The sequence below is a fragment of the Mesorhizobium sp. WSM4310 genome (assembly GCF_007003935.1).
Lineage (GTDB): Bacteria > Pseudomonadota > Alphaproteobacteria > Rhizobiales > Rhizobiaceae > Mesorhizobium.
Window position 1 is genome coordinate 1 of sequence record NZ_VFTA01000026.1, and the last position, 54,624, is coordinate 54,624.

Here is a 54,624-nt window from a genome sequence, read left to right on the forward strand (position 1 = left end):
CGCGCCCGCCGCGGCGCGGAATTTCCCGCGCCGCTTTTTCGTTGTCCGGAATAGCCGGTCCGGTTTCGGCGGAGGCCTCACAGGCGTAGACTTCGAGGCAGCCGGCTCGAGCCCAAAAGGGCGCCGGCAAGGGAGGTGGCCATGACCCGCGATGCATTGCTTCTGGTTTCGCGACTGCTGTTTGCCGTGCTGTTCGTACCATCCGGCTTCCAGGCGCTCGCCAACATTGCCGGCACATCCGATTATTTTGCCGGCCTCGGCCTGCCGCTGCCGACGCTCGCCGCCTGGGGCACGGGCCTGTTCGAGTTGGTCGTCGGCTTGCTGATCCTCATCGGCTTTCAGACCCGGATCGTGGCGCTGCTCTTGGCGGCCTTCTGCGTCGTTGCCGGCTTCATCGGCCATCACGGCCAAGGGGCCGGCGATGCGACACTCGCCTTCCTTCACCAGCAGATGCTGATGAAGGACATTGCCATATCAGGCGGCTTCCTGGCGCTGGCGATAGCCGGTGCCGGCGCTTGGTCGGCCGACGGTCGCGGTTTCGCTATCGGTGCGGACGTAACCTGAGCCTCGGTCAGCAGAACGCCCTATTTGACCGACACGCTCGGTCCACCCTCCACGGCCAGCACGAGCCTGCGGTTGGTGATCCGCGCCAGCTGCGCTAGGCGGCCGGCCGGCCGCTCGCCGTAGAGATCTGAGAGCGATGCCGGCAGCACCAGCGCCAGCACGCCGTTGGCGCGTTGCTCCCATTTCAGCCTGGGCATGATGCCGGGCATCGAGGCCGTCAGCAGGTAGACCACCCGCATCATCGCCGCCAGCACGCGAGCCCGCTCGAGATAGCGCGGCGTAGCCAGCGCCTTGATTTCAGGTGCGATGGATTCGTTGAAGATGCCGTCGTGACGATAGGCGTTGGCCAAAGCCAGGAAGGCACGGCCGGGATGGTCGACGCCGAAGAAAGAGGCGTGCGCGATGATGTTGAGCGATTGCCTGCCGCGATATTCCGGGTGCGCGCGCCAGCCGATGTCGGCCAGCAATGCGGCGGCGTGGCGGTAGCGCGCCTCGTCCTCGGTCTCGTCGATACCGAAGGCGGCGAAGGATTTGGCAGTCCAGTCGACCAATTCATGCGCATGGGTGACCGAGCGCGAGCGCAAACGGGCGAGTTCCTCGGACGCCGAGATCAACGGATCGGCCTTCTGCTCGGCCTCGTCGAGCAGCGAATAGAGAAAACCTTCGCGCACGCCGAGCGCCGAGACGATGATCTTCGACGGCTGCATCGCCGCCATGATCTCCTGCAGCACTATGGCGCCATAGGGCAGCAGCGAGCGGCGGTTCTTCGAGACGCCCTCGATCCCCTTGACCTTCTCGATCTCGGCTTTGGCCACCTGTTTGAGAAAATTCGTCGCGCTGTCGGCCGACATCTCGTAGTGGTGCATGACGCCAAGCGGGTAGTTGGTCATCTCCATGTGCAGGCGGGCGAGGTTTCGCCAGGTGCCGCCGACGGCGTAGAAGGGCCGGCCCTGCCCGCCTTTCAACAGCTTGGCGCGCGCCAGTTCGTCGCGCGCGATCTTCTGTGCCTGGGCAAGCGAGTTCTTCGCCATGTCCTGCAGGCGCAGGCCACCGAGCGGCAGCGTGATGCCGTCGCCGATCGCCTCGCCATTGACGTCGACCAGTTCGAGACTGCCGCCGCCCAGATCGCCGGCGATGCCATTGGCCGGGTGGAAACCGGAGATGACGCCGAGGGCCGAATAATAGGCCTCCTGGCGCCCGCTGATCACGCGGATCTCGGTCTTGAGGACCTCTTCGGCGCGATGGATGAAATCCGGACCGTTGATCGCCTCGCGCGCCGCGGCGGTGGCCAGGACATAAATATGCTCGGCGCCAGCCTGATCGGACAGCGCGCGAAAGCGGCGGAACTCTTCCATCGAGCGGGTCACCGCCTCGGGGTCGAGCTTTCCGGTCGAAACGATGCCGCGGCCAAGACCGGCGAGCATCTTTTCGTTGAACAGCATGGTCGGCGAGCGCGCCAGCCCTTCATAGACGACGAGGCGAATCGAATTCGACCCGATGTCGATGATGGATAGCGGTCGGCGGTCCTGCAGCCGGCCCTGGGAATCAGACAGCATCAGGCGGACGCTGCAGCGTTCTTCTTGCGGCGCTTGAACTGCGCAATGCGCTTGGGCGCATGCGACTTCAGCGCGTCACCCCGTCCCGACAGGCTCGGATTGGTCATGAAATATTCCTGCGCGTTGAACGGTTCCTCGCCCTCTTCCAGCACCACGCGCCGGGAGGTTCCATCAGCCAATACGTCGAAACTTTGCTGATTGTCCATGATGTTGCCCAGCATGATCTGGCCCAAAACCTGTTCATGCACAGTTGGATTGATGATCGGCACCATGGTCTCGACGCGACGGTCGAGATTGCGCGGCATCAGGTCGGCGGAGGAGATGTAGACGATCGCCTCGTCCGAGGGCAGGCCATAGCCATTGCCAAAACAATAGATACGGCTGTGTTCGAGGAAGCGGCCGACGATCGACTTGACCCTGATGTTTTCCGACAGGCCCGGCACCTGCGGCCGCAGGCAGCATATGCCGCGCACGACGAGGTCGATCTCGACCCCGGCGCGGCTGGCATCATAGAGCGCGTCGATGATGATCGGGTCGACCAGCGCGTTCATCTTCATCCAGATGCGCGCCGGCTTTCCCTCCAGCGCATGCGCGACTTCGTCGGAAATGTGCTGCAGGATGCGGTTGCGCAGCGTGAATGGCGAGATAGCCAGCCGCATTTCGGCGGTCGGCTCGGCATAGCCGGTGATGAAATTGAACAGCTGGGCGACGTCGCGGGCGATCGTCGGATCGGTGGTGAAGAAGGACAGGTCGGTGTAGATGCGCGCGGTGACCGGATGGTAGTTGCCGGTGCCCAGATGCACGTAGTTGCGCAGCTTGCCATCCTCGCGCCGCACCACCAGCGACATTTTCGCGTGGGTCTTCAACTCGAGGAACCCGAACACGACCTGCACGCCGGCGCGCTCGAGGTCGCGCGCCCAGCGGATGTTGGCCTCCTCGTCGAAACGCGCCTTAAGCTCGACCAACGCGGTCACCGACTTGCCGGCTTCGGCCGCGTCGACCAGCGCGCGCACGATCGGGCTATCGTTGGAGGTTCGGTAAAGCGTCTGCTTGATCGCCACCACTTCCGGATCGGCCATCGCCTGGCGCAGGAACTGCACAACGACGTCGAAGGATTCGTAGGGGTGGTGGACGATGATGTCCTTCTCGCGGATAGCGGCAAAGCAGTCGCCGCCATGCTCGCGGATACGCTCAGGAAAGCGCGGATTGTAGGGGGTGAACTTCAGGTCGTCGCGGGGGACGGAGACGATCTCGGAGATCTGGCTGAGCGCCAGCGGACCGGTCAGCACGCTGATGCGGCTGGACGAGACGCCGAGCTCACCGGCCACGAAATCGCGCAGTTCAGCAGGCATCAGCCTGTCGAACTCGATGCGGATCACCGAGCCGCGGCGGCGGCGCTTCAGCGCCGTCTCGAACAGGCGCACCAGATCTTCCGATTCCTCCTCGACCTCGATATCGCTGTCGCGGATGATGCGGAATGTGCCGGAACCCTTGACCTCATAACCCGGAAACAGCTTGCCGATATAGAGACCGACCGCCTCCTCAAGCGGGATGAAGCGGACATGGTGCTTGCGATCGGGAAGCCGGATGAAGCGCTTCAGCGCCACCGGCAGACGCAGGAGCGCGCTCATCTCCTCGCCATTCTTGCGGTGGCGCAGCTGCAGCGCCATCGAGAAGCCGAGATTGGGAATGAACGGGAACGGATGCGCCGGGTCGATCGACAGCGGGGTAAGCACCGGAAACACCTGGTCCTGGAAATGCTCTTCCAGCCAGACCTTCTCGTCCTTGGTCAGGGCATCGCGCGTGATGCTCTCAATGCCTTCCTTGTTGAGCAGCACGGTAAGCGCCGAAAGGCTCTTCTGCTGGTCTTCCTGCAGCCGCTCGACCTCGCGCAGCAGCTGTTCGAGCTGCTGTTCGGGGGTGCGGCCGTCAGGGCTTTTCAGCGTAATGCCTTCGCGCACCTGGCCGGCGAGGCCGGCGACACGCACCATGAAGAATTCATCGAGATTGGCGGCGGAGATCGACAGGAAGCGGACGCGTTCCAGCAGCGGATGGTGGGTGTTCAGCGATTCCTCGAGAACGCGGCGATTGAATTGCAGCCAGGAAAACTCACGGTTGACGAAGCGATCCGGGTTGCCGCCCTCTGAATTGGCCACCTCGACATTGACGAATTCGCTCTGCACCGGCTTCAGTTCGTTCATTGTCCCTGCCCACAACCGTTCCCTTGGAGCGCCGCCAGACGACGATGAACGCTCAAACATGCCTTCGTGAAGCGTGATCAGTCGCGGAATCGCTTGGCATCCGCGGTCACACGCTTAACCGGCTCAACTTATCCTCTGACAGGGTTTTGCGACAGTTTCATTTCATCGATCTTGCAAAGAGACCTGTTATGATCCAGATGCATGCGAGACTGCGTTAAGGAGACGACGATGGCAGGCGGTTCCATTCCCCATTTCCAGAACGATGCCGGCCATCCGGCGATCGACATCGGGGTCAAGGAATTCATGTGCACGGGCGCCAATCCGCCTTTCGACCACCCGCATGTGTTTCTCGACATGGGCGACGACAATGAAAAAGTCTGCCCCTATTGCTCGACGCTTTACCGCTATTCGCCGAAGCTGAAGGCAACGGAAACGCTGCCGGCAGGCTGCCTTTACATCGACCAGGCCGCTTGATTCTTTCCCGACGGACCTGATGGACGACCAGCGCTCCCGGCAAATCGTCATCGCCGGAGCGGGCGTCGCAGGGCTGACTGCCGCACTTGCTTTTGCCAAACGCGGCTATCGCGTGCAGGTGTTCGAGCAAGCACCGCGCCTGGAAGCCGTAGGCGCCGGCCTCCAACTTTCTCCCAACGCCACACGCATCCTGCGTGACCTCAGCGTGCTCGACCGGCTGCTGCCGGCGACGGTGCGGCCAGAGGCCGTGGTGCTGAGGGATGCCAGGACGTTACGCCAATTGGCGCGCGTGCCGTTGGGACAATCAGGTGAAAGCCGCTGGGGCGCTCCCTATCTCGTCGCCCATCGCGCCGACCTGCAGACTGCGCTGATGGCGTGTGTGGCAGAGATGCCTGATGTCCATCTCACGCTCGGGGCGCGCGTCGAAAAAATTGCGACTGGCGGCCATGGTGTCACGGCGACCGTCGAGATCGGCGGCAAGACGGCAGAGGAACGGGGCTCCTTGCTGGTCGGCGCCGATGGCGTCTGGTCGTCGGTGCGCGCGCTTGTCGATGCAAAAAGGATGGCATCGCCAAGAAGCCGTTTTTCGGGAGAGCTGGCCTGGCGCACCACCGTTGCGGCCGACAGCAGCGCCGGACAAGCCTTTGCCTCGATCGGCGCGGCCGATTGCGTCACGACTTTCCTGCATCCGGGTTTCCATATGGTCGCCTATCCCGTCAGCAAGGGCGACGCCTTCAATCTCGTCGCCTTCACCAAAGGCGAGCGCATCGCCGAGGGCTGGTCCGGCCGTGCCGATCCCGGCATCCTATCTGCCGCCATTCGCGGCACCGCGCCAGGACTCGTCAAGCTGGTGGAAATGGCCGGCCCATGGTTGACCTGGCCGCTGCACACCGTGGAGCAGAAGCAGCCCTGGACAATGCCAACCGGCATTGCGCTGATCGGCGATGCCGCGCATGCGATGACACCGTTCGCCGCGCAGGGCGCGGCAATGGCAATCGAGGATGCCGCGACGCTTGCCACGCTGGTCGCCGACTTTCGCGCCGATCCGCGCCAAAGCCTCACCATCTGGGAAAATCTCCGGCGACCGCGCGTGGAGAAGGTCCTTAAGCGTGGCGCGCTCAACCGGCTTGCCTGGCACGCCCGAGGCCCGGTGGCGCTGGCCCGCAACCTCGTGCTGGCGACGCGGCCTGCGGAGAAGCTCGCTGCCGACCTCGACTGGCTTTATGGTTGGGAGGAACCGAAGGTCGTCAGGCGGTAGGTGTCGAGGCAATAGAACCGGATAGCTTTGGCGCCAGCGCCAGATCTTGGAACCATCGCGGAGTCTCAATTGTACAGCCGCATCGACCATCCCAGCGACACCGGCAGCGGGTTCCACCAGCCGGTGCGCAGGCCGGCGGTACGCAACGCTGCGGCGGTCCAGGTGTTGCAGCCGACCACCGCATTGAAATGGCCGTTCGCCTCATAGAAGCGGTCGAAGCTGGAGTAGGCCGCATTCTCGATAACGATCGGGCCGCCAGGCCCCTGCTGAAAACTGGCTTCGATGAAATCGAGCAGCGCCGCGAACTGATCATCACCAATGTCGAAGCCGGCAACATCGGGATGCGGTTCGACGATAGCGCCAGCGACATCCACATGCATGACCGAGGCGTCGAGGGTCAGCGCCTTCATCACCGGAACGGCCTTGAGCTCGGACCAGGTCGGTGTTTCCAGATAGAAGGCGCGGCCGCCCCAACCGAAGACGATGTAGCGCACTTCCGGCGCATCGGACGGCAGCCCGGCGTCTGCCAGGAAGTGGAAGCGCTTGCGTACGGCGGCGTCCGCCGGAATGGCGATATCGGTATGGATCGGGTTCTTCAGCACCAGTATATGCCGCGTGCCCTCGCCCGCCGACGCCGCCGGCCAGAGCGGGCGCGGCACCAGCGTGCCGAGGGTCGCCGCAAGCACGATCGCGGCCAGCACCATGAAGAGGAAACGCAGGACTTTTCTCATCGATGACGCCCCGCCGCCAACCGCATCAGCGGATCCGCAAGCAAAGAGCCCGGCCGCATTGCGGCCGGGGGATGTGCGGCGGGGCTCTTGCGCTCGGTGTGGAACCGCTCAGTGCAGGATCTGACTGAGGAACAGTTTCGTGCGCTCGTGGCGCGGGTGGTCGAAGAACTCGGCCGGCGTGTTCTGCTCGACGATCTGGCCCTGATCCATGAAGATCACGCGGTTGGCGACTTTCCGCGCAAAGCCCATCTCGTGGGTGACGCACAGCATGGTCATGCCTTCCTCGGCCAGACCAACCATCGTCTCCAGCACTTCCTTGATCATTTCCGGGTCGAGCGCCGAGGTCGGCTCATCGAACAGCATGATGCGCGGGTTCATGCACAGCGAACGTGCGATGGCCACGCGCTGCTGCTGGCCGCCGGAAAGCTGGCCAGGATATTTGTTGGCCTGTTCCGGGATCTTGACCCGCTTGAGGAAGTGCATGGCGATTTCCTCGGCCTGCTTCTTCGGTGTCTTGCGCACCCAGATCGGCGCCAGCGTGCAGTTCTCCAGGATGGTCAAGTGGGGGAACAGGTTGAAGTGCTGGAACACCATGCCGACCTCGCGGCGCACCTCGTCGATCTTCTTCAGATCGTTGGTCAGTTCCTTGCCGTCGACGATGATCTTGCCCTTCTGATGCTCTTCCAGCCGGTTGATGCAGCGGATCATCGTCGATTTGCCGGAACCCGACGGGCCGCAGATGACGATGCGCTCGCCGCGCATCACTTTCAGATTGATGTCCTTCAGCACATGGAACTCGCCGTACCATTTGTGCATGGCGATGATGTCGATGGCGACATCGGTGGTCGAGATGTGCATCTTGGCGGCGTTGACCTTGATCTCTTCGGCGCTGACGGCGTTTTCGGTGGCCATGACAGGGTCCCCTTATTCTTTTGTTAGCGTTTGTGGCCGGTGTCGAGCCGGCGTTCGGTGTACATTGAATAGCGCGACATGCCGAAACAGAACAGCCAGAAGACGAAGGCGGCGAACACTAGGCCGGACCTGGCCGTTTGCGGCGTCGCCCAGTTGGCGTCCGAGAAGTTCTGCTTGACGACGCCAAGCAGGTCGAACATCGAGATGATGAGGACCAGGCTGGTGTCCTTGAACATGCCGATGAAGGTGTTGACGATGCCGGGAATGACCAGCTTCAGCGCCTGCGGCAGTACGATCAGCCCCATCTTCTGCCAATAGCCGAGCCCGAGTGAATCGGCGCCTTCATATTGGCCTTTGGGGATCGCCTGCAGGCCGCCACGCACGACTTCGGCCATATAGGCGGCGGCAAACAGCGACACGCCGATCAGCGCCCGCAGGAACTTGTCGAAAGTGACGCCCGCGGGCAGGAACAGCGGCAGCATGACACTGACGAAGAACAGGACGGTGATCAGCGGGATGCCACGCACCGTTTCGATGAAGATCACGCACAGCGTCTTGATGATCGGCATTTTCGAACGCCGGCCGAGCGCCAGCACTGTGCCCAGCGGCAACGACACGGCAATGCCGACGAAGGACAGGCTGAGTGTGACCAGCAGGCCGCCCCAGCGCGAGGTCTCGACATGCGGCAGGCCGAACACGCCGCCAATCAGCAGGAAGAACGAGACGATCGGCAGCACCAGGAAGAGCAGGATGGCATTCAGCCCCTTGCGCGGCACACGCGGGATCAGCATCGGCACCAGCAGAACCACGAACAGGATGGCAACCAGGATCGGCCGCCAGCGCTCCTCGATCGGATAGGTACCGAACATGAACTGGCCGAACTTGGCGTTGACGAATGCCCAGCAGGCGCCCGTCCAGCCCTCCGGCTGAATGCCGCCCTGTGCGGCAGTCGCACAGACCGTGCGGTCCGGCCCGGTCCACACGGCATTGATGAACGCCCAGTTGATGACTTGCGGCAGGACCCAGGCAACGATGGCGATGCCAAGGATGGTCAGGATGGTGTCGCCGACCGTGCCGACCAGGTTCTTGCGCACCCAGGCCACTGGGCCGCGCACACTTGTCGGCGCAGGCTGCGCCAAGGCCATTTCGGTGCGCACCCAGGACATATCGTGTTCCTGCATGGCTCTACCTTTCCACCAGCGCCATTCTGGCGTTGACCACGTTCATGACGGCCGAGGTCACCAGGCTAAGTATAAGATAGGCGATCATCATGATCAGCACACCTTCGACCGCCTGTCCCGTCTGGTTGAGGACCGTGCCGGCGGTCGCCGTCAGGTCCGGATAACCGATGGCGATCGCCAGCGAGGAGTTCTTGGTCAGGTTGAGATACTGGCTGGTCAGCGGCGGGATGACGATACGCATGGCCTGCGGCACGACAACCAGCCGCAAGATCGACCCGGACCGCAGCCCAAGTGCCGCCGCCGCCTCGGTCTGGCCCTTGCTCACGCCCCTGATGCCGGCGCGCACGATTTCGGCGATGAAGGCCGCCGTGTAGCAGGACAGCGCCAGATAAAGCGACAGGAACTCCGGCTTGACCTGAAAGCCGCCGGTCAGATTGAAGGTCGATTGTTTGGGAAGATCAAAGCTCAGCGGAAAGCCGCTCAGCACATAGGCGAGCAATGGCAGGCCGATGATCAGCGCCACCGAGGTCCAGAGCACCGGAAACTGCTGGCCTGTCGCCATCTGCCGCTGGCGCGCCGTGCGGGCGACGAACCAGGCCATGGCAATACCGACAAGCAGGGCGACGACGATAAGCCAGGAGCCCTCGCCCCAGACCGGGCGGGGAAAGTAGAAGCCGCGCTGGTTGAGGAAGGAGCCGAAGGGCAGATGGTAGCTGTCACGCGGCGCCGGCAGCACGGCGAGCACGCCGGAATACCAGAAGAAGATGACCAGCAGCGGCGGGATGTTGCGGAATATCTCCACATAGACCGTGCAGATCTTCTGGATCAGCCAGTTCTGCGACAGGCGGCCGATACCGATGACGAAGCCGATGATTGTGGCGGTGATGATGCCGGCCACGGCGACGATGATGGTGTTGATCAGGCCGACGACGATGGCGCGGCCATAGGTCGAGTCCGACGTATAGGCGATCGGCGTATCCGAAATGTCGAATCCGGCGCGTCCCCTGAGGAAGCCGAAGCCGGAGGCGATGTGCAGGCGCTGCAGATTGTCGATGACGTTCTGCACGATCCACCAGACGGAACCGAACAGGACGATGACGACCAGCGTCTGGAAGAAGAGACTGCGTATCTTCGGGTCATTGATGAAGGAAGCCCTGCTGGACTCCTCGCGAAGAACTTCCTGCGATGCCATGTGCCCGTCCCCTGAAAAGAGAAACCGGAAGGCAGATATCTGCCTTCCGGATCACATTTCGGTCAGCGGATCGGCGGAGCGTATTGCAGGCCGCCCTTGGTCCACAGCGCATTGATGCCGCGCGCGATCTTGAGCGGGCTGCCCGAGCCGACATTGCGATCGAACATTTCACCGTAATTGCCGACGGCCTTGACGATATTGACGACCCAGTCATTGGAGACGCCAAGATCGGTGCCGATCTTGGTGTCGGCTTCCTGGCCGAGAACGCGCTTGATCTCCGGGCTGGCCGAGTTCTTCATCTCATCGACATTGGCCTTTGTGATGCCGAGTTCCTCCGCGTCAAGCAGCGCGAAATAGGTCCACTTGACGATGTGGTACCACTGGTCGTCGCCTTGGCGCACCGCCGGTCCGAGCGGCTCCTTGGAGATGATCTCGGGTAGCACGACGTGATCGGCCGGCGAGCCCAGCGTCAGGCGGATGCCGTAAAGGCCCGACTGGTCCGTGGTGTAGACATCGCAGCGGCCGGCGTCATAGGCGGCGTTGACCTCTTCGAGCTTCTCGAAGACGACCGGATTGTACTCCATCTTGTTCGCCTTGAAGTAGTCGGCGAGGTTGAGCTCGGTGGTGGTGCCGCTCTGCACGCACACGGCCGCGCCCGAGAGCTGGAGCGCCGAATTGACGCCCGGCAGCTTCTTGGCGTTGATCATGAAGCCCTGGCCGTCATAGTAGGTCGTGCCGATAAAATTCAGTCCAAGCGCCGTGTCGCGATTGATGGTCCAGGTGGTGTTGCGCGACAGGATGTCGACCTCGCCGGACTGCAGCGCGGTGAAGCGCTCCTTGGCGCTGAGCGGGGTGAACTTGACCTTGGTGCCGTCACCGAAGACGGCGGCCGCGACAGCGCGGCAGAAATCCGCGTCGATGCCCTGCCAGTCACCCTTGTCGTCGGGCGCCGAGAAACCGGCCAGACCCGTCGAGACACCGCATTGGATGAAGCCCTTCGCCTTGACGGTGTCGAGCGTCGTCGCCGACGCTGCCGACGCCATAAACCCGAGCGTAGCGGCGCCAAGGATGCCGATAGCAATATGTTTCATGACCCACAGACCCTTTTCTGTTTTCAGGCAAAACCTGATCTTTTTTCCCGTGTGAACGCAGTTCCCATTCCAGCCCATTCCCGGAATCCCGCATCGTAACCGACGCGCCGCCTCCCATTCACGAACAGCATCGAAGGCGATAATTCCTGTGAGGTCAAGGGAAATGACCGAATCCGAACGTCTTTGAAAATCGATTGCCTGAAATGCCCGAATTGCAGACAAACGCGCCCGCATTTTAGTCACGGCGCGAATAAAGTCGGCAAAGCGCATTCAACGCAAATGCGGGCCAGCGGCGAAATCCATAACTGGCGCCAGCTTGGCGTCCCTGATCTGGATACCGGATGAATTGGCATGGCCGAAGACTGTCATCGGACCTGCGCCGTCAAAGCGCACGGGACATCAACCACACGCCGGCCGCCACCATCAGCGCGCCGGAAATGCGCGAGATCAACGGCCCGCTCGTGGCCGTCTTTTCCAGGAGAACGAGGATGGCGATACCGGCGATCCACAGGATGTTCATGACGCCGCCGACGAACAGCAGGGCCATCAGCGCCCAGCAGCAGCCCAGACAATAGAGGCCGTGATCGACGCCTAGCCGAATCGCACCGAGCGGCGCGGAACGGAACCCGCCATGGCTCATGAGGAACCCGATCGGCCCCTGGCATTGGCGCAAGCAGACGCCCTTGATCGGCGTCCATTGATAGAGGCCGGCGGCGATCAGGACGAGGCCGCCGAGGATCGTGCTGTCGGTTGCCATCGAGGGGTCGAGCAGGGCCAGCCGGCCGAGCAGCCATTGCGCGCCGGTCGCGGCGATGCTGAAGACGATCCAGACGGTGAGATAGCCGGTAAAAAACCATCCGGTCGAAGCGATGGGGCGGCCAGCCGCCTGCGCCTTGCGGCCGATGCCAGCATAGAGCAGCAGCAGCGGCGCGACCGAAGGCGTCATCATGCCGACCATCATCACCGCCCACATCGTGAAAATGAAAGCGAAATCGGCGAGTGTCCAGGCTCGGAAGCCAGGCGCCACGGCGGCGCCCACATCCATTCCAGCCATGTCCATATTCGACATGTCCATTGCGGCCATATCGCCGCTTGCTCCGGCCGGCATCGGGGATTCGGGCATGGCCATGTCGATGGCAAGCCACAGCACATAGGCCCAGGCGAGCACCGCAATCACGACGAGCGCGGCCATCACGACCGTGCGGTCGCGCCGCAGCACCGCCTCCAAGGCCCTGTCGCCCATTGGATCAGCTCAATGGACGACGCCGCTCTGCGTGAGATGCAGATTGGCAAAATGACTGTGCGTATCGGCCACCCCGAACTTGATCGGGCCTGTCGCCTTGGTCCAGCCGCGCCCGATCTCGGCCATTGCGTATTCGAGGCCGTGCGGCAGGTCGATGCGTGCCCGATGCTCGGCGCCGGTGACCGGATTCTTGATCGGCTCGCCATGACCGTCGGCTACGCCCTCGACATGCAGCCGTCCGGTTCGCGCGTCGACGTCGACCTCGAACTCGATCGGGGCAAAGATCGGGTCATGGAATTTCTCCAGCGTGGTCGAGAAGAACTCGAATATTGTCGCGCCTGGTTCGGTGTCCTGCCCGCCCAGTATGCGAAGCAGCGCTTCACGCTGGGCCTCGCTCGCCCTCTCGTCGACAACCACCGCTGCTTCGCCGCCGCCCTGATGGATGGCGCCGGGCCAGCGGAAAATCCCGACGAGCCGCAATCCATCGAGTTTGGTGGCTCCGTGATGGCCGCTCTCGATTTCGATGCCGGCAACCGCCTGACAGAAGCCGTGTGTGGGCATGGCGTTGAACTGGCATGGGCAGCCATAGGCGCAATTGCAGTTGACGAATTCGCGCGCCTTCATCGTCCATTTGACGTTGGGCATGGCATTCCTCCCCTTGCGGCGCTCTGTGAGCGCGATACCCGGACCGGGAGATCAGGAGGAACCCTGCCAAAACCATCCGGCAGCATCTGATCGAGGCAATCCGGTGATTAATATTAGAGACTTATTATATATGTTTCGCAGCCGTCTACAATAGGTTGACCGAGGGACGATCGGCTCCGCCGACAATCACTTCCGCACACCTTGCCGAGCCCGTTTCAGGACCCCGCAGCTATGCCGTTCAGGTGGAGAATTGGCATATTCGAAGTCTATCCCTGGCGGATGGTGGGCTGTTGCGCGGTCCAAGCCGCCGCACTATGGCTAGCGCCTTGTCAAACAGGCGAAGACGAAGAATGGCTAAGGACGGCAACGAACAGGGTTCCGGCAAAATGGGCATCAACACGCGGTTGGCCCATTCGGGCAACAACCCGCACGACTATTTCGGCTTCGTCAATCCGCCTGTCGTGCACGCCTCGACCGTGCTGTTCCGCAACGCCGCCGCAATGGTTGGCCGCAGCCAGAAATACACCTACGGCACGCGCGGCACGCCGACGACGGACGCCCTTGCCCAGGCCATCGATGCGCTGGAGGGATCCGCCGGCACGATCGTGGTGCCGTCGGGCCTTGCGGCGGTGACTATTCCGCTGCTCGCCTTCGTGTCGGCCGGCGATCACCTGCTGATCGTCGACAGCGTCTACCATCCGACCCGTAATTTCGCCGACACGATGCTGAAGCGGCTCGGCGTCGAGGTGGAGTATTATGATCCTCGTATCGGCGCTGGCATCGCCGCCCTGATCAAGCCCAACACCAAGGTGGTGTTCACGGAATCGCCAGCCTCCAACACGTTCGAGGTGCAGGACATCCCGGCGATCGCCAAGGCGGCGCACGCGGCTGGCGCTATCGTGATGATGGACAACACCTGGGCAACGCCGCTTTATTTCCGGCCGCTCGACCACGGCGTCGACATCTCCATCCACGCGGCGACGAAGTACCCGGCCGGCCATTCCGACGTGCTGCTGGGCACGGTCTCGGCCAATGAAAGCCACTGGAAACAGCTCTATGAGAGCTTCTGCACGCTCGGCTGCTGCGCGGGTCCCGACGATGTCTACCAGGTGCTGCGCGGCTTGCGCACCATGGGCGTGCGCCTGGAGCATCACCAGCGCAGCGCGCTTGCCATCGCGTCGTGGCTCGAAGGCCAGAAGGGCGTGGCGCGCGTGCTCCACCCTGCCCTTCCCAGCCACCCGGACCACGCTCTATGGAAGCGCGACTTTTGCGGTTCGAGCGGCATCTTTTCCATCGTGCTCGCCGGCGGCGGCCAGAAGGAGCAGCACGCTTTCCTCGACGCGCTGCAGATCTTCGGCCTCGGCTATTCCTGGGGCGGCTATGAGAGCCTTGCGGTGCCAGTCTGGCTCGACGACCGCGTCGTTGCAAAAGGCCCCTATGAAGGCCCGTTGATCCGCCTGCAGATCGGCCTCGAGGATGTAGACGACCTGAAAGCCGACATTTTGCGCGGTCTGGCCGCAGCGACGGCCTAACCAGCGCGCACGGGCTGACTGCCGGACAGAATCAGCAGACGGCAGCGAGGCCTTGGCGCTGATGACAAAGCGCGAGCCGCTCGCGGCATCCCATTGCTGCGCGTCGCGCAATATTATTCTCTCGGGCCGCTGCTTTCGGGATTTGTTTGACTTTCAAATCCGTGGGTTCGGTCGCATTGCGTGCTGCACTGGTACCCTCGTCCAATCCCATTGGTCCCAACCCTGTCATGGCCTTTCGTCTTTTTGTCCCCATCCTTGCCGGCGCGACGCTGCGAGAGCGGCTGCTGGCCTGTATCGGCGCCACGATCGGCATCGCGCTGACCGGCGTGATCAGCGGGCTGGCAATGGGCGGCGGCCCGCATGTGGCCCTGCTGGTGGCACCGATGGGCGCCTCCGCCGTGCTTCTCTTCGCCGTGCCCGCCAGCCCTTTGGCGCAGCCCTGGTCGATCATCGGCGGCAACTCCATATCGGCGCTGGTGGGTGTGACGGTGGCGCATTTCATCCATGATCCGGTCATGGCCTCGGGCCTCGCCGTGGCGCTCGCCATCGCGGCCATGTCGTTCACGCGCTGCCTGCATCCGCCCGGTGGCGCGGCGGCTCTGACGGCGGTGCTCGGCGGGCCGGCCGTAGTCAGCGCCGGCTTCCTGTTTCCGTTCGTGCCGGTGGCCCTGAATTCGATCATCCTGGTCACGCTCGGACTGCTTTTCCACAGGCTGGCGCGGCGCAACTACCCGCATGTCGCTGCCTCCCCAGCCAACAGCCATGGGACGGCCGATCCGCCGGCGCGGCAGCGCGTCGGCTTCCGGCCCGAGGATATCGACGCGGCGCTGACCACGCTCGACGAAACCTTCGACATCGACCGCAACGACCTCGAACGGCTCCTGAGGCAAGTCGAGCTGCAGGCCATGGTGCGCTCACACCGGACGCTGCTTTGCCAGGACATCATGTCCCGCGACGTGGTTTCGGTGCCCGAGCAGGCCACCGCCGAGGAGGCGCGCCAGCAACTGCTCGATCACAACATCCGCACCTTGCCGGTGGTCGACGCGGATGGCCGGCTGGTTGGCGCTGTCGGCCTGCGCGAGCTGACGAAGACGACCGATGCGGTGAAGAGCGTGATGTCGAAGGCCGGCACCGCTTCGCCCGAGACACCGGCGATGAGCCTGCTTCCCGTACTGACCGACGGCCGCAGCCACGCCGTGGTCATCGTCGACGATGAGCGGCGCATCCTCGGCCTGATCACCCAGACCGACCTGCTGGCGGCGGCAGCGCGCGTGCAGGCCGCAGACAAAGGACTGGCGGCGGCTTAGAGCAACTCCAGGAAAAGTGTGTGCGGTTTTCGGAAAAGCGCGCAGCGCTTTCCCTTGGGAATTGCGTCAACACAAAGAGTTGGAGCAGTTCGCCGTTTCCGTGAAACGGTGAACTGATCTAGAATAGCGGAGCCAGGTTGCCGAAATCCGGGAACCTTTTTCCGGCGGGCGCATCGAACGTGCAGTCAAGCGTCTGTTCGGGGAGATCCGGTCGCGATGAGCAAGCTCGCAATACCCGTCAAAATGCCCGGGGTGGCCGAGGCTCTTTCCGGCGACATGCTGCTTGTACAGCGAGCCCTGGCGCGCGATGCGGGCGCCTTCCGCACCATCATCAAGACATACAACCAGCGGCTCTACCGCATCGCGCGCGGCATACTGCGCAACGACGCCGAAGCCGAGGACGTCGTCCAGGAGGCCTATGTCCACGCCTTCGCCAATCTGGCGACATTTCGCGGCGACTCTTCGCTTGCCACCTGGCTGTCGCGCATCGTCATCAACGAAGCACTCGGCCGCCTGCGCAAGAGGCGCCGCACCGTGGCGATGCCCGAAAATCCGGAAGCGCAAATCATCCGCTTTCCCCTCAACCCCAGCGACGACCCGGAGCGGACGATGGCGCAGCGGCAGATTCTCGCACTTGTCGAGCGGGCGACCGACAGCCTGCCCGACATCTACCGCATGGTCTTCGTGGCCCGTGTCATCGAGGGCCTGAGCATGGAGGAAACCGCCGATCTGCTGGGCGTGCGGCCGGAGACCGTCAAGACAAGGCTGCACCGGGCGCGTAGCCTGTTGCGCAAGGCGCTGGACGACGAGATCGGCCCGGTCCTGCTCGACGCCTTCCCCTTCGCCGGCCGCCGCTGCGAGCGTTTGACCAAGGCCGTTATGGGACGGCTGGGCTTCGAATGATCCCGTCGCGATTTTGCGGGAACGTTTCTCCCGGCCGCGCATCCAATCGGCGTCAACTGGAAATGTAAGCCCGGCGCTTCCTCGCGGCCGGGCGAAGGAGGATGCCATGTTCACCCGATATACCGCCGCCCTTGCCGCCGTGCTTTTCGTCAGCGCTGCTCCGTTCGCGCAGGCCGCCGACAAGCCGACCGACCCGCAGATCGCCCATATCGCCTACACGGCCGGCGTCCTCGACATCGAGGCGGCCAAGCAGGCGATCAAGACATCGAAGAACAAGGAGGTCGTCGCGTTCGCCAAGGACATGGAGCGCGACCATGAGGCGGTGAACAAGCAGGCGCTCGACCTGGTCAAGAAGCTCAAGGTGAAGCCCGAGGACAACGCCACCAGCCAGGCGCTGACCAAGGCGGCGGAAGAAGAACGCGCCAAGCTCGCCAAGCTGAAGGGCGCGGCTTTCGACAAGGCCTATATCGAGAATGAAGTCGCCTATCACAAGCAGGTCAACGGCGCGCTCGAAACGCTGCTCATCCCTTCGGCCAGCAATGCCGAGTTGAAGAGCCTGCTCGAGACCGGCCTCAAGATCTTCCAGGGGCATGAGCAGCACGCCGAACATGTCGCCGGCATGCTGAAATGAAGGCGGGCGTCTTGATCCATCTGCCATGGCTGGCCGCTCTGGCGCTTATGACGGCGCCGGCGGCGGCCGCAACCATAGAGGTCACCATCGACAAGCTCGTCATCTCCCCGGCAACCGTCGAGGCGAAGGTCGGCGACACGGTCGAGTGGGTGAACAAGGATGTGGTTGCCCACACGGCCACCGTCAAGGGCGGCTGGGAGGTGATGATCCCGCCGAAGAAATCGGCGAGCCTGACACTGAAGGCGGCTGGAGCGATCGACTATTTCTGCCGCTTCCACCCCAACATGAGGGGCCATATGAACGTGGCGCCGTGATGCCTTCGCGGGCTGGCGGTGCACAGCCGCCAGCGTGCAGGCCTCGCAGGCTTTCACATGTGAGAAATCCTCGCTGCGGACGAACCGCGCCAGCACAGCAGAAGCGCCTCGGGCGAGCGCCACTTGCCACCGCCTACGAATGGTCGAGCCGCAGCGACGCGCGCCTTGTCTCGTCCGGCCTTGTGATGTGCGTCCAGGTGCCGTCGTAGCTGGGCTTGCGCCGCTCGATCCAGGCGGCAAGGCCTTCCCTGAGATCGGCGGTCGGCGCCATGCGGGCGAACTGCTCGGCCTCGACCAACAGCCCTTCGGCGATGCTGAGGTTGATGCCGCGCGCCACCGCAGTGAGAATGCCGGCGAGCGCTGCCGGCGAATGCGTGGCGATGCGGCGGGCAAGATCGTGCGCTGCCGGCATCAGCTCGGCATGCGGCACAATCTTGTTGACGAGGCCGAGTTCGGCCGCTCGTTCAGCCGAAAAGGTTGCGCCCGTCAAAAGCAGTTCAAGCGCACGCTTGCGCCCGGCAAGCCGCGGAAGGCGCTGCGTGCCGCCGAAGGTCGGGGGCATTGCGAGGTTGATCTCCGGCTTGGCGAACAGGGCGCGGTCGCTGGCGATGGCCAGCGGCACGGCCTCGGTGATCTCGCAGCCTCCGCCGAAGGCAATCCCGTTGACGGCGGCGATGATGGGTTTGCGGAAGGCTTCAAGCCTTGCCGTCAGTCGCTGGCCGCGCAGGACGAAGTCGCGCAGCGCCACATCCGTGCCTGCGGCGACACTCAATGAGAATTCGCCGATATCGCCGCCGGCGGAGAAGGCGCGTTCGCCGGCACCGGTCAGGATGACGGCGCGGACCGCATTGTCGGCCTCTATCGTGTCGAGGATCGCTAGCAGGCGATCGATCAGGGCGTAGTTCAGCGCATTGAGCTTTTCCGGGCGGTTGAGGGTGAGGACGCTTACCCCGTCGCGGGTCTCGTTCAGGACAAGATCGGCCATTGTTCTTCCTTTCCAGATACCACGGAAAGGGATCACTCTTTCGATTGCGTGTATATTCACTAGTCGGTATACATGGCTCATGCCTGAAGCCGCCAGCCCGACCCGCAAACGCATCGTCGATGCCGCGACGAAGCTGTTCTATGCCGAGGGAATCGGCCGCGTCAGCGTCGACGCCGTCGCGGAAAAGGCCGGCCTCACCAAGCGGACGCTTTACTACCACTTCAAGAGCAAGGACGACCTGATCGCCGCCTATCTCGACGCGCGGGACCAGCCCAATCTGCGGCAAATGGCCGGCTGGTTCGATGCCGCCGAAGGCGGCGCGGACCGCAAGGCCGAGGCGATCTTCAGCAATCTGGCGCGGGCTGCGCGCCACCCGAAATGGAAGGGATGCGGTTTCCTGCGCACGGCGGCGGAACTCGCTTCGATGCCTGGCCATCCGGCGATCAATGTCGGATCACGCCACAAGTCGAATTTCGAGGCATGGCTGGCCGGCGCGTTGTCGGACCACGGCGTCGAGGAACCACAGGCGGCGGCGCGCGAGATCGTGCTTTTGATCGATGGCTCCTTTTCGATCATGCTGGTCCACCGCAATCCCGATTACATCGAGGCGGCAGGACGAGCAGCGGCGACGCTTGTCCGGGTCAGATCGCGGAACAAGGACTGAACCAGCCGTGGCTTGGAACGCAGCCGGCAAGCATGGTATCGCAATGCCAGGGAGGCGGTGATGCGTATCATCTTTCGATGTGATCCAATGTTGATCGAGCATTTGCCGCGCCCGATCCCGGCGCGCGGCGCTCTGCCGGAATGGCTGCGCGCCATGCCCGCCACCGCCTATTCGGCGATCCACGGCCGCGACATTCGCACGCTCAAGCAATGCCCACCCGTTGTCGATGCGATGACCTATGGCTTCATGGTCCTGCTGCCGTGCGACGTCGTCGTCGACAAGGGCACCTTTTCGTGGGACTGGCAAATTCCAGAACCGGTCACGCAGAACCACCCCAGAGCGCCATTGAGCTTCCACGCACCGGGGCAGCTCGCCGGCAGCCCGTTTGCTACGCCCGGCCAAGCCGCCCTCAAATTCAACAGCTTCTGGACCATCGAGGTCGAGGAAGGCTGGTCGCTGTTCGCGACGCATCCGGTCAATCGCGAGGATCTTCCTTTCAGGCTGGTGACTGGGCTGGTGGATTCCGACCGGTTCAGCGATGGCGGCATCAATTTCCCGGCGGTCTGGACGGAACCTGGGTTCTCCGGCGTGCTCGGGAAAGGAACCCCGGTCGCACAGTGCTTTGCGGTTCCGCGGGCGACGCCGCAGCTGGAATACGAGGTGTTCGACGAAGAACGGCAGGCGTCTTATGCGCGCACCGTCGGTAATGTCCTGTCAACGCCGGGTGTCTACCGCAAGCGGTTCCGCGCCCGGCGGGGGCGCTCCACTGGCGAGTAAGCGACGCAGTGCTTCCTCATCGAGCCACAGCCGACCACTCGGCGCCGATGTAAGCGCCATGGCGATGACGCCGAACGTGGATGGGCGCAGACGATAGGCCGTTGAATACGCCAGCATCGCCCCATCCAGATCACCAGTTTCCTGCAAGACGACGCCCAGATTGACGGCTGCCTCCGGGGTATCGGGGCTCATCTCCAGCACGCGTCGATAGGCCTGGGCAGCGGCGCCGAACTTGCGCATGTCCTGACGCACCAACCCGAGATCAAACCAGGCAGAAGGATGCCCGCCGCCAGCGACGGCGCGTTCGAGCAAGTCCTCTGCCTCAACAGACGCGCCGCGTTGCCAGGCAAGGCGCCCGAGGCGCGCCGCAGCCTCCTCGGATTTCGGATCCCGTTGCAAGACGAGTGTCCACCATTCGCCCGCGGCCAAAGCATTGCCTGCCTGATCAAGGGTACGTGCCCGCTCGATCAGTATTTCCGCCTGTGATGACAGCTTTGCCGCGCGATCCAGCTGTTGCAACGCTGCCTCGAACCGGCCGTCGGCCCGAGCAATCCTGCATGCCAGAATCAAAGCGGGCACATTATCCGCATGAGCGGCCAGGCTCGTCTCGATGCGCGTGCGAGCTCCCGACAAATCCGCCCTGGCGAACAGGATCGCCGCCAGAAGATGGCAAAGAGCCGGATCGTTCGGGCGTTGCTTCAGGCCTAACTCGCACAGCTGCATTGCCTGGCCGTGATTGCCGGAATTGAAAGCAGCCACCGCACGTCGGATCAGATCGCCACTTTCGACTTGATTCGTATCCGTCACCGCTTTTACCACTCCGGTTAGAACCCGAAGGCCAGCCATGCCGTGCCGGCGACGAGAGTGATCAGCGTCAGCGGCAGGCCGACCTTGAAGAAGGCACCGAACGACAAGGGCGTGCCGGCAGCCTTGGACTGCTCGGCGACGATCAGGTTGGCGACCGAACCGAGCAGCGTGAAATTGCCGGCGAGCGTTGAACTCATCGCCACCACCAGCCAGGCCCTTTCGGGGTTTTCCAGCCCAGGTATGAACGGCCGCAGCGCCAGCACCGCCGGAACATTGCTCATGATGTTGGAGAGCACCGCGGTGAAGCTGGACAGGCGCCAGACATCGTCGAGGCCGAGATTCTTGGCCGAGGCGATGAGATCCGGCGTCAGCAACGTCCTTTCGGCGCCGGCGACCACCACGAACAAACCGGCGAACATGAACAGCAGCGGGCCATCGATCTCACGGTAGATGCGGTCCGGCTTGATGGCGCGGGTGAGCAGGAGAATGGCTCCGCCGATCAACGCCGCCTTGGCAACGGGGACGCCGGCGAAGAAGGCGATGGCCAGCCCGATGCAGACGATCACGGCTTTCAGCACCTGCCCGCGATGCATCCGGCCGCGCGAGACATGCGGCGTCAATTCAGCGGTGCGGGTGAATTCGGCGCGATAGACGATGCGCACGATGACGATGACCGCGACGAGACCGAACAGGGCGACCGGCGCGAGTGCCGCCGAAAAAGCGGGATAGGAAATGCCCGACAGCGCGCCGATGACCATGTTCTGAGGATTGCCGGTGATGGTGGCGACGCTGCCGCAGTTCGAGGCGGTGGCGGTGGCGATCAGATAGGGGATCGGGTTGCGATTGATGACGCGTGTGACGTGGACGACGATCGGCGCCATGACCAGGCAGATGGCATCGTTGACCAGGAAGGCCGACAGCACGCCAGTCAGCAGCGTCACCATCACCAGGAGCATGAAGGGCGCGTGCGCGTGTTCGATGGCGATGGCGCCCAGGCCGCGAAAGGCGCCAGAGACCTTCAGATGCGCCACCACGATCATCATGCCGAGCAGAAGCGTGATCGTGTCGAAATTGATGGCGCGGTAGGCGTCCTCCATGCTGATCGCGCCAACGGCGATCATCGCGGCGCCGCCAAGCAGCGCGATGCCTGCCCGGTCAAGACGCAAACCGGGGATGCGGCCGATGGCGACGCCGGCATAGGTCAGGACCAGGATCAGCAGTGCCGCCGCGCCCATCAACGTCATTGGTAAGAAGCCCTGCTCGATCTGGTGGCGCCGATGCGTCCGCCTGGTGGTTCTTTTGCATGTCAACTTTAGCGATGTCGAGATTGACGACAAACGGGGCGGTACCGCTAACGCCGATAGAAATCCAGCCGCTGTTGCAATGCCTGCGGCGAAAACAGTCGCTCGACGGTCTGCCGCGCTTTGTGGCCCATATCAGCCCGCAGCGCTGGATCGGCCTTGAGCTCGGCCAGGATGCGCGCCGCCTGTTGCGTCGACTCGAACAGAAAACCGTTTTCGCCAGGGCTGATATTGTCGGCATAGCCGCCATGCGCATGGCAGACCACGGGCAAACCGCAGGCCATCGCCTCGAACACCACGCGGCCGAATGTCTCCACATGCGAGCCGGTGCGATAGTAGAAGACGTCGAGCGTCGGCAAAAACTGCTCGGCGGCAAACTGGCCCTGCGGCAGGAGTTCGAGTTGCGGATGCGGCGCGAGCCTGTCCTTCAGCGGCATGCCGCCCTGGATCCGTACCGCAACGCCATCGGCCAGCAAGGCCTCGTAGAGCGCCACATCGTCGGCATGATGCTTGTCCGCCGTGTCGCGGCTCAGCCGCCCCACCGTGAACGGGCCGTCCGGCCTTGCCGGTCGTGGTGAAAAACGCCCGATATCGATCGGCGACGGATGCACGACGCCTTCGACCTGCAGCATGCGCTTCTGGAATTCCGAGATCAGCACCAATTCGGCGCCGGGCCAGCCCAGCAGGCGCGGCATGCCGGTCGTCAGCCCGATGATCTTCGGGTGAAAGGTGTTGAAGACATAGATCAGCCGGCGTGGCCGCCGGATCAGGTAAGGCCAGATTTTGTTGCGCCAATGCGCGCCGAGGAAGACATAGGTGCCGCCGTCCGGCACCTCGCGCTTTGTCAGCGACACGCGGCGAATCGGAAATTGCCGCATCAGTTCGTCGGACACGCGCGAAGAGGTTGCCCAAAGACACACCTGCTGGTCGGCACTCAACAGCCGATACAGGTCCAGGGTTTCGCGTTCGCTGCCGCCAAACGGGTTCTGAAAGCCGTTGAACAAATGGATCATGATCGCCGCGCTTGCCTGGCCCGGGCCATCCCGCCACTCGTTCGCCCGGCACCGAAACAGGTCGTGACTGCGCCGGTGGCCCGGAAGACCGAGGAGATCAAGAAAGCAGAAATGTCTCTGGCGACGCCCAATACATCACCTTAGCCGGAGGAAGCACACCGGCAAGACGGCGTCAAGGAAGCGGCGACCTCAGCCTTCACGCGCAGCAAGGCTGCGGTCAATGCACCGTGGCGGCGCCGGACTGAGACACCAGGGCGGCTTCCGCCGGGTCGAAACTGACCTGATCGCGGCCATTCGACTTGGCGGCATAGAGCCGTCTGTCTGCGGCGGAGAATATCGCCTCGTAAGTCGTCGGCCCGATGAAGCTGGTGCCGCCGATACTGACGGAAAGCGGACAGGCGCGGCCGCCAGGCGAAAAGTCCATTTCGCGAATTCGCCGGCGGATGCCTTCGGCAACCAGCCAGGATTGCGAGGGATCGACACCGGGAAGAAACACGCCAAACTCCTCGCCGCCGATGCGGCCTACGATATCGCTGCCGCGCAGCTGTCCCTTGATCGCCTGCGCGATGAGCTTGAGCGCCTGGTCGCCACAGTCATGGCCGAGGCGGTCGTTGATAGACTTGAAGTGGTCGGCATCGATGATCAGCAGCGCGCCGGAACGGGTCTGTTCCTGCTTGCGGGTCTCCTCCAGATAGGCCTCGACCAGCATCGAGAAGGCGCCGCGATTCAGCACGGCCGTCAGACTGTCGGTGGCGGCGATGACGCTGAGGTCGCGCTGAGCTATCGCCAGCTGGCGAATCTTCCACATGAGAAAAAACAGAAACGACCCGCCCAGCACCAGGGGCAGCATGAGATCCGTCATTTGCGCGCGCCAGACAGCCTCGGGCGAGAGATAGGGGAAATTGAAGGAATCGACGAAAAACGCCACGGCAATGAAGAATACCGTGCCGGCGGCGGTGGCAGCGATCACCCTGCCCCAACTGGTCGACGACAGGTCGAACTTCATCCCATTCCACTCCGTTAGCCGTCGCTACTATGACGCGCCAACGCAAACAAATTGATAAGACTTTCCCTTCAATTCGAGATCAGGGAGCCGGAGCATGCTCGCCCAAATGGACCGCCGTGCCCCGGCGGTGAACGCAAGCCCGCCGACTAAATTTCGCGCGATGCGGGGAATTCAGAACGTCGATGGTTCGGCGCCGGTCCACTTGCTTCGACAACGAAGGATGCCGCGATCAGGTCGTCGGCATCCAGTTGTAGGGACCCGTCGCCCGCCCCCATGATGGCCGCGACCTTGTGGAAGGTCTTCATCTCATGATCGGAAATTTCGGCATCCTGCATTCTGGCTCTGAGTTGAGCGATACGCCGCCCCAGGGCGGGGGACGTTCCAATTTCACGTTTCGACATGGCCTCGTTTTCTCCTCCCCCAACCCGCGCTTGTTTTGTCCCGCCCGTTCGCAGGCCCGCACATTGCCTTTTATGAGGCTCCGCGAATACAAGGCCCCGAACGCCTGATGTAGGCTAAGGTTCCAACTTCGGCGGATCACGAAATAATTCCGGGTCGCCCACGCAGCTCTGCTCTATTGGCCCGCCGTCAGCACCAGCGTCGTAATAGAGTTGCGCGCCTCAACCCGCTCCAGACACCGACCCGGAATGTTCGGCCACCTCGCGGCGGCGCATTCCCTGTCGGTGACGGCAATGGGTTCGCTGCGCCGTACGTCTGCGGCTTGGGTCGCCGTCGATGCGAAAAGAACCGTCTGCGTTATCAGAGCCGAGAAAACGGCAACCTGGAACAGCACGGCGGCGAAGGCGATCTTCTTGAGCATGCGATGCAACGCGCAGGCAAGCGTCAGGTTCCCGCAGGTCATTTCTTACAGCGAGCCTGCACCGTCCCAGCGCTGCAGAAGCGAAAAGACAAAGGAAAGAAATAACCGCGTAAAATCATCGATTTATTGGCGATCCCGACAGGATTCGAACCTGTGACCATCGGCTTAGAAGGCCCAAAGCCAACCGCGCAGTTCTGCGGTTTCTGGCCTCATCAGCTGTAAACCGGACCCGTCGAAACATTAAGAAATCCCGGCCTACTGTAAACGGTCATGATCACACGCCCCGCCCTCCTCCTCGCCGCTGCGGCAGCTTTCATTCCGCTGTCAGCGGCCGCTGCGCCGCTGGTAGGAATTCCATCCGTCATTGACGGCGACACAGTTGAAATTCACGGGCAACGCATTCGCCTAAATGGCATCGACGCACCTGAGAGTGCGCAGCTTTGCCTTGACGCCGCTGGCAAGAAATATCGTTGCGGGCAAAGGGCGTCTCTCGCCCTGGCCGACTTCCTCGAGGCGCATCGCCCGGCATCGTGCATCGAGGTCGACCGCGACCAGTTCAGACGCATGGTGGCCGTCTGCACGGCAGGAGGCGTCGATATCGGCGAATGGATGGTCAGGAAGGGCTATGCGGTCGACTGGCCGAGATACAGCGCTGGCTTCTATGCCAAGGCTGAGACTGACGCCAGGAAAGCAAAGCGCGGCCTATGGGCAGGATCGTTCGACAGCCCTTGGGAATGGCGCAAGCAGATGACGGTTCAATAGGCTGTTCGCGCCCGGTCATGGGAGCGGCCGATCACCCTCTGACGCTCGTCGAGAGATAGGCTGTCCTGTCATCTTTTGCCCATTTCCCTAGGCTACTCTGTTTTCACGGCGGGCTTTGGAGGAGGTCGATCTGATGACGACAAGCCTTGCCGGCACCCTGAAAAACCGCGGCAAACAGGTGGCCAAACGCCTGCTCGGCTATGATTCCCGCAACTGGCTGCGTATCCGCCAGATCGAGGCGTTCACCGTCTTTCTCGAAGCCGGCAACCGCAAGGCCGCCGACGTCATCGAGATCTCGCCGGGCTGGAACCGCTATTGGCGGGCAATGTGCCCCAACTACCGCTCGGTCGATTTCCCCGCCTTCGACATCTGTAAGGACCGCACCGAGGAACAATATTCGATCGTCATCGCCGACCAGGTGCTGGAACATGTCCAGAGGCCGCTGGCGGCGGTGCAGAACATCCACGCCATGACCAGGTCCGGCGGTTGGGCGATGGTGGCGACGCCTTTCCTGTTCCGGGTCCATGCCCGGCCGCACGACTACAACAGGTGGACGCCCGCCGGCCTCAAGCAGCTGATGGTCGAGGGCGGTTTTGCCGAAGCCAACGTCAAGGTCCATGGCTGGGGCAACAAGGCTTGCGCCCGGGCTCACATCGGTGGCCCGGTACGCGCCTACGGTCTTTGGCGGGACCTCAGCAACGACGAGGAATACCCGCTAATGGTCTGGGCCTTCGCAAAGAAGGAGCCAGCGGCGCCTCAATAATTGCCGTTGTAGTAGCGGTCGTCGCAGGGCGCGGTGTAGATGCGGCCGTAGCGGTCCTGGTAGCGGCACATTTCCTCGCCGCGACGCTGCGGGGTGGTGGCGGAGCCGACGACGGCGCCGAGCAGCGCGCCGCTGGCCGCTCCAATGACCGTGCTCTTGGTGTTGCCGCCGATCGCCTGGCCGACGAGAGCGCCGCCGGCGCCGCCGATGAGCGCACCGGTGGTGGCCCGTTGCTGGCCTTCGGTCTGCGACTGGCAGCCGGCAAGTGCCGCGGTCATCAGCACGGCGGCTATGGCTTTGTGAAAGGTCATGCGAGGTCTCCCTTAAACGTCTGAAATCCCTATCGATCGTCCCGTGAGGCCGCATTGCGGCGGAACGGGGGCACGCGCTCTCACGAAGTGAGTCAGGGTTTACCGACAGTTGAAAGGCTATGGTTTCCAAAGCGGAGAGAAACGGGCATCCGCTGATCTTCAACGGCCGATATAGTTGCCCACGGATATATCTGGTTGTGCCGACGGCTCGCATTCAAAACAAAATGGACATGTTTTCCTAACAAAATCGCAGGCGGCACAGGTCCCTATTATCACGTCTGAGACCACGGCGCGCGCGATGGACAAAGCAGCTACACCCATCGAGATTGAAAGGCGAAGGGCCCGCGCTGCTCAATACCTGCGCATGTCGACGGAGAGGCAAATCTACTCCATCGACAATCAAAGGGATGCGATCCGTAACTATGCAGAGGTCATGGGGTACGAGATCGTTGCAACATATGAAGATCCAGGCCGAAGTGGGCTCAACATCTGGGGGCGCCCGGGTTTGAAGCGACTGATCGACGATGTCGAAAGCCGGCGGGCCGATTTCGAAACTGTCGTGGTCTATGACGTCAGCCGATGGGGACGCTTTCAGAATACTGATGAAAGCGCATCTTATGAGTACCGGTGCCAAAGAGCCGGTGTGCGCATCGAATTCTGCGCCGAGCTATTCGTCAACGATGGGAGTATTGGGTCTGACGTTCTGAAGGCCATCAAGCGTAGTATGGCTGCGGAGTACAGCCGAATGCTGTCGAATAGGGTCTTTGCCGGTCAAAGCCGAATAATCAAACTGGGTTTCAGCGGGGGCGGCCCCGCAGGCTACGGCTACAGGCGTGTTCTTGTTGACGGTTCGGGAAATCCCAAGGCAAAACTCGATCGCAATGAGCGAAAAGGCCTGGCCAGTGACCGCGTGATCCTCGTCCCGGGGCCTGAGAATGAGATCTCGACCGTCCGATGGATGTTCAATCAATTTGTCAAAAAGGGAAAATCAGAAGCAGAAATTGCGACTGCCTTAAACGCGCGCGGCTTGGTCACAGAATTCGGCCGACCATGGACCAAGGCGTGCGTAGCCACGATACTGGCCAGCGAGAAATATATCGGCAACAGTGTATGGAACCGGATATCCCATAGGCTTCTGCAAAACCGGGTAAGAAATCCGCCAAGCGCATTTGTTCGCGTCGACAACGTCATCGAGCCGCTCGTAACCCGGGCGCTGTTCGATCGTGCGCAAGCTATCAGGCGGGCGCGCACTTACCTCAGACCCGATGAAGAGTTGCTGGCCGATCTGACCAAGCTTTTGAAAGAACGGGGAAGGCTGTCGAGCCCAATCATTGATGCCGCTCCAGGCTGTCATTCAGCCAGCATTTACGCGCATCGCTTTGGAAGCATGAACGCCGCCTACCAGTTGATCGGATACGACGGGTCGGCGAACTATCGGAAACTCGACATTAGAAGGCGGCTCATTCAGATTCGGCAGCAAACAATCGAGAACTTGATGTCGGACATCGACGAGGTCGGTGGCTCAGCGCTGTACGATCCCCAAACAAAGATTATGCGTGTCAATGATGAATTCTCCGTGGCGATTTGGACTGCGCAATATCGGATGAACGTCACCGGTTTTCCACGCTGGCCGTTCTGGAAGCGGGGTCTCATCGGGCCAGAGGTAACGATTTTGATCAGGATGGAGTCCGATAATCAGACCGTTCGTGACTTCCTGATCGCACCCGCTCATGAAGCGCAGTCTGCCCTTCACATGCTCAAGGCCGACAATGGCGTGCGCCTTGATGCCTTCCTCTTCGCTTCGCTTGATCCTGTGGTTGAGATGGCGAGACGAGAACCAATGGCGGCAAATATATGAGAACTACGAAAGCCGGGCTTCGCGACTTCGTCACAAACAATCGGCATGCCATTCGGCTGACTGTAGATTCGCGGCCGCCGATGAACCCGCTGCGTGTCTCCGGTTTGTTGAAGACCTACAGGCGCCAAGTCGACAATATGCAGGAATTCATCAGGGAAGCCGACGCGGTGAAACACCAGATGGAAAGCGTCGTCGATGCCTTTCGTCATGTCCTGCGCATCGCTTCATTTCAAGGATTGCTTCAATCGAATGACTTCGCAACGCCTCCTTCGATCTTGATGCAAAATTCGCCAGAGGCCGGGGTGAAAGCAGGTATCTGCGAAGACCGGCAGATTCCCTTGCCGCGCGTCGACGAGCCGCTTGTCGAAGGCATCTGCCTCAAAGCTCTCGACATGCTGAACGATTTCGGCGCCCCCTTGAAGATTTTCGGCTTGTTACGAGAGGTCGTGCCGGGCCGCCAGGTTGAAATTGTCCGGCTGATGCTTGCGATGAACCGCGTGGAATTTCGAGTAGCGAGGCTCTTGATCGAACTCACCCCACGATCACAACTCATCGATCCCTTGGCTCGTAGAAAAAGATACGAGGGTATTTCCTCGGCGCAAATGGCTGCCATGGAAGCCGACATTGCCGAGGTCAGCCATAAATATCTGAGCGCTGCCAGCACCCACGGCTCAGAAATGCTAAACCTGATCGCCGCTACGAGCTATTTCGACCGACTGCTGAACAACCCCAAGCTGGTTCGATATTTGGCGCGCAATTTCGCGGGGCAACTAGAGGTGTTTCAGAACTTGCTCGACTTCCGCGAGACTCGATACAAGAAACACCCGCCGACCGCTTGAGCATTGGAACCGAAGATCAGTCGACTGCGAAGCGGGACGAGGGAGATGTAGGCCGGATAGGCTCGCCCCTTTCACAAGGCGGCTAGTCGCGGCAGGACAGGCCGGCACTACACCCTAACTAAGGAACTGCGTTGGACGGGCATGCGTTTGCATCCAGACGCGGTCAAGGGGATGCCTGCCCATGAGCAAGAAGCCGGCCTTTATTGTTTATCGCCCGCCCGCGAACGGGTTCCCATTCCTGGCCGTCATTCTCAAGCCAGACGGCACAGCTACTGCCCGCCCCTTCAACACGGAAGAAGAGGCCTCACTCTCCAACAAGAAGGCAGCTACATCGCTGGGGTACGGCGTTAAGCATTAATCGGGCCAGTGCGGCTTTGCGCGCTACCCAGCCGTAGGGGAAATGGAAGGCCGCGATCTAGTCGCTAGGCCGAACCGCCTCCGAACCAGCGGATGAACTCGACTTCCTTCCCGGTGACTTCCCGCACGGCCTTCAACAGCGTCTCATGTAGGACGCGCGTTGCCCGGTAGTGCTCGCAGTGCGGCGAGATGAACGGATTGACGATGCTCTTGTGCAGGGCTTCCGCTGCCAGCAAGAAGCACTCGATTTCGGCCTGCGATAGCTGCTTCGAAGGTTTTGATCTAGCCATTGCGACACCTCTTAAGGGTCGCCCCACCCGAGACGATACTCCAGCGGACGCCGGGCGTTGTAAAGGCCAGCTTGACTCTTTTGTTCTCATTTCGTTCACTGCTGGCAAGATAGCTCCCAAGCGAGACGGACGCTTGTCGATTGAGGAAACGCCATGTGCGGCCGCTACACCCGATATCTGACATGGTCGGAAATCCACCGGCTCTACCGCCTGACGGCGCCGGCGGAAATCGGTCGCAACGATGAGCCGCGCTACAACATCGCGCCGACAGAGGACGTTCCTTTCGTCACCGCCGGTGATAACGGCAGCCATCGATTGCGCGAGGGGCGCTGGTGGCTCGTCCCGTTCTGGGCAAAAGAGATGCCCAAGGCGGCCATGTTCAATGCCAGGATTGAAGGCATCGACACCGCGCCGGCCTTCAGGGACGCCTTCAAGTCGAAGCGCTGCCTGATCCCCGCGGATGGCTTCTACGAATGGACAATCTCACCGGCCGACGGCAAGAAGGATCCCTGGCACATCTACCTGCCCGGCCACGCGCCTTTTTCGTTTGCCGGGCTCTGGGCGTACAACTCAAATCTCGACGTCACCAGCTGCACCATCATCACCGAGCCGGCCGGCGAGCCGATGAGGAATTTGCACGATAGGCAGCCGGTCATTCTCGACCAGGCCTATTACGACGCATGGCTCGACCCGTCGACGCCGAAGGAATACCTGAAAGACATTCTCAGCCACGATATCGGCAGTCAGTTGCAATTCAACCGTGTCGGGCGCGACGTCAATTCGACCGTCATCAACAAGCAACCGAACGACCACCCCGCCCTAGTCGGACCGATCAATCCGCTATGAGTGACGAACCGATCAAGCTTGACGAAGGCATGACGGCGGCGCCTTGGCGAGCTGGAGGGATCGAAAATCATGTCTGCGAGTTTGACGTGTGCGGCAAGCGCGCGCCATTCGGATTTGCAAAGCCGAGACAACCATCGCACTGGTTCTGTTTCGAGCATCGCGAACACGGCGACAGTTATTTGGTGGGGGCGAGATGATTAGTCGACCAAGAGAGGCGGACGAGTATCCAGACCGCTCCATCGACTGCCAGGAGGCGATGGAGCCCGGTTTTCAAGCGATCGTTGATTGCATGCTGGAGGCTGGATGGTCGCGCGGCGAAACGCTGCGGTCATTGAAGCGGCTGATCGCGGCCGACAACATGACCCAGAAAGAAAACGCCAGGACAGAAACACAGCTTGCCATTGCTCGGGCCATGATGCGTGCGGGCAAGCCGTTCTAGGGAATCACGACTCGGTAAAAATCGTACATTCATTTTCAATTGAAAGAAGAGGACAGGAGAGTAGGATCGCTGTTCGCCCGGCTTCTTCAAATGGCCGGCATGGCCCGGCTAGTCGCCCTGTGTCATCCTGAAGGCTGGCCGGGCCGCCTTAGCAATCCTAGCGACGGAGCGGCCATCGCGAAAGCGAGAGGAGTTCAGCCTCGTCTTTGATGCCGGCCATATAGTTTGCGATGACCCGCGATGCGATCGCATCGAGGGTGTCCGGTGACCGTTGCTCAAGTTTCAGCTTGTCGAAAACCCTGCCGAGGAGTGCTAATTCGGTTTCGTCGAATATACCGGCGTCACTCGCCACTCGTCGGATTGGCACCATCTTCCTCCCGAAAGTCCTGGAGGGAAGCATGCCGCAAATCCTCCTCGCCGCGCAAGTGGTCGTCCGCCGCTTCGGTGGCCACTTTCAAGCTAGCGGATTACAATATAGCCCTCGCGCCGGCGTGAAATAAGCCGCTCCGCGTGGCCCACTTGCCGCCGCTGCCGCGCATGTCAGACAATTTTCTCAGATGGCTTTTTGGCGGGCGGCCGGCGCCTTGTGACCGGAGCTGACTTTTCCGTCGGCTGTGCCGAAAGACGGAGCTCCCGCAACCGTGCCGTCTTCGCATTTCGTGCTTTCGTCTCCGCCTCGACTAATAGCTTAGCTTCTCGATCGGCGCGCTCGATGCGCTCTTTGTCGACCCGTCGTTCGGTCAAGACAGCCTCCCCTGGCTAACTGACCTATGAAATTATCGGTTGCTAAAATTGTTCCTTTCGTTGGTCTTCGGTGGCCAATTTCGTGACCGCCGCGTCGATACCGAGCGCTCCAGCAGGCATTTAGGAACGTCGATCGGAAGCCTCGTCGACGTCTGTCGGTGCTAAAGCTGAATGACAACGAAGGGGAAACCTCGCGAGCGTGCCAATAGAAAGCCCGTCGCGGCTAGAGAGCGACGGGCTTTCTCATTAGAGCGGCTGCACCCAGGAGGATCGACCCCTTGGGTTGAAAATTCCCAAACGTGAAATCGTTCCACAAAGGCACACGAAAACTCATCGCGTCAAAACCGGTTATATGAGATAATGCTAATAAGGCTCGCTTTAGGGCGTCGGCTATGTCGCTACCGCGTTGCAGTGGTGTCTATTGCCCCGCTGATCTGGACATGCTCCAGCGCGTGTTTGACCGACTGTGTGAGGAACGCCGCCTAGCCAAAAAAGACTGGGAGCAACGCGAATACCTGGCTGCGGTAGTCCTTCAAGTTTTTGATGGCGGGACACAGGAAGAGGCGGGCTTGTGGCGGGCGCTTTCAAAGCGCCGCGCCGCCAAGGGCGAATAGTTCAATCTTTGAACTTCACGCGCACGCCGCCCAAACCACTGAGGCGTTGGGGACACTTCGGATTTTGCCCAATATCGCGGACGCTGCGCCCACGCTTCCTAGAGGCCAGACGCGCCCGAGGAACCTGCGCTGATCAATGGCGTTTAGGGGCTCGGTACCGGCGAGGAGCCCATGACGACAAAGTACCATATCGATGAAATGCAGGGTGACGAAGTTGTAGCCCTGCATATTGTCCACGGCGCCACAGCTTTGGAGGCTGTGAGCAAAGTTACGACCGGACCGTTCGTCGTCAGAACTGTGCAGGCTCATTGGTTCCGGGTGGCGGATGAGGCGCGGCGCGAAGTTTTCAAGTTCGCGGTCGAAAGAGACTAATTAAGCTTTTCGCCAGCCCGGGCAATACGTGGGAGCGTCCGCCCACGCTCGCCGGGGAACTCTATCAGATCGGCGGCTAGCCCTCCCAGAAATCCCTCAATGTGGCGTGGCGTAGCTTTTCCTCGCCCTTGAGGAACCGAACGCGTCCGACCAATCCCGGCTTCAGCCACTCAGCCTTGGCCTTTTTCAGACCTATCGGTGTCGGGCCGCCAATCTTGCCTTGCACCCGATCCCAAAGCCGTTGCCGCTTGTCTGCTTTGAATGCCACGAACGCGCCGCCGGCATATCGGCCGTTGTCGGCCATCAGCACCATCGCAGGCTTACCGGCCTCCCGTTGCACGCCGATAATGTCCATTTCCTTTTCGGTATAGCACTTGATCTTGCGCCAGTTCATCGTCGGACCACTGCGATAGCTGCTGCCCTTGCGCTTTGACACCATGCCTTCCAAGCCTGCTTGGTCGACAAGATGATAGACGGCATCGCCCGTTCCCGGCATTGCTTCGCTGAACTGGATGCGGCCACCGGTCGGGATCAGCGCCTGGAGGATGTCACGGCGGTCTTCCACCGGCATGTCGCGCAAATCGTGCCCGTTGAGGTGCAGGAGGTCGAAGGCGACCAGGTACAGGTCGCGCGATGGCGTTCGGCTGGTGACGGCCGATTGCAGTGCATGGAAATCGGACAGGCCGGCCTCATTGATGGTGATCGTCTCGCCGTCGATGATGAAATCTTTCGCTTCGATCGCCTCTGCCTCGCCAGCAAGCTGGATATAGCGACCTGTCCAGTCGTAGCCATTCTTGGTGATCAGCCGAATGCCATCATCATCCTTGATCAACTGAGTCCGGTACCCGTCGAACTTGATCTCGTGGATCCATTCCGCGCTTTGCGGCGGAGTATCGACCAGTTCAGGCTCCATCGGCTTGATGAATTTCAGACGCATACGCAGGACTCGCAGAACACGCGATTCAATTAGCTTTAACTAAAATAGTTCCGGAATTGGAAATGCCCAGCGAACGCATTGGGGTGACGTACGTTGGGCGCCAACGGCGCACGGACAGGAGCGCTCGTCACAGACCGAGCGCCGAGGCTAAACTAGTCGGGCGTGCCGCCTTCCCGGTGATCGAAGCCCCGTTAGGCCCGGAGCGCCACTGCGTCATGCTGTTCCAAGACACGCCTGATGATCTCGTCGAAATCTTGCGGTTCTGCGCCGTTGATCTTTATCAGAGGCCAACCGGCCTGGCGCAAGCACCTTCCGATCTCCCTCGATATACTGGCCTGTCTCAAGCCCTTGTCCACGCCGAGTTCGAGCAGAACCTCCAGCAGAGGTTGCCGCGCATGCCGATCAGTAAGGCGGCGGCGCAAGGTTTCCTGCGGAGCATCAAGTTGGATAAGGAGGTCCGGTCGCGGCAGGAACGAAAGGCAGCCACGAACAACGTCGGTGCTTCGCCCTCGCGCCAACACAGCCAGCGCGCACAAGGCCTGGATCAAGCCCTCTTCGAAAATGAAGTGACCGTCCGATTCCGCCGCCTGACGCCAGGACTCGCAAAGAAGTGCGATATCGACCTTCATGCGCCATGACCACGAGAGACTTCGCACAGGGAAGGCTGCCAGAAGCTGGGCCGCCAAACTGTCCTTTGGCAAGTTCGACAGCAAGATATGACCGGATGCGGCCAACTTTTTCCCGATACGTCCAATGCCATGGCGTACTTCTGGGCCGTCGTCTTTCGAAGCCCCGCTTTCAATCTGGCGGTACCCGTTCACGGTCTTCACATTGATGCCGCGCTTGGCCATCGCCCGGCAGAGGCGCGGACGAAGCGTGGTCTTGCCTACTCCAGGCGGGCCAAACAACTCGATGATCATCGCGGAACACTTAGCCACGACACAACCCGCACCAACGTTCATTTGAATGACCTTAAGGACCGAAAAGCCTGAAAGACTGCGCGGTTGCTGTCTGAATGGCCGGAGGCTCGGACCTAAGTCTGCTGCCGATCAGCCGGAAGTCCCAGCCTGGAACATATTCTGACCTTCTTGCTTGAGTCGGGCCGGTGGGGCACCGGGTTGGGAGGACTACAAATGGCTTTAACCGATGAGCTGAGTGACGTGCTGATGGAATTCAACTGTCCGGCCTGTTCACATCCTCTAGTGAGATTTGGTTCCTGGCTCCGCACAATCGGAAGCTTCAGATGCGACAGCTGCAAAGCTATGGTGCGCATAGGTTATGAAAAGAAGCTGTCGATCTTTGCGGGCTACCTGAAAATCCGGCAACAGCATGGCGCCGGCGTCACGCCATCACACCAGGCGGATCGGTTTCCACACAGAGGTAGAGCGCCTAAAGCCGCATGACTCATCCAGCCCTAGCCGGATGCGCTGACCTTCCGCAAAGGACAGCGCATATTCTTCCACGTCAAATGATCGGGTAAGTTCTTGGTCGTTTTCGGTGACGCGGACGAGCCATTCGCCAGAGACTTCCGCCACTTCGACACGGGCCGACACTTTGCGGAACGGGACCACGTTATCCATCGCAAGCCTCCCGAGAGAGCAAGGGTAACGTCGCTTTTTATAGGGCTACCGAAATCGTCAGATCAAGTGGGATTTTGCGGCCATATTGCTGGCTTGTCATCCGGCGCTTCTGTGACCTGGCTAACCGCCACCTCCGAAAGTTTGTGAACCGCAAGCTGTTGAACGAACCATTGGGCATGTTCGCCCCATTCGGCAGGCGAGACATTGTTTTCGTGGACAGATTTCTTGAAGGCCTCGCGCACAGCGGCGAGATCGAGAATGGAAATGCGCTTGCCGTGCTCATCCTGCATCAGCGGAAATATGCCGCCCCGAACAGCTGTTTCAAGCTAGCGGATTGCAATGGCCCGCGCGGAGCAACGAAATGCCTGGTTGCGGAAGTCTTTTAAGTCGCCGCCTGGTAGCGCCCTAAAAACCCGTCGGTCGCAATTGAGAGCTCTCTAATATTCCATTAGTTTGATAGCACGATTCGCTTGGTGTCATCGCCTGAAGGCTGCTCCATGAAGAGTTATCGTGTTGAAGAGATGGACGGGGAATCCATTGTTTCGACATTCGATGCACAAGCGCGAACGCCCTTTGAGGCAGCAGAGAAGGCGCTGGGGCAAAGGGTTACTCTGCGAGGCACTTGCAGCAAATGGATACGGGTCACCGACCTTGTTGTGACGCTGCCAACCCGCTCTCGCCCTCGCCATTTTGAATTCAGACTTAGGGGAACGCTCGACAGATAGGGGCTAGCGCCTACAGCCTCGCTACCTTAAAACAAGGGCTAGCTTTTAATTGAGCTTCTGGATGCGCCCCTTTTCGAGTGGAACACTCCGCTGTTCGCACTTTGGCGCTCGAAATCAGACTGAATTTCGTCCATGCCAAGATCCCCGCAATCGGCGAAGCTGATCGGCGTTGAAGGTTTGGAGTAGGGATTCTGTAGCCGGATCGTGCCGAACCATCCGTACGTTCATATTGGGTCGCGCCCATGCACTAGGCGCGGGCCGCCGCGACTTCAATTAGCAAACGCTGAAAAAGGAGACCCGCCACCGGCTTAGGCGACAGGTGGCAAAGAACTGAGCGCAGTCATTCATTTGCACGGCGGAAGCTTCAGTGAGCGCTGATATAAAGCGCGATCCGGTGCCGTGTATCGAGTCTCTGCCCCCGCCGGTCAGGCCCGGCCGTGGACGCCCCACCTTCGCGCCGGGCCGCCGGGCATCCCGACCTGTCCAGTCGTAGCCGTTCTTCGTGATCAGCCGAATCCCATCATCATCCTTGATGACCTGGGTCCGGTACCCGTCGAACTTGATCTCGTGGATCCAGTCCGCGCTTTGCGGCGGGGTATCGACCAGTTCAGGCTCTCCATCGGCTTGATGAATTTCAGACGCATACCCAAGACTCGCAGCGATTCAAATTAGCTTTAACTAAAATAGTTCCGGATTGGAAATGCCCAGCGAAACAATTCGGCGCGACGCACGTTGCGGTCGATCGCATGCTGGGAGAACCACGATGACTGACGACAAGAACAAGCTTGGCTATCAAGATCGCAGCCGCGTTAGCGGCGATGAGGAATACGAGGTCGGCTATTTCGCGAGCAAATTTGGCCTGTCTATCCCGCAGGTACGGGAGTTGATCGCCAAGTACGGCAATGACCGCGACACGCTGGAACGAGAAGCTAAGGCGCTCAAAGGATGACCAAATTATCCGATCTTGGGCCGCCTATCCCCGGCAAACGACACGGCAGGAAAACGGCACGAGAGGAAGACCATTTCTACTCCTGTCCCTACTGCGGGCAGAAGGTAGACCAGCGCGACCTGCGTCAGGTGTTCTGGCACGAGGAGCCGGGGCACCAGGCACTGGAGCCTGAGGAAAGCGCCAAGGTCATACTCTTCCCTGGTCAATCACCAAAATAAAAGCCCCCCACCGTGACGGGCTCTTCTTGTTTGTCCGCTCCGCAAATTGCCCGCCGCCCCATTCACGGCAGCGGCGGGCGTCCCTTGGGTATGGGACTGCTCGGGCGTTGGTGGCCCAAGCAGAGATAGAAGGTGCAATTTCGGTGCCAATGCGAACTGTGCCGCTATGAAACGGAAAAGCCCGCCACGAGGCCATCACGACGGGCTTTTCTTGTGTGTGGCTACATCCTGAAGAATCGACCACTGCATGGTTAACGGGCGGTGAGGGATGAAGTTCCGCGCAGATTCTTGCCGAGATAAACAAAGCGACGTGGCACACATCCTTTCTGAATAAAAAACGTCTAATGGACATAGAGAGAACCAAAACAGTTACGTCCGACCTCATGGTGACGACTTGGACTGGCAAGTAGCCGTCTGCTATTTCCCCCGTGCCACTTCCTTGGCCAGGTCGCCGATCTCGCGGCGCAGCTCGGCAATCTCATCGACGGCCCGGTTGGCGACCTCGATTACGCGGTAGCTGACCTGCCGCTGTTTCTCGGCGTCGGCGCGATGGGCGATGGCTTCCATAGTGTAGCCCTCGATGGCGGCGGCGAGCGCCTTGACGGCCGTGTTGTCGACCAGCGCCCCCGCCACCTCGACCTGGCGCTCCGCCGGCGTCGCGTTCTTGCGTCCGTATCCGAGTCCGAAGGCGGCAAGCACACCGAGTAGGCCGAGGCCGATGAAGTTTGCGAACGGAACAAGCTGCTCCGCCGGTATGCCGAAGATCATCAAAGCCTCCGATGGCCAGCACCGACATCAGCCCATGCTCGAAAGAGGTTCCACATCTCGATCGCCACGAAGGTCGTATAGGCGATCACGCCGGTGCCGCCGCCGCCAAGGGTCAGCCAGGCAATCAGAACGCCGAGGGCGATCTGCCCCCAGAACACGCAAGACGCGATCGAGGCGCCCGCCCGCAGATGGGGCGAGAACCGGAATTGGCGGAAGGTGCCGTTCACTGTGAGCGCGCCCAGGCGCAACAGGCCGGCGAACAGGCAGATGTTCGCCCACATCGCCTCATTGCCGTAGCTGGCGATAACCGCGAACGAGCGCGCGGTCGAGAAGGTCGAGGGGTCACCCGCCAGCACGGCAGACCAGCCGAACAGCGTGCCAGTCATGATCCATTCCGTGACACGCATCCCGAAATGCTCGCGGATGCCGCCGGCTATTCGCAGGATGATCATGTCTTCAGCTCGGCCCTGCGCGCGGCGCTCGCCTTCGTATGCCGATCGCATTCCGCGCGAGTGTACAGCTTGACCGCGCAGCCAGGCGCAATGGTGCGGTCGATCTTGTTCTGATCGGCAACCGTCTTGCCCTGCGCCCCGGCGAGGCTGTTACCGAGGGCCGAGCGTAGCGGCGTTACACCGCTGACGCCCGAAGTCGTACACGCCGCCAGCGTCAAGGCACTCGTCAAGAGACATGCGAGCGTCAACGCCCTTTTGGATTGCATCGGTGTTCTCCTTTTCGATCTTGGCGCGGACTTCGTCGGCGCCCCAATGCTTGATGAGTTTGTAGCCGCCGAGCACCGTGCTCGAGGCGACCAAGGCCAGGGCCGCCCATGCGATGATGCCGGCGAACGGAGGCGGCACGCCGACGAGCCGCGCAACCACAGTTATGATCGCGCCCATCATCGGCGCGCCCCGGTCTGGAACGCCTCGACGCCCTTGGCCTCACCATGCCGGGCAACGAAGTAGAGCCCGCCGGCGACGACAGCGATCGTCAGCATCCAGACCCACCCAGGCACGTCGCCGGCGGCTTCCTTCACCGGCTGGATATAGCCGCTGGCCGCACCCAGATTGCCGATGACGCCGTCGAAGAAGCTGCCGACCAGCGCCGCGATGCCGGTGAAGAATGCGCCAACCTTGGCAAGCCAGTTTGTGCGCACTTCCGGAACTTTCTCCCGCACCACGTCGGGCGTGGCGTCGGTGCGCGCCGGCGCCAGCACGCGCGGCTTGGCCTTCTGCAGGGCGAGCAGCAGATCGTCATCGATGCCGTCGCCGGCCGGCAAGCCATTCTCGGCGCGGAAGGCACGGATGGCCGTCGCGGTCATCGTTCCAGTCTTGCCGTCGACGCCGCCGACCTCGGTATAGCCGAGATCCTTGAGCTGCTGCTGGACGCGCGCGATCGTATCCTTGGCGACGGCCGGCGCGGCCGCCTGGTCGACGGGCGCAGGATCCGGCTTAGCCGGGGCGACTGGCGCCGGCGCGGTCGGGAACACGATCTGTGAGCCGTCTGGCCAGATTTTTGCCGCCTTGGCCAGCCAGGCCTTCTGGTCGGCAAGCCCAGTCGTGCCGCCATTCACAGCCCTGCAGACTGCGGTTGTGTCGTTCCTGTCGGCCAGAGCATTGATGTTGCGCTTGCTCCAGTAAATCGTTGCCGCCTGCAACGCTCCAGGGAAGCTGCGCAAAAGGTCCGGATTGGCGATGACGGGCAATCCGGTGGCGGCCTCGACCTCGGCGAAGTTCTCCCGGCCGGTGTTCTGCAGCAGGCCCGATCCCCGATATCTCCAGCCGTCGCCGGCAGCGGAGTTGCCAAGCCGGCCGCCATAGACCTTCTCCGCGAGCTTCGCCGGGTTGTGCTCGAAGGGCTTCGCGGCAGCGATGGTCTTGAACCGCGACGGCCATACCTCGCGTGCACGCGCTGCGGAATAGTTCAGGTTCTCCTCGAGCGCGCGAAGGCCGTTGGTTTCGACGCAGACGCGGGCGATGAACTGACGCGCACGGATCGGTGTGTTGATGCCGGCCCGGTCAAGCAGATCGGCATTGTCGACGATGCCGGCGACAATCGCCTTGGAGGCATTCGGGCATAGTTTTGCGAGCTGGCTCGCGAAGTTACGGTTCATGACAGTTCCTTTCCGCCCTCACGGGCAGGTTGTTTGGTTGCGGATTTTGGCTATGGTGGCCGGCCCTGAAGGAGACCGATGCGATGGCGAGGAAGCCGGACAATGACGAACTGCCGGATCAAATCCGGCTGGACCTCAGCGGACCAGCCGCCGACAATGATGGGCCAATGGGAGACGTGACCTATCTCAACATGCCTTCGCCGAAGGCGAGCGCCAGCATTCAGGCCAAGGCCTTGCGGTCATCCGAGATCAACACCTATGACGGCGGCCGGCTGGTGGTTGTTGATGGCGTCTGGATTGTGACGAACAGCGGCGATCAGGGCGATGCTGATGTGGTTCTCGGCGCACTGCGGAAGGCGAACTAGGCGAAATGTTCACGCCAAACACGCCAAATAAGACTGAGCGGATAACCGCCGGGGTTGCGGCCGCCTTAGCCGTATTGGTGTTTTTCTCCGTGATGACCACCAAGGCATCAGCAAGGACGGCGAACTACTACACCCCTAGCGACTATGTCCAAACGGGATGATGGCGCGGAAATCAAGGATAAAATAGCCCGCTGGACCGGCACCGCCTGGGAGTATCGGAAAATGAAACCGGACGAGGCCGACCACTACCCCGACTTGATTGGGGCCGCTCCTGCATCTTGGTGGGAGTAATCTACAACCAGAGATGCACTCGGCGCGATAGAAGGCTTTCTCACTGTGCCGGCCAGCCGAGCAACCCATTTCGATTTGTAAATGGGACGTTCGATCAGACGGTAGCTTGCCACGCCCAAGGCAATCGCTATCGGAATTGATACGAGCCTTAAAGGCAGGCCACCAGCGATCCCCAACTTCACCCACACGGCAGCCATCACTGCGAACAGCATCTGGTGCCATAAGTACAGGGAATAAGAGGCGTCCCCCAGTTTGACCAACGCCTTGGGAAACGTCCACCTCTGCCGGATTTCTAAGGCAATAAGCCCATATGCGATGAAGGCGCTCGGCAGCCCGATGCACAGGGTGCGCCACATGGATGACGCGGCATACCCACCATTTTGGCTCAGAACATACGCACCGAAGAGAAGCCCGCACACCCCAGCGACCACCGATGAAAATGCGTAGCCAGCGATCTTCCGCTCAGCCATCAACGCAACCACGATGCCGAAAAAGAACTCCAAAACGACCGGGATAAAGAAGTAGATCGCCGGTACGACGTAGTACGAATGCCAGCTAATTCCGGCGGCCCATATAGCGAAAACAATCGCGAACCAAGCAGCCAGCACGATCAGAACTCGGCGCGGGAAAAGCAAGATTGCCAGCGCGCAAACGCTGTAGAAAATCATCTCGTATTGAAGCGTCCACGCTGCCAGGATTCGGTTGTTCGGTTGGGCGATGAGCAGGAACAGTTTCCACCAAGGCTTTTGCGCCAAATCCGCCGGGGCAAGCGAAACCGTGGTTGTCAAAAGCACTATCGAGGCGACGGCAAACGCCACCCAATAGACCGGGTAAATCCGGAATACCCGCTTCACCGCGAACTCCCTGAACGCGCGCCACCGTCCAACGACGGCGGCTTTCTTGCCGATTCTGGCGGCGGACAAGAAAACCACGAAGCCAGAGATCACAAAGAAAACGTCGACGCCGCCAGGTCCCACGGCGTTGATAACGGGCTGCACCCACGGCGAATAATAAAAATGGGCGCATACAACCATCAAAGCCGCGACGGCGCGGAGCCCCTGGATGTTCTGATAGAGCATCGCGGCTGGATAGCAGCGAATGAGTTAGGCGGCAATGGCGCGCCGCCTAAGTCGGATCGATCTCGACGGTGCACTGATGAGTTGCAACCGCGCCTGTCGCGGAGTTCACCACCCGCACGGACAGGCTTGCGCCAGCCGCCACGGCTACCATGTTCAGGGTATCAGCCCCGACAAGGACCGCCGCCCCGGTTACGCATGTAAGGATCGTCGCTACGCCGTTCACCATCAGCGTATAGGTGTAGGACTGTCCAGCGCCAGGCACCACGCTAGCCAGACACCGCAGGTTCTTGGCAACGCCAGCGTAGGGGATCGTGATGGCCGACGAGAGCGCGGCCGCCGCAGCGTAGGAGCCGAGGTAGGCTGTCGCAGCCGCCGCCACCGTGCCGCCGACAGAGGTCAGCGCGAGCATGGTCTTGACGCCGCTGGTACGCTTGGGAGACGACAGGCCATATGCGGCCCTTGCGCATGCGTGCGCGATCTTGGTGCGCGCACTTCGGGTTTCGTGAATGTTGTCCAGAACGTTGAGGTCGACGCGGTTTTGATCCGCGTTCCATGTCAGGTATCGGGCGATTGTCGGCCCAAGTATCTTGCCCGCGTCAACGATCGCCACAGCCTTGCCAGCGTCCCGGTATGTAGCGACCACGCGGCGGATGATCTCACGATAGACCGGCACGGCCGAGCTACCACCCGAGTTTTGCCCCAAGCCGCCGTAGGTCACCGCGTTGGCGCGATCGTAGAACGCCGGAGTAAGAAGGACCGTCACCTTTGCTCCGGCGATAAGCGCCTGATCGAGCATCAGGGCGAAGTTGGTGGCGAAGGTTGAAGACGCCGTGCCGACCTGTGTGTCGTTGGTACCGAGACCAATGAACACGTCCGTATAGCCGGTCATGACTTGCGCCAGGATGGCCGTAAGCTGATCGGCAAGGGTAGCGCCAGCCAGCGCAATATTCTTGCTGCTCTCCCATTGCGTGCCCATCGAGCCCTGCATGACGCGCGCGATGTCACGCGGCCAGCCGATCATTATGTCGTCCATCTTGCTATCGCCGACGAACAGCGCGCGGACAGGACGCGGAGCCAGCCGCGTCGGGTTGCGGGTCTTGATGATGTTCTGAAAGTTGGACACTTGCGCGCCCGCCGCAGGGCGGTAAACGCCGGGACCGATGTACAGCGCAGGCTTAGCCAGTTCGCCACTGGCGATGATCACGCCATTCATACCAATGGCGTACTTGGTCGGTGTCAGCATATCGACGGTCATCGACGCCTTGGTGAGCGTGTACCCGGCTTCCGTCTGCGCCGCGAGGCCATCGCCGAAAGAGAACACAGAGGTTTCCGTGAAGGTAGCGGCGGCGGTAAGCTTCTTATGGACCATGTCGCCGCCGACAGCCGCATAGACAGCGTGATAGCCGCCCTCATAGGCCAGCACGACATACCCGGTATCCGCGGCATTGTAGCCGCAAACCCATGAGTATTGGCACCCCGGCTCGGGCACGATCCCGGCAAAGATCAGAGTGGTAAGGTCCGCCGTCGACCAGTCGATGTTAATGAGGTTGGTGGCCTTGGAGATGCCGGTTGCCGCCGCCGAGGTGGTGTTGCCGTTCGGCCAGGCAAATTTCAACATCGTGGCGGTGTTCATGTCCACCACGGTCGGTTCGTCATAAGCCACGTCGCCATCGGTGAGGAAGTCGAACTTGTCCACCGGCTCGGCGTGATGCTGGAAGGTGGTTAGAAGCGCTGTGCTGTTGAACAGTAGTTCGCCTGTCCCGACTACGGTCACGGCGGGGTCGTTGGCAACTTTCTGGGCTTGCGTCCTGTCGTTGTAGACGTTCGGACCAGTGAACGTCGGGTTGGCTGTAGCATCGATCGGGACGCCGGTGAAGTCGCTGGTTGTCGCGAAGTAGAAAATACCAGTGACCTTCTTGACCATGACCAGGCGTTCACCATGGGTGAGCGCGGCCTTTGCCGCGACCCAAGCCGCATCGTTGTTCGTAGCCCCATCATCGACAAACCCGAATTCGGTGGAGAATCTTCCCGTTGCCGCCTTGTCGACAGATGCGGCGGCCAGCTCGGCCCTCGTCGCCGCAGCTTCCGCCGCTGCCTGAATCGCCGCGCTGACCTGGTCCGTCAGCAGACGGAACGTCGCACCGGATTTGTATCCAGCGATAACCATGCCAGCGACGAGGCCGCCAGCGACGACGTTGGCGCCGGAGCTGGTCTTGATGGTCAGCGGCGTGCCCCCGTTGAAGGCGACCGTCACGGGCAAGGCGGTGTTGGCCTCGAAGACACTGAAGACGATCAGCGCACCGCCGTCAGCGGCAGGCACCGGAATGCTTGATGTCGCCACGATGGCATTCGGCGATCCGGCGCCGGCATCCGATGCCATGATGAAGGAATAAGGCAGATCGGCGACGCGCGTCCACGATCCGGTCCCAGACGCGCCGATCTTGCGATAGATGCCATTGTTGGCGACTGTGGCATCGCCCAGCACCCACGCTATCGAGTTGGAATCGTGCAGCAGATCGGCATCGAGATGCGTCCTGGTGTCGTAGATCAGGCCGCCATTCGACAGAAAGGCGGTGATGATGTCCTCGACCCACGTGCCCCATGCCCGCATCTGCGCCTTGATCGGCTGCGCCGGATTGGAAGACGGCCCGTCGGCCATGATCGTGTTCATCAATTCGGGCATATGAAAGTGCTCCTGGACTGGAGACCCACCGGGAATGGCAGGGCAATGAAGATGAATCGGGTGGGGGTTTTAGGTAACGACTTTCGGTCCGGTGGCGACGCTTGTGGTGCTCTCGACACCGGATCCGTTCGCCGAGCGCAGCCAATAGTAATAGGTCCCGGCCGCGCGCCCGGTGTCCGTCCAGGCATCGGCCGATGACGGTGCACCGTATTCCGTGCGAACGAGGGTCGCGGTGCCCTCATTGTTCACGGTGTTGCGCCTGATGTTGGTGGCGACATAGTTGCCGGAATTCGGCGTGTTCCAGGTGAGCGCGACCTGGCCGACGCCGCCCGTAGCGACCACGCTGGTGACGGCGGCTGGCGGCACCGTGTCGACCGTCGAGACCAGCGTCACCGTGCTTGTCCACGTGCCATAGCTGTTGTTGGCGCCGATATAGGCGGCCTGAACGTCGATCGAATTGTTGGATGGCACCGGATTGGTGTTGACCACGATGAGGCCGGCCGACGGTGTCGCGCCAGGGAACTTCTGTTCAACCCATGCGCCGTGAACGCCCCCGCCAATGTCCGATATCCGGTAGTGAACAACCGGCGTGACATCCACCCGGTTCGGATCGATCAACACGACGCGGACGTAGACAGTGCCGCCCCCCGAGACAGCCACGGCTGTGTCGATGATCGGGGTCGGGATGCCGGCCGAGACCGGCTTTGGCGGTACAGGCGGCGCCGATCCCTCATCGCTCGCCGGGTCCCAGGCGTCGATATCGTCGGGCATCATCACAAAGGTCATCTGGAAGCCGCCGCGCGACACCGACAGGACGGACCGCCTGTTGTTGATCAGTTTGCCGTTGAGCGACGGCAACCGCCGCGGCGTGCTCAGCCGGACCCACGGCGCGTAGATGGCATTGATGCCCGTGAACCTGATGTCGAGCGTGCCGCGCTTCTTGGCCCGCGCACGGGCAAATTCCCGCTTGCCCAGCCGGCGCGCCTGGCGCCATTGCTGGCACCAGATGTAATTCCCGTCCTGCGGCAGCACACGCCCAGCCGCGATCTGCGCTGCGGTATCCTCGAAATAGTCGGTATCCGTCGTCGTATAGTCGGTCGCCGGATAGGTGAATTTCGGGATGAACTGATTGACCTCTTCTTCCGGCAACACGTCATGCTGCACGGTGTGGCCGACAATGTCGGCATCGGTCAGCGTGGCGACATATTTTTCGCGAAACTTGCCGGCGACGACAAGCAAGGCGCCATCGCCGCGCTCGCACATCCAGCCGTCGCATGTCGCCAGGATGGCATTGGTGCCGCTCTTCGGATCGCGCTCGGTGGTGTCGAAGCCGCCGCATTCGTAGCGTTTTTCGGTTCCGCCGGAAGCCCGCGGTACGGCCTCGTCGCAGACATCGGCTTCCTCCTGCCACATGTCGAGCACGGGCAGCAGCGCCTTGCGAAAATCGCGCTTGGTGCCGAATGGGTTGAAGCACTCGTGCCAGGCGAGATGGAGGATCGGATTGCGAGAGAAGGACCAGGTCGACGGGTCTTCAGGACTTTGCGACGGGTTGCGGAAATCCCAGACCAGCGCGAGCTGCGCGACCACGGAGAGGGCCGGCTTGCCATAAGGGAAGAACTGCTGGAAATATTCGACATTCGGGCTCGTGCAGAGCATGCCGACCGAGGCCTGCCCGTCTCCTCTGTGATTGCTGGTCCATATGCCCTGGCCCGACAGCGGCGTGACAAATTCTGAAATCGCCGTCTCTGGGGTAAGGCCTAGGCGGCTGTAGATCATCACCCATTCACGGGTGTCATTGCCGTAGCGCTTTCCGTCCGGGCTGACGACGCGGTTGCCGCTGAGAGTGACCTTGTCGTCGTTCAGATAGTAGCCGGTGAAGGCATTGATGCGATGCCCGACGATCGCCTGCACCGAATACATCTTGTTGTCGAGCGCTTCCCACAGCATCATTGCGCCCGCCAGCCGGGCTTCACCCACGCCCCAGAACCGGTATGGAATAGGCTGTGTCAGCGGCGCGCGGCCATCCTCCGGTTTCGGCGGCTTGGGCGTCAGAAGATATTGCACGCCGGCGACGATCGCCGTGGTGACGATCGCCGAGGCGATCGCCGCGTAGGAGATGGTCGCGCCGAAAAGCGTAAAGCCGCCGCTGCCCAGAATTGCGGTGAAGATCGGCGTGAAGATCGGGTCGCGGTGAACCGGCCAGCGATATTCGCCGCTCCATCCGCTGGCGACGATCTCCTGCGTCGTAGCCGTCTCAAAGGCGCCGATGCCGGGATTGTAAGTGCCCTTGCGCGACGCTTTCGCCAGCGCATGGCGCAGCGCATCATCGAACGGGTTCACGCTATGCGCCATGCCACGCCAGTCCAATCGAGATGCTTGACCATGACGCCGCGCGCCGACATGACGGCCCAGAGCGGGCCGAAACGGATGGCCGGGATTTCCTGGACCCTGGCGCCGGCGGCGTCGAAACCGGTCATGGCCAGGACCATTCCGATATCGCCGTCACACGGCGCCTGGATACGATGGAAGCCGAGCGCGGAGAGTTTCGCGCCGACAAGCCGTTCGGCGCCACCAGAGACGCGCAGGATGGCAGCAGCAGTATCCGCGTCGAAATAGGTGCCGCGCAATTCAGCACCCGGATCCTTGCCGGTCGCGGCGACAACCCAGTCGGCCGCGAACAGCGTGCAGTCTGCGTGACCCCACTGCCAGCGATGCGGAAGCCGGATGTATTCTTCCAGCGTCATGCGTTATACTTTCAGTTGCCAAATAGGAGAAGCGAGATGTCGACCAGGAAGGTCCAGCGGAACGCCGAAATCCTGTCGATGAAGGCAGCCGGCAATTCTGCCGCAGAGATTGCTAGAAAGATCGGATTGTCGCCCAATCGGGTCCGCATGATCTTGAAGTTTTACGATCGGTATCCAGCGACCAAAGCGTCTGACCTCCATCGCCCGTCAGAGCATTTATCTCAGTAATTCGGCCAGGCCGGTGCGACGCCGCGCGCCAGACGCGCGGTGCCGTCGCAGAATTTGTCTGTCGGATACATCGCCTTCTGGTGTGGCCCCGACCACAGCACCAACGACGCCCGCGACCTTGTGTTGTTGCCCGATACAGTGGCGAGGGTGATGGTGGTGGCGGGGTTTTCAGTGCCGGACACTGCCGGGCTCGATTCCGTCGGATGCGATGCCGTTCCCGTCCATAGCGCGATAATCGGGCCTGTGGGCTGGTAGTATTCGTCAAGCGTCGTGATGCCGATCTTCAGATCCTTGCCGCGAACATCGGGCATGGTGTCGAGGACCTTCGCCGCGGTATCCGGATCGATGCCGGAAATGCCGAACTCGACACTGGAGCTCTGTCCGTTGACCAGCACCTCGAGCGTTGGGATGTTGAGCAGCCGGCCGCCGCCGAGATAGACCGTGCCGTTCTCATCGAGGCTGTCGAAGCCGGCCGGGATGTCATTGACGCCGGCCCAGATATGCAGGCCGGGATCCGTGTCGAGCCGAAAGAAGATGCCGAGCGTATGGCTCGACGCCATGCGGTCGAGAACGGATTGCGGCACATATTGCAGCCGGTAGGAGCCGACAAGGTCCTGCCAGGCCATGTTCAGAAGCCCTCGACGAATTGGAGTGTCGGCGATGACTGCCACCAGCCTTCGGCCTCCCATGCCAGCGAGAAACTGGCCGGGAATTTCATGACGCAGCGGGGCCGCGCGAATTCGACCCGGGTTCCCTGAACCACCGCCTCGCGCAGCGGACGATCGAGCGACAGCGTGTAGCGCTGGCCGGAGCGCGCCACGCCATCGATCGTCTCAAAGGCCGGGACAGGGTCAGTATGATCCCATTGGCGATAGGCGCGCCAACCCTTGTTTGGATGGTAGATGGAGAACCAGTCGGACCAGCGCAAATTGCGGGCGGCGCCATAGATTCGAAGCGTGACCTTTCCGGCATTGAGCGCGGCGGCATCCATATTGGCAATCACCGTCGTCTGGCTGTAACCGGCACCATCGGAAAACAGCGCTCCGTCGGAATGTGGGATGCCTGATATGACAGGCTGCGGGATACCTCCCGCATTGAGCGGGAAAGGCCCCATCCAATCGGAAATGATCGGCACATTCATAAACCGGACAGAGCTGTTCATGCGCGCCGCGATCCAGTTGATGTATTCGTGCTGCTCTCGATCTTTGACGACGCAGCCATCATAGGAGCCAACCAACACCCCGCCGCCGCTGGTCTCGATCGTGACAGATTCCCCGAGACCATTGCGGCCGCCTTCCAAACCGCCACCCTTGGTATCGAATGACATTTTCGTAGGCTTAAGAAAGTCGACGTCCAGCGTAGGGAGATCCGTGTAGCGCCCCATCGCTCAACCCTTCTGTGACGTATAGCGACGCTGGGTCTCACCAAAGCCGCCGTTAACCTGCCCTTGGTGATACTCGCCGATCGCTTCCTGGGCGCCCTGCTTGGCCAGCATGCGAACGTGCTCGTCTCCGCTGGCACCATTGACGTGGACATGCAGGTCCACCTTCGGCGGCGTCGACGACTGGCCATTTCCGTTGGCCGCCATCTGCATGGAGCGCGGGTTGCTCCGAATGACGTCGCCGGCGCGCAGCTTGCGCAACTCCGGACCGCGTTCGCCGACCCATGCCCATCCCGCTGGAGCACTTTCGGTGCCGTCGGCGAAGCCGAAGAGCTTCGGAAGGAAGCCGAGGAGTGTGCCGAGGAGACCGCCGCCAGAAGAGCCCGACGAGGCGCCCCCGCCGGAATATCCGAGGATGTCCGACAGGGTGGTGTTCGCCTGGAAATTCTCCGGCTTCAGACCATGGAGGATCGAAGCCAGACCGCCCTTCCCGCCAAGGCCACCCGCCAGGCTCTGAACGGTGTTAGTGACGGTGCTGTCAAGACCGCCGAGACTGTCAGACGCCTTGGCGACGGCAGCGTTGAATTTGTCGACATAGACCGATCCCGACGTGCCCAAAACATCCTTGGCATTGGCGCCGGTGGACAGGGGTCCGCCAGTGAACCATGCCGACGCGGCATCCTGCGGATTGCCATACTTGGACAGGTATTTGCCGAACTGCTTTTCGAAAACCGCATCCTGTGCGCCCGAATTGGACAGGAAGTCTTTCGGCGACATTACCTCACCGAAGGTCTCTTTCGACCATGACGGCAGATTGCTCCTCATGACCTGGTAGGCGCCAAGCGCCTGGTTGCCATTTTTCAGCATGGGGCCGAGGGCGGAATAACCGCCACTCCCCGCGCTTTCTATCGACCGGATCGCAGCGGCATACGCTGACATGCCATCGCCACCGACGGCGGCGAGTGGCGCGCGCGTGACGGCACCTGGTGCGTAGTTGTCGTTCGCACCACCAAACAGGGAGCCGACCACGCCGGCTCCCGCCGATGCAACACCACCGCCGCCTGGCATTTGCCCCGTCAGCGCCGACGCGAACGCCGTCGCCAAACGGTCGAAAATATTGCTCCAAGCCTTGTCCATCGAGTTGGTCAGAGCGTTCAGGATCGACGTGCCCAGCGCCTTGCCTATATTCCCGCCGCTGCTCAGCAGTTCCGATTTGAAGCCGGACAGGAACCCGACTGCCAACCCTTTCGCATCAGCGAACTTGGTAGCGTCGCGCATCTGCTGCGCTTCAGGCGAATCCATGCCGATGCCGGTGTTGCGGAGGCGGGACGCGATCTGCTGGTCGCCTGCCGACAGGAATTGCTGCGAGCGCTCAAAGGCCAGATCATTGCCCAGTTGCGCCCGAGCGATCTGGTCAGCCATCTTCCCGTAGGCGTCGGCCTTCTGCTTGATCAGCTCCAGTTCCTGTTGATCGACGGGGACATTGTTTCGTGCCGCTTCCTCGCGAAGCTGTTGCGTCAACTGGAACTGCATCCGCATGGCTTCGGCCGCGCCGGTCGTTTTGCCGATCAGATCAAGGTCGAGTTGCTGCGAAGCAAGCGTTGCGTCGAGGGAGCGCTTCCTATCCTTCTGCGCCTCGTCCAAGGCATGCTGAGCGGCCAAGGCGGCCTGCTGGCCGGCCATGTCGATACGGCGCGCGCGCTCGGCCGGGTTTTCGTTGTCATTGTACTGAGCGCCAGCCTGGGCCCGCGCCGCTGCGGCCAGTTCGGCTGGCGAGCGAGCATAAAGCCCCTGCCGCTGCGCGTCGAAGGCCTGTTGAGCCCGGGAGGCGGAAACAGCCCCGGCGGCGTTGTATCGGTCGAGCGAGCTCATGTCTTCGGTGCTGAGAGAACCACGGCGAAGCGGCAAGCCGCCCGGACCCACGCTCTTTGCAAGCGCGTCCTGTGCGATCTGCAGTTGCTTCAGCGCGCGTGCTGCGGCATCCGCGTCCTTGGTCAGATCGATCAGCTTGCCGGCCGATTCCGTCAACGCGCCATTATTCGGGTCAAGCGCCCACTTGTCCTCGACCATCTTGCGGAAGCCGATGATATCGGGCGTTCCCTCGCGGGCTGTTTTCCGGAGATAATCAATAGCATCCGCGAATGGCTTGAACTCCGACGAAACTACATTTTGCGGTCCGAATTGATTGCCTGACCCGCCGCCGCCCCGGTCAATCAGGATGTCGCCGAACGACCCGCGTGTCTGATTGGCAATCTGAATTTTTAGCCCGGCCTGCGTCGCAGACGACAGCAATTGCAGACTGTTCAGGTTCGAGACGGAGAAGGCGCTCTTAGCCTTATCGGCAATCGATCCATAGATGTCGCCGATCCCGCGCAAAACGGAGGCATGATCCTTCAACAGGTCGTCGAGGCTCTTCACTTCCTTGCGCGTCGAGATGATGTAGGTAGCGAGCCCGACAACAGCCGCTACGCCAGCGCCAGCAGCGAGACCAGCAGGCGTAACCAAGAATGCGAGAAGCGCCTGCCCGGCAGTTTTCGCCCCGGCCGCTACAGCCTTCAGCGAGCCCCTCAACCCTGTAGGTCCGCTTTCCAGCGCGTCGTAAACCTGACCAATCTGGGAGGCAAAAATCTGCACAGGTGATGCACCCAAAGCGAACATCGTGATGACGTCGTTGCCCTGCCGAGACAGGTTGAGCATCTGGTTCGAGGTCAGCCGGGCCGCGTTCGCGTTGTCGTTGAGCGCTTTGGTCGACTTGTCTACTGCTGGGGCAACTCGGCCAATACCAGAGACGACCTGTGCCGAGCCCGAGCCCATGCTGGCCAGAGTGGTGTTGGTCTTCTCCGCAGTGGCAACGAGCTTGATCAGGGACGCATTGCTTCCCTCCGCAATGTTGGCCAGCTTGAGGAGCGTGGCATTGGCCTGGTCGACGCCGGCCGCGATCTTGGCTAGCGCCGCATTGGAGCCCGCCGATGCGGATTGTAGCCGCTTCTGCGCCGCCTCAGCCTTCGCAGACGCCGCCGTCAGTTTGTCGAGGTTTGTCTCCGCCGTGACAGCCTGAGACGAGTCGACAGCCAGACCCAGATTGGCAACGGTCACCGCATCACCTCATTGCACCGCGAACATTGCATCGAAATAGTCCTCGGTTATTGGTTGAGCGGTGACTTCGATTGCAGGCTTGGGATCTTCGCCGAACACGGCACGAAGGACGGAATTGATCATGTCGCCTCGCCCATCAAGGCCGACCAGGATAGCGTTCACGTCGGCCCTAAGCGTCTGCTCTTCGGTCCAGCCGAGCCAGCCAAGGGCTTTCTCGGCCAGATCGTCGTAATATTCAGCCAGGCTTACGCGGACTTCTGAGGGTCCGCAGCTTCCTCTCCTCCCGACATCGGGCGCCCGCCATTGGCGATGATGGTCAGGTAGGTCGAGATCGGCCCGACAAGATCGGTCAGACCCGTGCGCCATACCTTTTCGGGAATGGACTTAGCATCCTGGCCTGTCGCGCCGAGGCCGAGCGCCACGACCGACACGATCACGTCGAAATCGTAGTTGCCGACGGCACGAACGGCGCTGGAGATGCCGCCGCTCTGGCGAGAAATGGCCTGCGCAGCCATCAATGATGGGCGGAGCACGACGGTCTCTCCATCGAGCTCGATCTCGACGTTTCCGGCGCCCAATGCTGGCTTGCTCATGCCTTTTTCTCCACTTCGACCTTGGGCGCCTTGATCGGGATGCCGGTCGCTTCGAATGGGGCCGGGATGGCCGACGCTTCGGCCTTGGTGAGGTCGAGCTCGATGAAGTTGCCGGGCGCCAGAAGGAATTCCTGCCCGTTGTGAGACAGCTTGTGCGCCTCTTTGCCGATGTTCGTGATCTTCATCTTCGCCTCCTGTTACCCGAGCGCCGCGACGCGGACGTAGTTGGTGTTGGGCAGCACTGTGCAGTTCAGCATCTGTGCGTTGTTGGCGCCGCCCATGCCTTCCTCTGCGCCGGCGACCTGGCCCATGAACAGCCGTTGCGGGCCGGCAGGGACGGTCGTCGCGGTGTGCACGCCCGACTGCGAGCCGGTCGTGACGATCGCGGTGCCGCCCTTCGAAGTGGCGACTGTGAAGGTATCGGCGTCGAGGACCGTCTTGACGTAGTAGGTCGTGCCGGCGGTCAGGCCGGTCGGCAAAGCCCCGGTCGTGGAGAACTTGACAGCCGTGTTGGCGGCAAGCCCGTGGCCGGTGAACGTCACGACGCCAGGCGAGGCGATGGTGATCGTGGCGGCGGCCGACTTCGGCGTCGGGGCGCCATTGAGTTCGACCTTGAACGGATAGTTGTAGTCCGTCTGTTCGGCAGCGATCATCGCGAGCTGGCCCGGATCGGCCGTGTTGAGGGCGAAGTTGTCGGACCGCTGCGGAGCCTGCCGCGAACCCTTCCAATTGTAGGTACGGCGGCGATTGAGCAGGTTGACCGTGTTGCCCTGGGCAGCGTCGCCGGAATTGCCCATGGTCTCGTACTGGCCAACCTCGATCCATGTTACCGCGGCGAAATCGGCCTCGGTGACATCGACATCGGGAACATCCACAGGAGCCGAACCGATATAGAAGCGGCTGCCCGCAACAGGAGACACTTTGATAGGCATCGCCTATCTCCTTTCAGTTTTGTGGGACGCCTTGCCGAAGGGCGATCAGGCGAAACACTCGTAGGAAATCGTCACTGGAACGAGCCAATGCGTGTCATCAGCGATGGCTTGGGCGACCACAGGCGCCTCGGTGACGCGAGCCAAGATCGCGCCATAGATCATCCGCAGATCGATCGGGAACCAGGCCGCGACCTGCCCTGCTATCTCGGTCCCGACAGACGCGTCCTGGTTCTTCTTGCTGAACACGTCGAGTTGGAGAAGGCCGAGACGCTGGTTCGGTTCGGTCGAGCCGATGAACAGTCGGCGATTGGTGTTCGGAACGTGGGTGACGCGGAGATAGCCGGTGATCGGCTTGGTGAAATCCTCGTTCGGCCACGCAATCGGCAACGCGGGCGAGAGCGTGAGGCTCTGCACGCGGCCTTTCAGCGCGAGCCAAATGCTGGTCTCGATACTTGGCATGTCAGAGCCCCAGCCTTGCCTTCACCTCGGCCGCCTTGGCCTCGACAATCATCACCCAGCGCTGCGCCACCATCGTCACCCAAGGGCGCGGTGCCCTGCCCTGTGCGCCATAGTGGACGAAGGCGGCATAGTTGGCCGTGTAGCCGAGGTAGAGCGTGTCGCCGAGATCGACTCCATTGATGA

Annotated in this window: 59 protein-coding genes (1 of these 59 only partly in view); 21 read left to right on the forward strand and 38 right to left on the reverse strand. The window is 61.6% G+C overall.

Annotation, left to right across the window (positions count from 1 at the left end):
- Positions 1–141 precede the first annotated feature (141 nt).
- Positions 142–564 carry a DoxX family protein gene (locus FJV80_RS24215; protein ID WP_142877619.1) on the forward strand — a complete coding sequence of 141 codons (423 nt, stop codon included), beginning with the start codon at positions 142–144 and terminating at the stop codon, positions 562–564.
- Positions 565–584: 20 nt separating this feature from the next.
- On the opposite strand, the gene ppx is transcribed toward FJV80_RS24215, so the two are convergent.
- Together ppx and FJV80_RS24225 are read right to left on the reverse strand one after the other, a co-directional pair.
- Positions 585–2,120, reverse strand: a complete 1,536-nt coding sequence (gene ppx, locus FJV80_RS24220; RefSeq protein ID WP_142877620.1) for an exopolyphosphatase — start codon at positions 2,118–2,120, stop codon at positions 585–587.
- Positions 2,120–4,321 carry an RNA degradosome polyphosphate kinase gene (locus tag FJV80_RS24225; RefSeq protein ID WP_142877621.1) on the reverse strand — a complete coding sequence of 734 codons (2,202 nt, stop codon included), beginning with the start codon at positions 4,319–4,321 and terminating at the stop codon, positions 2,120–2,122. The genes ppx and FJV80_RS24225 overlap by 1 nt, the downstream gene beginning before the upstream one ends.
- A gap of 228 nt (positions 4,322–4,549) precedes the next feature.
- Between FJV80_RS24225 and FJV80_RS24230 the strand changes: the two genes are divergently transcribed.
- A complete protein-coding gene (locus FJV80_RS24230; RefSeq protein WP_015318409.1) occupies positions 4,550–4,795 on the forward strand; it encodes a zinc-finger domain-containing protein in 246 nt (81 codons plus the stop codon).
- 19 nt (positions 4,796–4,814) lie between these two features.
- Entirely contained in the window at positions 4,815–6,053 is a 1,239-nt protein-coding gene (locus FJV80_RS24235) for an FAD-dependent monooxygenase (RefSeq protein WP_142877622.1), read from the forward strand.
- A 65-nt stretch (positions 6,054–6,118) separates the two neighbouring features.
- Here FJV80_RS24235 and FJV80_RS24240 read toward each other — a convergent pair whose 3' ends face one another.
- From FJV80_RS24240 to FJV80_RS24270, 7 genes are all read right to left on the reverse strand, one after another.
- The gene (locus tag FJV80_RS24240; RefSeq protein WP_142877623.1) at positions 6,119–6,784 is read right to left on the reverse strand and encodes a TIGR02117 family protein; all 666 of its coding nucleotides are present in this window, start codon (positions 6,782–6,784) and stop codon (positions 6,119–6,121) included.
- Between the two features lie 108 nt (positions 6,785–6,892).
- Positions 6,893–7,696 carry an amino acid ABC transporter ATP-binding protein gene (locus tag FJV80_RS24245; protein ID WP_010915400.1) on the reverse strand — a complete coding sequence of 268 codons (804 nt, stop codon included), beginning with the start codon at positions 7,694–7,696 and terminating at the stop codon, positions 6,893–6,895.
- A 23-nt stretch (positions 7,697–7,719) separates the two neighbouring features.
- Complete coding sequence (locus FJV80_RS24250; protein ID WP_095770603.1) at positions 7,720–8,877, reverse strand: amino acid ABC transporter permease; 1,158 nt, start codon at positions 8,875–8,877, stop codon at positions 7,720–7,722.
- 4 nt (positions 8,878–8,881) lie between these two features.
- Positions 8,882–10,069, reverse strand: a complete 1,188-nt coding sequence (locus FJV80_RS24255) for an amino acid ABC transporter permease (protein ID WP_095791698.1) — start codon at positions 10,067–10,069, stop codon at positions 8,882–8,884.
- Between the two features lie 62 nt (positions 10,070–10,131).
- On the reverse strand, positions 10,132–11,160 hold the full coding sequence (locus FJV80_RS24260) for an amino acid ABC transporter substrate-binding protein (protein WP_095770605.1): 1,029 nt from the start codon (positions 11,158–11,160) through the stop codon (positions 10,132–10,134).
- Positions 11,161–11,542: 382 nt separating this feature from the next.
- Complete coding sequence (locus FJV80_RS24265) at positions 11,543–12,403, reverse strand: DUF2182 domain-containing protein (protein WP_142877624.1); 861 nt, start codon at positions 12,401–12,403, stop codon at positions 11,543–11,545.
- 9 nt (positions 12,404–12,412) lie between these two features.
- Positions 12,413–13,048 carry a DUF1326 domain-containing protein gene (locus FJV80_RS24270; RefSeq protein WP_095788328.1) on the reverse strand — a complete coding sequence of 212 codons (636 nt, stop codon included), beginning with the start codon at positions 13,046–13,048 and terminating at the stop codon, positions 12,413–12,415.
- Positions 13,049–13,398: 350 nt separating this feature from the next.
- Here FJV80_RS24270 and FJV80_RS24275 point away from each other — a divergent pair, with 350 nt between their 5' ends.
- From FJV80_RS24275 to FJV80_RS24295, 5 genes are all read left to right on the forward strand, one after another.
- Positions 13,399–14,580 (forward strand): cystathionine beta-lyase, encoded by a 1,182-nt coding sequence (locus tag FJV80_RS24275; protein ID WP_142877625.1) that lies wholly within the window; start codon positions 13,399–13,401, stop codon positions 14,578–14,580.
- Positions 14,581–14,807: 227 nt separating this feature from the next.
- Positions 14,808–15,887, forward strand: a complete 1,080-nt coding sequence (locus FJV80_RS24280) for an HPP family protein (protein ID WP_095770609.1) — start codon at positions 14,808–14,810, stop codon at positions 15,885–15,887.
- Between the two features lie 216 nt (positions 15,888–16,103).
- Positions 16,104–16,790 (forward strand): RNA polymerase sigma factor, encoded by a 687-nt coding sequence (locus FJV80_RS24285; protein ID WP_179296320.1) that lies wholly within the window; start codon positions 16,104–16,106, stop codon positions 16,788–16,790.
- A 106-nt stretch (positions 16,791–16,896) separates the two neighbouring features.
- Entirely contained in the window at positions 16,897–17,421 is a 525-nt protein-coding gene (locus FJV80_RS24290) for a DUF4142 domain-containing protein (RefSeq protein WP_142877626.1), read from the forward strand.
- On the forward strand, positions 17,418–17,735 hold the full coding sequence (locus tag FJV80_RS24295) for a cupredoxin family copper-binding protein (protein ID WP_142877627.1): 318 nt from the start codon (positions 17,418–17,420) through the stop codon (positions 17,733–17,735). The genes FJV80_RS24290 and FJV80_RS24295 overlap by 4 nt, the downstream gene beginning before the upstream one ends.
- Positions 17,736–17,868: 133 nt before the next feature.
- On the opposite strand, the gene FJV80_RS24300 is transcribed toward FJV80_RS24295, so the two are convergent.
- Positions 17,869–18,720, reverse strand: a complete 852-nt coding sequence (locus tag FJV80_RS24300; protein WP_142877628.1) for a crotonase/enoyl-CoA hydratase family protein — start codon at positions 18,718–18,720, stop codon at positions 17,869–17,871.
- 79 nt (positions 18,721–18,799) lie between these two features.
- On the opposite strand from FJV80_RS24300, the gene FJV80_RS24305 reads away from it, so the two are divergent.
- Both FJV80_RS24305 and FJV80_RS24310 read left to right on the forward strand, forming a co-directional pair.
- On the forward strand, positions 18,800–19,384 hold the full coding sequence (locus tag FJV80_RS24305) for a TetR/AcrR family transcriptional regulator (RefSeq protein WP_142877629.1): 585 nt from the start codon (positions 18,800–18,802) through the stop codon (positions 19,382–19,384).
- 87 nt (positions 19,385–19,471) lie between these two features.
- Entirely contained in the window at positions 19,472–20,161 is a 690-nt protein-coding gene (locus tag FJV80_RS24310; RefSeq protein ID WP_246689043.1) for a hypothetical protein, read from the forward strand.
- On the opposite strand, the gene FJV80_RS24315 is transcribed toward FJV80_RS24310, so the two are convergent.
- From FJV80_RS24315 to FJV80_RS24340, 6 genes are all read right to left on the reverse strand, one after another.
- On the reverse strand, positions 20,099–20,968 hold the full coding sequence (locus FJV80_RS24315; protein WP_142877630.1) for a tetratricopeptide repeat protein: 870 nt from the start codon (positions 20,966–20,968) through the stop codon (positions 20,099–20,101). The two genes, FJV80_RS24310 and FJV80_RS24315, sit on opposite strands and share 63 nt — an antisense overlap.
- Before the next feature lie 17 nt (positions 20,969–20,985).
- A complete protein-coding gene (locus tag FJV80_RS24320) occupies positions 20,986–22,212 on the reverse strand; it encodes an anion transporter (RefSeq protein WP_095770615.1) in 1,227 nt (408 codons plus the stop codon).
- A gap of 107 nt (positions 22,213–22,319) precedes the next feature.
- Positions 22,320–23,282, reverse strand: a complete 963-nt coding sequence (locus FJV80_RS24325; RefSeq protein ID WP_142877631.1) for a glycosyltransferase family 4 protein — start codon at positions 23,280–23,282, stop codon at positions 22,320–22,322.
- A 217-nt stretch (positions 23,283–23,499) separates the two neighbouring features.
- Positions 23,500–24,288, reverse strand: a complete 789-nt coding sequence (locus tag FJV80_RS24330) for a GGDEF domain-containing protein (protein WP_095788320.1) — start codon at positions 24,286–24,288, stop codon at positions 23,500–23,502.
- A gap of 146 nt (positions 24,289–24,434) precedes the next feature.
- Complete coding sequence (locus FJV80_RS24335) at positions 24,435–24,689, reverse strand: hypothetical protein (RefSeq protein ID WP_095770618.1); 255 nt, start codon at positions 24,687–24,689, stop codon at positions 24,435–24,437.
- Positions 24,690–24,862: 173 nt separating this feature from the next.
- On the reverse strand, positions 24,863–25,108 hold the full coding sequence (locus tag FJV80_RS24340) for a hypothetical protein (protein ID WP_246689044.1): 246 nt from the start codon (positions 25,106–25,108) through the stop codon (positions 24,863–24,865).
- 270 nt (positions 25,109–25,378) lie between these two features.
- On the opposite strand from FJV80_RS24340, the gene FJV80_RS24350 reads away from it, so the two are divergent.
- Both FJV80_RS24350 and FJV80_RS24355 read left to right on the forward strand, forming a co-directional pair.
- Complete coding sequence (locus tag FJV80_RS24350) at positions 25,379–25,870, forward strand: thermonuclease family protein (RefSeq protein WP_142877633.1); 492 nt, start codon at positions 25,379–25,381, stop codon at positions 25,868–25,870.
- 133 nt (positions 25,871–26,003) lie between these two features.
- Positions 26,004–26,633 (forward strand): methyltransferase domain-containing protein, encoded by a 630-nt coding sequence (locus tag FJV80_RS24355; protein ID WP_142877634.1) that lies wholly within the window; start codon positions 26,004–26,006, stop codon positions 26,631–26,633.
- Here the strand turns inward: FJV80_RS24355 and FJV80_RS24360 are convergent.
- Complete coding sequence (locus FJV80_RS24360; protein WP_056570230.1) at positions 26,627–26,944, reverse strand: YMGG-like glycine zipper-containing protein; 318 nt, start codon at positions 26,942–26,944, stop codon at positions 26,627–26,629. The two genes, FJV80_RS24355 and FJV80_RS24360, sit on opposite strands and share 7 nt — an antisense overlap.
- 298 nt (positions 26,945–27,242) lie before the next feature.
- Between FJV80_RS24360 and FJV80_RS24365 the strand changes: the two genes are divergently transcribed.
- The 3 genes from FJV80_RS24365 (at position 27,243) to FJV80_RS34655 (ending at position 29,999) form a co-directional block, all read left to right on the forward strand.
- Positions 27,243–28,802, forward strand: a complete 1,560-nt coding sequence (locus FJV80_RS24365) for a recombinase family protein (RefSeq protein ID WP_142877635.1) — start codon at positions 27,243–27,245, stop codon at positions 28,800–28,802.
- Entirely contained in the window at positions 28,799–29,641 is an 843-nt protein-coding gene (locus FJV80_RS24370; RefSeq protein WP_246689045.1) for a plasmid partitioning protein RepB C-terminal domain-containing protein, read from the forward strand. Before FJV80_RS24365 ends, FJV80_RS24370 begins: the two co-directional genes overlap by 4 nt.
- Positions 29,642–29,822: 181 nt before the next feature.
- The gene (locus tag FJV80_RS34655; protein WP_185975259.1) at positions 29,823–29,999 is read left to right on the forward strand and encodes a hypothetical protein; all 177 of its coding nucleotides are present in this window, start codon (positions 29,823–29,825) and stop codon (positions 29,997–29,999) included.
- Between the two features lie 64 nt (positions 30,000–30,063).
- On the opposite strand, the gene FJV80_RS24375 is transcribed toward FJV80_RS34655, so the two are convergent.
- Complete coding sequence (locus FJV80_RS24375; protein ID WP_142877636.1) at positions 30,064–30,288, reverse strand: hypothetical protein; 225 nt, start codon at positions 30,286–30,288, stop codon at positions 30,064–30,066.
- 153 nt (positions 30,289–30,441) lie between these two features.
- On the opposite strand from FJV80_RS24375, the gene FJV80_RS24380 reads away from it, so the two are divergent.
- From FJV80_RS24380 to FJV80_RS24410, 4 genes are all read left to right on the forward strand, one after another.
- Complete coding sequence (locus FJV80_RS24380) at positions 30,442–31,134, forward strand: SOS response-associated peptidase (protein WP_142877637.1); 693 nt, start codon at positions 30,442–30,444, stop codon at positions 31,132–31,134.
- A 193-nt stretch (positions 31,135–31,327) separates the two neighbouring features.
- A complete protein-coding gene (locus FJV80_RS24390) occupies positions 31,328–31,573 on the forward strand; it encodes a hypothetical protein (protein ID WP_142877639.1) in 246 nt (81 codons plus the stop codon).
- 1,184 nt (positions 31,574–32,757) lie between these two features.
- Positions 32,758–32,931, forward strand: coding sequence for an RNA-binding protein (locus tag FJV80_RS34660; protein ID WP_185975260.1), 174 nt, complete (start codon positions 32,758–32,760; stop codon positions 32,929–32,931).
- A 171-nt stretch (positions 32,932–33,102) separates the two neighbouring features.
- Entirely contained in the window at positions 33,103–33,303 is a 201-nt protein-coding gene (locus tag FJV80_RS24410) for a hypothetical protein (RefSeq protein WP_142877641.1), read from the forward strand.
- 76 nt (positions 33,304–33,379) lie between these two features.
- On the opposite strand, the gene FJV80_RS24415 is transcribed toward FJV80_RS24410, so the two are convergent.
- The 4 genes from FJV80_RS24415 to FJV80_RS24435 all read right to left on the reverse strand — a co-directional run bounded on the left by FJV80_RS24415 (position 33,380) and on the right by FJV80_RS24435 (position 36,110).
- Complete coding sequence (locus FJV80_RS24415; RefSeq protein ID WP_142877642.1) at positions 33,380–34,240, reverse strand: ATP-dependent DNA ligase; 861 nt, start codon at positions 34,238–34,240, stop codon at positions 33,380–33,382.
- A 191-nt stretch (positions 34,241–34,431) separates the two neighbouring features.
- On the reverse strand, positions 34,432–35,160 hold the full coding sequence (locus FJV80_RS24420) for a sulfate adenylyltransferase (protein ID WP_142877643.1): 729 nt from the start codon (positions 35,158–35,160) through the stop codon (positions 34,432–34,434).
- A gap of 429 nt (positions 35,161–35,589) precedes the next feature.
- Positions 35,590–35,820: a hypothetical protein gene (locus FJV80_RS24430; RefSeq protein WP_142877644.1), complete on the reverse strand. Its 231-nt coding sequence runs from the start codon at positions 35,818–35,820 to the stop codon at positions 35,590–35,592.
- 62 nt (positions 35,821–35,882) lie between these two features.
- Entirely contained in the window at positions 35,883–36,110 is a 228-nt protein-coding gene (locus tag FJV80_RS24435; RefSeq protein WP_142877645.1) for a hypothetical protein, read from the reverse strand.
- 1,198 nt (positions 36,111–37,308) lie between these two features.
- On the opposite strand from FJV80_RS24435, the gene FJV80_RS24445 reads away from it, so the two are divergent.
- The gene (locus tag FJV80_RS24445; RefSeq protein ID WP_095774524.1) at positions 37,309–37,494 is read left to right on the forward strand and encodes a DUF3606 domain-containing protein; all 186 of its coding nucleotides are present in this window, start codon (positions 37,309–37,311) and stop codon (positions 37,492–37,494) included.
- Between the two features lie 635 nt (positions 37,495–38,129).
- Here the strand turns inward: FJV80_RS24445 and FJV80_RS24455 are convergent.
- The 4 genes from FJV80_RS24455 to FJV80_RS24470 form a co-directional block, all read right to left on the reverse strand.
- On the reverse strand, positions 38,130–38,480 hold the full coding sequence (locus FJV80_RS24455) for a hypothetical protein (RefSeq protein WP_142877647.1): 351 nt from the start codon (positions 38,478–38,480) through the stop codon (positions 38,130–38,132).
- Positions 38,480–38,932 carry a hypothetical protein gene (locus FJV80_RS24460; RefSeq protein ID WP_142877648.1) on the reverse strand — a complete coding sequence of 151 codons (453 nt, stop codon included), beginning with the start codon at positions 38,930–38,932 and terminating at the stop codon, positions 38,480–38,482. Before FJV80_RS24460 ends, FJV80_RS24455 begins: the two co-directional genes overlap by 1 nt.
- A 150-nt stretch (positions 38,933–39,082) precedes the next feature.
- Positions 39,083–39,379, reverse strand: a complete 297-nt coding sequence (locus FJV80_RS34665) for a hypothetical protein (protein WP_185975261.1) — start codon at positions 39,377–39,379, stop codon at positions 39,083–39,085.
- Positions 39,376–40,590: a peptidoglycan-binding protein gene (locus tag FJV80_RS24470; RefSeq protein ID WP_142877650.1), complete on the reverse strand. Its 1,215-nt coding sequence runs from the start codon at positions 40,588–40,590 to the stop codon at positions 39,376–39,378. The genes FJV80_RS34665 and FJV80_RS24470 overlap by 4 nt, the downstream gene beginning before the upstream one ends.
- Positions 40,591–40,673: 83 nt before the next feature.
- Between FJV80_RS24470 and FJV80_RS24475 the strand changes: the two genes are divergently transcribed.
- The gene (locus tag FJV80_RS24475) at positions 40,674–40,955 is read left to right on the forward strand and encodes a hypothetical protein (RefSeq protein ID WP_142877651.1); all 282 of its coding nucleotides are present in this window, start codon (positions 40,674–40,676) and stop codon (positions 40,953–40,955) included.
- A gap of 245 nt (positions 40,956–41,200) precedes the next feature.
- Here the strand turns inward: FJV80_RS24475 and FJV80_RS24480 are convergent, their stop codons facing one another.
- The 12 genes from FJV80_RS24480 to FJV80_RS24540 form a co-directional block, all read right to left on the reverse strand.
- Positions 41,201–42,325, reverse strand: coding sequence for an acyltransferase (locus FJV80_RS24480; RefSeq protein WP_095774503.1), 1,125 nt, complete (start codon positions 42,323–42,325; stop codon positions 41,201–41,203).
- Between the two features lie 46 nt (positions 42,326–42,371).
- Positions 42,372–45,008, reverse strand: a complete 2,637-nt coding sequence (locus FJV80_RS24485) for an SGNH/GDSL hydrolase family protein (RefSeq protein ID WP_142877652.1) — start codon at positions 45,006–45,008, stop codon at positions 42,372–42,374.
- Positions 45,009–45,077: 69 nt separating this feature from the next.
- Positions 45,078–47,360 (reverse strand): hypothetical protein, encoded by a 2,283-nt coding sequence (locus FJV80_RS24490; RefSeq protein WP_142877653.1) that lies wholly within the window; start codon positions 47,358–47,360, stop codon positions 45,078–45,080.
- Entirely contained in the window at positions 47,345–47,752 is a 408-nt protein-coding gene (locus FJV80_RS24495; RefSeq protein WP_142877654.1) for a hypothetical protein, read from the reverse strand. The genes FJV80_RS24490 and FJV80_RS24495 overlap by 16 nt, the downstream gene beginning before the upstream one ends.
- Positions 47,753–47,973: 221 nt before the next feature.
- On the reverse strand, positions 47,974–48,606 hold the full coding sequence (locus FJV80_RS24500) for a hypothetical protein (protein WP_142877655.1): 633 nt from the start codon (positions 48,604–48,606) through the stop codon (positions 47,974–47,976).
- Positions 48,607–48,608: 2 nt separating this feature from the next.
- The gene (locus FJV80_RS24505) at positions 48,609–49,364 is read right to left on the reverse strand and encodes a hypothetical protein (RefSeq protein ID WP_142877656.1); all 756 of its coding nucleotides are present in this window, start codon (positions 49,362–49,364) and stop codon (positions 48,609–48,611) included.
- A gap of 3 nt (positions 49,365–49,367) precedes the next feature.
- On the reverse strand, positions 49,368–52,457 hold the full coding sequence (locus tag FJV80_RS24510) for a phage tail length tape measure family protein (protein ID WP_142877657.1): 3,090 nt from the start codon (positions 52,455–52,457) through the stop codon (positions 49,368–49,370).
- Between the two features lie 245 nt (positions 52,458–52,702).
- On the reverse strand, positions 52,703–53,050 hold the full coding sequence (locus FJV80_RS24520; RefSeq protein WP_142877659.1) for a hypothetical protein: 348 nt from the start codon (positions 53,048–53,050) through the stop codon (positions 52,703–52,705).
- Entirely contained in the window at positions 53,047–53,235 is a 189-nt protein-coding gene (locus tag FJV80_RS24525) for a hypothetical protein (protein ID WP_142877660.1), read from the reverse strand. Before FJV80_RS24525 ends, FJV80_RS24520 begins: the two co-directional genes overlap by 4 nt.
- A gap of 12 nt (positions 53,236–53,247) precedes the next feature.
- Positions 53,248–53,982, reverse strand: coding sequence for a hypothetical protein (locus FJV80_RS24530; protein WP_142877661.1), 735 nt, complete (start codon positions 53,980–53,982; stop codon positions 53,248–53,250).
- Positions 53,983–54,027: 45 nt separating this feature from the next.
- The gene (locus FJV80_RS24535) at positions 54,028–54,441 is read right to left on the reverse strand and encodes a DUF4128 domain-containing protein (protein ID WP_142877662.1); all 414 of its coding nucleotides are present in this window, start codon (positions 54,439–54,441) and stop codon (positions 54,028–54,030) included.
- Between the two features lies 1 nt (position 54,442).
- A protein-coding gene (locus tag FJV80_RS24540) for an HK97 gp10 family phage protein (RefSeq protein WP_246689046.1) crosses the window boundary here: on the reverse strand, positions 54,443–54,624 show its final stretch. The gene runs 268 nt beyond the window's last position; only the last 182 of its 450 coding nucleotides appear in the window; its start codon lies beyond the right edge, outside the window; it ends in the stop codon at positions 54,443–54,445.

Coding starts and splice junctions, on each gene's coding strand:
- FJV80_RS24235 (WP_142877622.1), top strand. CDS start 4,815: ATGGACGACCAGCGCTCCCGGCAAATCGTCATCGCCGGAGCGGGCGTC.
- FJV80_RS24520 (WP_142877659.1), bottom strand. CDS start 53,050: ATGAGCAAGCCAGCATTGGGCGCCGGAAACGTCGAGATCGAGCTCGAT.
- FJV80_RS24435 (WP_142877645.1), bottom strand. CDS start 36,110: ATGCAGGATGAGCACGGCAAGCGCATTTCCATTCTCGATCTCGCCGCT.
- FJV80_RS34665 (WP_185975261.1), bottom strand. CDS start 39,379: ATGATGGGCGCGATCATAACTGTGGTTGCGCGGCTCGTCGGCGTGCCG.
- FJV80_RS24225 (WP_142877621.1), bottom strand. CDS start 4,321: ATGAACGAACTGAAGCCGGTGCAGAGCGAATTCGTCAATGTCGAGGTG.
- FJV80_RS24215 (WP_142877619.1), top strand. CDS start 142: ATGACCCGCGATGCATTGCTTCTGGTTTCGCGACTGCTGTTTGCCGTG.
- FJV80_RS24305 (WP_142877629.1), top strand. CDS start 18,800: ATGCCTGAAGCCGCCAGCCCGACCCGCAAACGCATCGTCGATGCCGCG.
- FJV80_RS24325 (WP_142877631.1), bottom strand. CDS start 23,282: ATGATCCATTTGTTCAACGGCTTTCAGAACCCGTTTGGCGGCAGCGAA.
- FJV80_RS24310 (WP_246689043.1), top strand. CDS start 19,472: ATGTTGATCGAGCATTTGCCGCGCCCGATCCCGGCGCGCGGCGCTCTG.
- FJV80_RS24495 (WP_142877654.1), bottom strand. CDS start 47,752: ATGACGCTGGAAGAATACATCCGGCTTCCGCATCGCTGGCAGTGGGGT.
- FJV80_RS24275 (WP_142877625.1), top strand. CDS start 13,399: ATGGCTAAGGACGGCAACGAACAGGGTTCCGGCAAAATGGGCATCAAC.
- FJV80_RS24505 (WP_142877656.1), bottom strand. CDS start 49,364: ATGGGGCGCTACACGGATCTCCCTACGCTGGACGTCGACTTTCTTAAG.
- FJV80_RS24265 (WP_142877624.1), bottom strand. CDS start 12,403: ATGGGCGACAGGGCCTTGGAGGCGGTGCTGCGGCGCGACCGCACGGTC.
- FJV80_RS24260 (WP_095770605.1), bottom strand. CDS start 11,160: ATGAAACATATTGCTATCGGCATCCTTGGCGCCGCTACGCTCGGGTTT.
- FJV80_RS24280 (WP_095770609.1), top strand. CDS start 14,808: ATGGCCTTTCGTCTTTTTGTCCCCATCCTTGCCGGCGCGACGCTGCGA.
- FJV80_RS24360 (WP_056570230.1), bottom strand. CDS start 26,944: ATGACCTTTCACAAAGCCATAGCCGCCGTGCTGATGACCGCGGCACTT.
- FJV80_RS24530 (WP_142877661.1), bottom strand. CDS start 53,982: ATGCCTATCAAAGTGTCTCCTGTTGCGGGCAGCCGCTTCTATATCGGT.
- FJV80_RS24470 (WP_142877650.1), bottom strand. CDS start 40,590: ATGAACCGTAACTTCGCGAGCCAGCTCGCAAAACTATGCCCGAATGCC.
- FJV80_RS24250 (WP_095770603.1), bottom strand. CDS start 8,877: ATGCAGGAACACGATATGTCCTGGGTGCGCACCGAAATGGCCTTGGCG.
- FJV80_RS24340 (WP_246689044.1), bottom strand. CDS start 25,108: ATGCTCAAGAAGATCGCCTTCGCCGCCGTGCTGTTCCAGGTTGCCGTT.
- FJV80_RS24420 (WP_142877643.1), bottom strand. CDS start 35,160: ATGATCATCGAGTTGTTTGGCCCGCCTGGAGTAGGCAAGACCACGCTT.
- FJV80_RS24290 (WP_142877626.1), top strand. CDS start 16,897: ATGTTCACCCGATATACCGCCGCCCTTGCCGCCGTGCTTTTCGTCAGC.
- FJV80_RS24270 (WP_095788328.1), bottom strand. CDS start 13,048: ATGCCCAACGTCAAATGGACGATGAAGGCGCGCGAATTCGTCAACTGC.
- FJV80_RS24430 (WP_142877644.1), bottom strand. CDS start 35,820: ATGGATAACGTGGTCCCGTTCCGCAAAGTGTCGGCCCGTGTCGAAGTG.
- FJV80_RS24330 (WP_095788320.1), bottom strand. CDS start 24,288: ATGAAGTTCGACCTGTCGTCGACCAGTTGGGGCAGGGTGATCGCTGCC.
- FJV80_RS24255 (WP_095791698.1), bottom strand. CDS start 10,069: ATGGCATCGCAGGAAGTTCTTCGCGAGGAGTCCAGCAGGGCTTCCTTC.
- FJV80_RS24455 (WP_142877647.1), bottom strand. CDS start 38,480: ATGATCTTCGGCATACCGGCGGAGCAGCTTGTTCCGTTCGCAAACTTC.
- FJV80_RS24390 (WP_142877639.1), top strand. CDS start 31,328: ATGATTAGTCGACCAAGAGAGGCGGACGAGTATCCAGACCGCTCCATC.
- FJV80_RS24350 (WP_142877633.1), top strand. CDS start 25,379: ATGATCACACGCCCCGCCCTCCTCCTCGCCGCTGCGGCAGCTTTCATT.
- FJV80_RS24480 (WP_095774503.1), bottom strand. CDS start 42,325: ATGCTCTATCAGAACATCCAGGGGCTCCGCGCCGTCGCGGCTTTGATG.
- FJV80_RS24410 (WP_142877641.1), top strand. CDS start 33,103: ATGACGACAAAGTACCATATCGATGAAATGCAGGGTGACGAAGTTGTA.
- FJV80_RS24335 (WP_095770618.1), bottom strand. CDS start 24,689: ATGTCGAAACGTGAAATTGGAACGTCCCCCGCCCTGGGGCGGCGTATC.
- FJV80_RS24320 (WP_095770615.1), bottom strand. CDS start 22,212: ATGACGTTGATGGGCGCGGCGGCACTGCTGATCCTGGTCCTGACCTAT.
- FJV80_RS24485 (WP_142877652.1), bottom strand. CDS start 45,008: ATGCCCGAATTGATGAACACGATCATGGCCGACGGGCCGTCTTCCAAT.
- FJV80_RS24365 (WP_142877635.1), top strand. CDS start 27,243: ATGGACAAAGCAGCTACACCCATCGAGATTGAAAGGCGAAGGGCCCGC.
- FJV80_RS24230 (WP_015318409.1), top strand. CDS start 4,550: ATGGCAGGCGGTTCCATTCCCCATTTCCAGAACGATGCCGGCCATCCG.
- FJV80_RS24445 (WP_095774524.1), top strand. CDS start 37,309: ATGACTGACGACAAGAACAAGCTTGGCTATCAAGATCGCAGCCGCGTT.
- FJV80_RS24245 (WP_010915400.1), bottom strand. CDS start 7,696: ATGGCCACCGAAAACGCCGTCAGCGCCGAAGAGATCAAGGTCAACGCC.
- FJV80_RS24295 (WP_142877627.1), top strand. CDS start 17,418: ATGAAGGCGGGCGTCTTGATCCATCTGCCATGGCTGGCCGCTCTGGCG.
- FJV80_RS24490 (WP_142877653.1), bottom strand. CDS start 47,360: ATGGCGCATAGCGTGAACCCGTTCGATGATGCGCTGCGCCATGCGCTG.
- FJV80_RS24500 (WP_142877655.1), bottom strand. CDS start 48,606: ATGGCCTGGCAGGACCTTGTCGGCTCCTACCGGCTGCAATATGTGCCG.
- FJV80_RS34660 (WP_185975260.1), top strand. CDS start 32,758: ATGCTCCAGCGCGTGTTTGACCGACTGTGTGAGGAACGCCGCCTAGCC.
- FJV80_RS24535 (WP_142877662.1), bottom strand. CDS start 54,441: ATGCCAAGTATCGAGACCAGCATTTGGCTCGCGCTGAAAGGCCGCGTG.
- FJV80_RS24460 (WP_142877648.1), bottom strand. CDS start 38,932: ATGATCATCCTGCGAATAGCCGGCGGCATCCGCGAGCATTTCGGGATG.
- FJV80_RS24240 (WP_142877623.1), bottom strand. CDS start 6,784: ATGAGAAAAGTCCTGCGTTTCCTCTTCATGGTGCTGGCCGCGATCGTG.
- FJV80_RS34655 (WP_185975259.1), top strand. CDS start 29,823: ATGAGCAAGAAGCCGGCCTTTATTGTTTATCGCCCGCCCGCGAACGGG.
- FJV80_RS24285 (WP_179296320.1), top strand. CDS start 16,104: ATGAGCAAGCTCGCAATACCCGTCAAAATGCCCGGGGTGGCCGAGGCT.
- FJV80_RS24525 (WP_142877660.1), bottom strand. CDS start 53,235: ATGAAGATCACGAACATCGGCAAAGAGGCGCACAAGCTGTCTCACAAC.
- FJV80_RS24475 (WP_142877651.1), top strand. CDS start 40,674: ATGGCGAGGAAGCCGGACAATGACGAACTGCCGGATCAAATCCGGCTG.
- FJV80_RS24300 (WP_142877628.1), bottom strand. CDS start 18,720: ATGGCCGATCTTGTCCTGAACGAGACCCGCGACGGGGTAAGCGTCCTC.
- FJV80_RS24370 (WP_246689045.1), top strand. CDS start 28,799: ATGAGAACTACGAAAGCCGGGCTTCGCGACTTCGTCACAAACAATCGG.
- FJV80_RS24415 (WP_142877642.1), bottom strand. CDS start 34,240: ATGCGTCTGAAATTCATCAAGCCGATGGAGCCTGAACTGGTCGATACT.
- ppx (WP_142877620.1), bottom strand. CDS start 2,120: ATGCTGTCTGATTCCCAGGGCCGGCTGCAGGACCGCCGACCGCTATCC.
- FJV80_RS24380 (WP_142877637.1), top strand. CDS start 30,442: ATGTGCGGCCGCTACACCCGATATCTGACATGGTCGGAAATCCACCGG.
- FJV80_RS24375 (WP_142877636.1), bottom strand. CDS start 30,288: ATGGCTAGATCAAAACCTTCGAAGCAGCTATCGCAGGCCGAAATCGAG.
- FJV80_RS24355 (WP_142877634.1), top strand. CDS start 26,004: ATGACGACAAGCCTTGCCGGCACCCTGAAAAACCGCGGCAAACAGGTG.